We start from the raw sequence: 55,967 nt of genomic DNA on the forward strand, positions 1-55,967 counted from the left end.
CGATACTCATATTCACTTGAATTATGATTTACGTCAGACGTAGAATCATTAGCCCGCTCACTATTCAACTATTGCTAAGGTAAACGTCGCTATGCGCCTGCCCCAACGCGATCCTTATGCTCCTCGCGAGTGGCAGCCACATGAGAAGCCCGCCCTGCTGGGTTCACCCTCTACGCCGGAACACCCTACTCCGAAGCGAATTGCCTACGGCATCGTTGGACTGCTGGTGTGCCTGACGGGCGCGCTCGGTAACGCGGTCGTGACCGCCAACCTGCAAAACCTGCAGGGAACCTTCGGGGCATGGTCGACGGAGATCGCCTGGCTGCCCGCCGTCTACGTCATGACCAACGTCTCCATCAACCTGCTGCTGGTGAAATTCCGCCAGCAGTACGGGCTGCGGGCGTTTACGGAGGGGTTCCTGGTGCTTTATGTGCTGGTGACCTTTTTCCACCTGTTTGTAAACGACCTCAGCTCGGCGCTGATGGTGCGAGCCGCGCACGGCATGGTCGCGGCTGCGCTCAGTTCGCTCGGTATCTATTATCAGATTCAGGCCTGGCCCGCGAAGCACCGTCTGAAAGCCCTGACGATTGGTATTACCGGCTCGTCGCTGGCGATCCCCATCGCGCGGCTGTTTTCAACCGAGCTGCTCCAGCTCGACGAGTGGCGAGGGCTTTACTTCTTTGAGCTGGGGCTGGCGCTGATATCGCTGGCCTGCGTGATGGTGCTCAAGCTGCCGCCGGGCGACCGCCGTAAGGTTTTCGAGAAGAAAGATTTTGTGACCTTCTTTCTGCTGGCGCCCGGGATGGCGCTGCTGTGCGCGGTGCTCTCTTTGGGCCGTCTTGACTGGTGGTTTGAAGCGCCGTGGATTGGCTGGTCGCTGGCGCTATCGCTGGTGTTGATTGTCTCTGCGATTATGTTTGAACATAACCGCAGCAATCCCTTGCTCAATACCCGCTGGCTCTCAAGCGGCAGTATCGTGCGTCTGGGGTTAATTATGCTGTTGATCCGCATCGTGCTGGCGGAGCAGAACACCGGGGTTATCGGCTGGCTACAGTACGTTGGCCTGCAAAACGAACAGATGACGCACCTGGCGTGGTCTATTTTCGCCGGCATCGCCTGCGGGATCGTCGCCAGCTGTTTAACGATCAAGCCCACTAAGCTCGCGTGGCCCATCATTACCTCGCTGGCGCTGATGATTGTGGCCTCCCTGCTCGACAGCCGGTCGACCAGCCTGACCCGCCCGGACCAGCTGATGCTGAGCCAGTTCCTGCTGGGCTTCGGCAGCGCCTTCTTTCTTGCCCCGGCAATGCTGGCCGCCATCGGTGGCGTCATCGCCGAACCGCGCAACCTGGTTAGCTTCTCGGTGATGTTCGGCATGAGCCAGAATATCGGCGGCCTGCTCGGCTCAGCGATCCTCGGCACCTTCCAGACCTGGCGCGAGAAATACCACTCCAGCCTGCTGGCCGAACAGCTCACCACGCTCAATCCCCTGGTGAACGAGCGCATTCAGGCCTATACCCAGATGTATCAGAGCCTGATTGGCGACAGTTCCCTGCTGGGTACCCAGGCCATCACGCAGCTGCAGACGGTCACCGCCCTTGAGGCGAATATTCTGGCTTATAACGACACTTATCTTCTGACGGCGAGCATTGCCGCCGCCACGCTGGTGTGGATTTTATGGCGCTTGTTGCGCCTGCGCATAACTGCCCGCATGGCCCTGAAGAAGGCCACGGGCAACAAATAATAGAGAGTTTCTGGAGAGTTTATGAGTCAGCAGGATGCCGCCAAAGAGCAGGCCAACACGCGCAAAAACGTGCGCATTGTTTCGGTATTCACCGCCGCCGCCATCGGTATTGTCGGCGTGCTGGCGATCCTCTACGCCTGGCAGCTGCCGCCGTTTACCCGGCACGCGCAGTTTACGGATAACGCCTACGTGCGCGGCCAGACGACGTTTATCAGCCCGCAGGTGAATGGTTATATCACCGAGGTGAACGTACAGGACTTTGTGCAGGTAAAAAAAGGCGACGTGCTGCTTCAGATAGACGATCGTATCTATCGCCAGCGGGTCCATCAGGCCGAGGCGCAGCTGGCGATGAAAATTGCCGCGCTGAAGAACAACCTGCAGCAGCGTAAAAGCGCCGAAGCGACGATCGCGAAAAACGAGGCGGTGCTGAAAAATGCGCGCGCCCAGAGCCTGAAAACCCAGGCGGACCTCAGGCGCGTGAAGGATTTAACGGCAGACGGGTCGCTCTCCATTCGCGAGCGCGACGCGGCGCTTGCCAGCGCCGCACAGGGTAGCGCCGACATCGACCAGGCCAAAGCGTCGCTTGAGATGTCGCGCCAGGACCTGCAGACCGTTATCGTCAATCGCGGTTCGCTTGAGGCGGATGTCGAAAATGCGAAAGCAGCGCTGGAGCTGGCGCAGATCGACCTGCAAAACACCCGCATTATTGCCCCGCGCGACGGCCAGCTCGGCCAGATTGCCGTGCGTCTTGGCGCGTACGTTACCGCCGGAACGCACCTGACCACGCTGGTCCCGCCGCAGCACTGGGTGATCGCCAACATCAAAGAGACACAGCTCGCGAATTTACGCGTCGGACAGCCGGTCAAATTTACCGTCGATGCGCTTAACGACAAGGCCTATCAGGGCCGGGTGGAGAGCATTTCTCCGGCGACGGGCGTCGAATTCAGCGCGATTACCCCGGATAACGCCACCGGCAACTTTGTCAAAATCGCGCAGCGTATTCCGGTGCGCATCGAGGTGCTTGGCAAACCTGAAGACTCAGCCCTGCTGCGCCCAGGCATGTCGGTGCAGGTGACGATTGATACGCGGGAGGCGAAGCCATGACGCTGCGCCCCCTAGCCGGCCTGCTGATCGCCGTCATTCTGGCGGGATGCCAGTCGGTGGACGTTGAACCGGCAAAATCGTCCCTGCATATCCCGGCGCAATGGCGCACCGATGCAGGCCCCGCCAGCCAGGTAGAACAGCTCTGGTGGCGAAGCTTTCACGACAGTAACCTCAACCGCTACGTGGATGAGGCGCTCAAAAACAACAGCGACGTGCTGATTGCCCGCGAGCGCGTGAACGAATATCAGGCGCGGGTCTATGCCGCCGACGGCAGCCTGTTCCCGTCGCTTGAGGCGGGCGTGACGGGCACCCGCGCCCGTTCGCAATCCGCCGCCACCGGTCTGCCGGTCTACGGCACGCTGTACAAAGGCAGCCTCACCGCCAGCTACGATGTTGATCTCTGGGGCGTGAACCGCAGCACCGCCCGCGCCGCCGAGGCCTCGCTGGAGGCGCAAAAAGCCGCTGCCGCGGCGGCGGATTTAACCGTTGCGTCGTCGGTAGCTACCGGATACGTCACCCTGCTCTCGCTGGATGAACAGCTGCGCGTCACCGAATCCACGCTAAAGTCGCGCGAAGCGGCGTTCAACCTTGCCAAACGGCAGTTTGAAACGGGATACACCTCGCGGCTGGAGCTCATGCAGTCCGACTCTGAACTGCGATCCACACGGGCGCAGGTGCCCGTGCTCCGGCATCGGATTGCTCAGCAGGAAAACGCGCTGGGCCTGCTGCTTGGCGGTAATCCGGGCAATATCGCACGTGGCGACAGGTTTGACGCGCTTACGCCGCTCCACCTGCCGTCGCAGTTGCCGTCGACGCTACTTAATCGCCGTCCGGATATCGTGCAGGCGGAACGCCAGCTTATTGCAGCCGACGCAACGCTGGCGGCGTCGCGTGCCAGCCTGCTCCCGTCGATCAACCTCACCGCAACCGGATCGATACAGGATCGTACCCTGTCCGGCCTGCTGGATAACCCGCTGCAGCTCTGGAGTGCAGGCGGCAGCATTCTGGCGCCGCTGCTGAACCGCCAGGCGCTAAATGCGCAGGTTGATATTTCCCAGTCCCAGCGTAATCAGGCTCTCTATTCCTACGAAAAAGTGGTGCGAAATGCTTTTGCAGAGGTGAATGATAGCCTTGACGCCATAACGCGCTATCAGGAACAGCTGACGGAGCTGCTTGCCCAGCAGGACGTGGCGCAGGAGACGCTGCGGATTGCGCAAAACCGCTACAGCAACGGCTATTCGTCCTATCTGGACGTGCTTGACGCGCAGCGTACGCTGTACTCGGTGCAAACCAGCGTGGTACAGGTAAAAAATAATCTGCTGCTGGCGCAAATTGACTTGTATAAAGCGCTGGGCGGCGGATGGGTAAGTGCCTGAAAACCTGCCGGGTAAAGCGTAGCCGCCAACCGGCAATCCCTCTCAAGGAGTCAATCTATGCAACAACAGTGGTCTGCAGTAGATAATTACATGATTTCTTCACTCATACCCGAAGATGACGTGCTCCTGCGGGTTCTTGAGAATAATAAGCGCGCCGGGCTACCCGAGCACGATGTCGCCGCCAATCAGGGGCAGCTGCTGGCGCTGTTCGTGCGCATGACGCAGGCAAGACGCATTCTTGAGATCGGGACCCTGGGCGCCTATAGCTCGATCTGGATGGCGCGCGCCCTGCCGCCGGACGGAAAGCTGGTTACGCTTGAAGCGGACCCAGCGCATGCAGAGGTTGCGCGGCAGAATATCCAGCTGGCCGGACTTAACGATCGCATTGAACTCATCGAAGGGCCCGCGCTGCCGTCACTGGAACAGTTTGGCGACGTTCCCCCGTTCGATCTGATCTTTATTGATGCCGATAAGCCGAACAATCCCGGCTATCTGGAGTGGGCGCTTCACTATTCTCGTCCCGGCACGGTGATTATCGGCGATAACGTGGTGCGCGACGGCGAGGTCATTAACGGCCAAAGCGACGACGCGCGGGTGCAGGGCGTGCGGCGTTTTATCGAGATGATTGGGGATAATCCGCGGTTAACCGCCACCGCGCTTCAAACGGTGGGGGTTAAGGGATGGGATGGGTTTACGCTGGCGATGGTGAACGGGTGAAAAAATGTGCGGGCTGATGCCCTCACCCCGACCCTCTCCCACAGGGAGAGGGAGAAAACCGGGCAAGGGTTTTAACCGTAGATCTGCTCCATCGCCTGCAGAATACGCTTATCCGAAATCGGATACGGCGTACCGAGCTGCTGGGCAAAGAAGCTGACTCGCAGCTCCTCGATCATCCAGCGGATCGCCTGCACGTCTTCATCATCGCGCCGCGCGGGCGGCAGCTTGTTCAGCCACTGCTGCCACGCCTGCTGCACGCTTTCCACTTTCAGCATCTGAACGCGGTCTCGGTGCGGATCGATGGCCATTTTCTCCAGACGTTTTTCAATCGCCTGCAGATAGCGCAGCGTATCGCCCAGACGCTTAAAGCCGTTGCCGGTGACAAAGCCGCGATAGACCAGCCCCGCCATCTGCGCCTTCACGTCCGAGAGCCCCAGCGCCATGGTCATATCCACGCGCCCCTTCAGGCGCTTGTTGATATTGAACACGGCGGTGAGGATCTGCTCGACCTGTTTGGCAATCTCCACCACGGTGTCGTTCAGCTCCGCGCGCACCTTTTCATGAAGCTTCGCAAAGCCCTCTTCCGTCCAGACCGGACCGCCCGCCTCGTGGATCAGCTTGTCCACGCCGCAGGAGATGCAGTCGTCAATCAGATCCAGCACCTTGCCGTACGGGTTAAAGTACAGCCCCAGCTTGGCTTTGTTCGGCAGCTTCTCGTGCAGATACTTGATCGGCGACGGGATGTTCAGCAGCAGCAGGCGACGCAGCCCGCGCCACATCATCTGCTGCTGTTCCAGCGGGTTATCAAAGAGCTTGATCGCCACGCTGTCGCGCTCGTCCACCAGCGCAGGCCAGGCTTTGACCTTATAGTTGCCGCGCTTCTGTTCGTAGCTTTCCGGAAGCTGACCGAAGCTCCAGATGTGTAGCCCGCTCTGCTCGATGCCGTCGTCCGCCACCGCAGACAGCGTCTCCTGAACTTTTCCCTTCAGGGCATCCTTCAGCTCGCTCAGCGAACGCCCTTCCTGCAGCTTTCTGTTTTTGTCGTCCACCACGCGGAAGCTGATTTTCAGGTGATCGGGCACCTGATCCCAGTTCCAGTCCTCTCGGTCGATGGTGGTGCCGGTCATGCGGCGGAACTCGCGCTCGAGCGCGTCCAGCAGCGGCAGTTCCAGCGGCGTGACGCGGCCTAAAAAGGCTTCCGCATAGTTTGGCGCAGGCACAAAGTTACGGCGCACCGGTTTCGGCAGGGATTTGATCAGCGCAATCACCAGCTCGCGGCGCAGGCCGGGGATTTGCCACTCAAACCCGCTCTCTTCCACCTGGTTCAGCAGCGGCAGCGGAATGTGGACGGTCACGCCGTCCGCGTCCGTGCCCGGCTCAAACTGATAGGTCAGGCGCAGCTTGAGGTTGCCCTGATGCCAGAAGTTCGGGTAGTCGAGCTTGCTGACCGACTCCGCCCCTTCCTTAATCAGCATGCTCTTTTCGAAGTTGAGCAGGTCCGGCGTCTCTTTGCTGGCCTTTTTCCACCAGCTGTCGAAGTGGCGGGCAGAAATCACCTCGTGGCTGATGCGCTGGTCGTAAAACTCAAACAGCGCCTCATCGTCCACCAGAATATCGCGACGGCGGGACTTGTGCTCAAGCTCCTCCACTTCGGCGCGCAGCTTCAGGTTTTCGCGGAAGAACGCGTGGCGCGTCTGCCAGTCACCCTCCACCAGCGCGTGGCGGATAAACAGCTCTCGGCTGAGCGCCGGATCAATCTGGCTGTAGTTAACCTTGCGCGCGGCGACCACCGGCAGGCCGTAAACGGTCACCTTCTCGGTCGCCATCACCGCGCCCTGCGCGCGCTCCCAGTGCGGTTCACTGTACGAGCGTTTCAGCAGGTGCTGCGCCACCGGCTCAACCCATTCCGGATCGATACGCGCGGCAATGCGCCCCCACAGGCGGCTGGTTTCCACCAGCTCGGCGACCATCGTCCACTTCGGCGGCTTCTTGAACAGACCGGAACCGGGGAAGATGGAGAAGCGCGCGTTGCGTGCGCCGGTAAACTCCTGCTTGTCCGCATCTTTCATCCCGATATGGGACAGCAGGCCGGTCAGCAGCGCGATATGAATTTCGCGGTACTCCGCAGGCTCGCTGTTCACCGGGATCCCCAGCTCTTTCACCACCTGACGCAGCTGCGTGTAGATATCCTGCCACTCGCGCACGCGCAGGTAGTTGAGGAAATCCACGCGGCACTGGCGGCGGAACTGGTTCGAGGAGAGCGCTTTCTGCTGCTCGCCGAGGTAGTTCCACAGGTTGACGAAGGCGAGGAAGTCGGACTCTTTGTCGTGGAAGCGACGGTGCTTTTCATCAGACGCCTGCTGCTTGTCCATCGGACGCTCGCGCGGGTCCTGAATGGAGAGCGCCGAGGTGATGATCATCGCCTCGCGCACGCAGCCGTGCTTTTGCGCTTCCAGCACCATACGGGCCAGACGCGGATCGACCGGCAGCTGGCTGAGCTGGCGCCCCAGCGGCGTCAGCCTGTAGGCCGTTGCCTGCTCGTCGGTGGTAATCGCGCCCAGTTCTTCCAGCAGGCGCACGCCGTCCTGAATGTTGCGCTTGTCCGGCGCTTCCACAAACGGAAACGCCGCGATGTCGCCCAGCCCCAGCGCGGTCATCTGCAGGATAACGGACGCCAGGTTTGTGCGCAGAATTTCCGGATCGGTAAACTCCGGGCGCGAGAGGAAATCGTCCTCAGAATAGAGGCGAATACAGATCCCTTCCGACACGCGGCCGCAGCGGCCCTTACGCTGGTTGGCGGAAGCCTGAGACACTGGCTCAATCGGCAGGCGCTGAACCTTGGTGCGGTAGCTGTAGCGGCTGATGCGCGCCGTACCCGGATCGATAACGTATTTGATGCCCGGCACGGTCAGCGAGGTTTCCGCCACGTTGGTCGCCAGCACGATGCGCCTCCCGCCGTGCGGCTGGAACACGCGGTTCTGCTCGCTGTTGGAGAGGCGGGCATAAAGCGGCAGAATCTCGGTGTGGCGCAGATCGCGCTTGCTGAGCGCATCGGCGGTGTCGCGAATTTCGCGCTCGCCGCTCATGAAGATCAGGATGTCGCCCGAACTCTCGTTGCCCAGCTCGTCGACGGCGTCAAAGATAGCCTGTAGCTGATCGCGCTCGGTATCGTCCGCCTCCTCCACAATCGGGCGATAGCGCACCTCGACCGGATAGGTGCGGCCCGAGACTTCAATAATCGGCGCATTGTTGAAATGCTTCGAGAAGCGCTCCGGGTCGATGGTCGCGGAGGTGATGATGATTTTCAGATCCGGGCGACGCGGCAGCAGCTCTTTAAGGTAGCCGAGCAGGAAGTCGATGTTCAGGCTGCGCTCGTGCGCCTCATCGATGATGATGGTGTCGTACTGCATCAGCAGGCGATCCTGCTGGATCTCCGCCAGCAGGATACCGTCGGTCATCAGCTTGACCATGGTGTTATCGCTGACGTGGTCGCTGAATCGCACCTTATACCCGATGCAGCCGCCCGGCTCCGTCTGCAGCTCTTCGGCAATACGGTTCGCCACGGTACGCGCGGCCAGTCGACGCGGCTGGGTGTGGCCAATCAGCCCTTTCACCCCGCGCCCCAGCTCCATACAGATTTTCGGCAGCTGGGTGGTTTTCCCCGAACCGGTTTCCCCCGCGACAATCACCACCTGGTGATCGCGGACCGCCTCAAGGATGTCCTGTTTTTTCTGACTGACGGGCAGATTTTCCGGGTAGGTAATTGCCGGGCGTGCGGCTTCGCGCAGCACGACTTTCCCTGCCGCCTGTTCAATCTCTTTCGCCATCTCCTGGTAAATGGCCTGTTGTGCATCAGGATTTTTAACCTTCTTGACCCCGTGCAGGCGGCGCGCAAACCGCTGTTTATCCCGCAGCATAAGGGTATCCAGCTGTTTCAGGAGCATCGGGAAGGTTAATTTTAGTTGTTCTGTCATAGCGTTAACGGGCAGTGCACTGCCGGATAAATTCTCTTTTTAATGATTGATATAGAGTACCACATCGGCGCTTTTCGCGCCTTATTCAAAAATTTCGAACATAGACTTCGATATATTGCGCTATCCCTGCGACAGGATTGTGAATAAAGTGTCAACAAGCAACGGGGCAACCCCCTTCAATCAAATGCAAAACAGGAATCACCCATGAGCAAAGTATTAGTATTAAAATCCAGTATTCTGGCAGGGTACTCTCAGTCTGGTCAGCTGTCCGATTATTTCGTTGAGCAGTGGCGTGAACAGCATCCAGCGGACGAAATCACCGTGCGTGACCTGGCCGCAAACCCGATTCCTGTGCTTGACGGTGAACTGGTTGGCGCGCTGCGTCCAAGCGATGCTCCCCTGACGCCGCGTCAGCAGGAAGCCCTGGCGCTGTCCGACGAGCTGATTGCGGAACTGCAGGCGCACGACGTTATCGTCATCAACGCACCAATGTACAACTTCAACATCCCTACCCAGCTGAAGAACTACTTCGACCTGGTAGCGCGCGCTGGCGTGACCTTCCGTTACACCGAGAAAGGCCCTGAAGGTCTGGTGACTGGCAAGCGTGCGGTTGTACTGACCAGCCGCGGTGGTATTCACAAAGATACCCCAACCGATCTGGTTGCGCCGTACCTGACCCTGTTCCTGGGCTTCATCGGCATCACCGACGTGAACTTCGTGTTCGCTGAAGGTATCGCCTACGGTCCGGAAGTGGCGACCAAAGCGCAGTCTGACGCGAAAGCAGCGATCGACGGCTTCGTCGCAGCCTAAGATTTCGCCCTCTCACCGCCCGGTGGGAGGGTTTTTCTTTTCCCCACATTTCGTTATCATCCGCGCTCATTCTCCAGCGGTTCCTTTTAATGTCTGCCATTAATGATACGTTTGTTGCCCCGCCGTGTTTCGACGAAATTGAACTCCTCTGGCAGGACGAACATCTGCTGCTGATCAACAAGCCCTCCGGACTTCTCAGCCTTTCAGGCAAAAATCCGCAGAACCTCGATTCCGTTCATTATCGTCTGGTTCAGTCTTTTCCAGGCTGCACGCTGGTGCATCGTCTGGATTTTGGCACGTCAGGGATTATGGCGATCGCGCGAAACAAAGCGATCAACGCCGCGCTGTGCCATCAGTTCAGCCAGCGTGCGGTGAGCAAGGTCTATGCCGCGCTGCTCTGCGGACACGTTGAGAATGACGAAGGGATAATTGATGCGCCAATTGCTAAAGATCCGGCGCTGTTTCCGCTGATGTCGATTTGCGCCGTCACGGGCAAACCTGCCCGCTCGCGCTACCGGGTGATCGAACGTTTTTATCAGCCGACGGGGTTGCCGTTGACGCGGGTTGAGCTTACGCCGGAAACCGGGCGTACGCACCAGCTGCGCATTCACTGCCAGCAGCTGGGCCACCCTATTTTGGGCTGCGATTTATATGGCGGCCTTGAATGGCCCGGCGCCGGAATGACGCCGCGGCTGATGCTGCACGCCAGCGGGCTGGATTTTGTGCATCCGGTGAGCGGAGAGGCAATCAACGCCCGCCACGCTGCACCGTTTTAAACAGGGTTTACCACATCAAATCGTCAGGGATTTTGAAGTCCGCGTATGGATCGTCCTCGTCCTGCTCTTCCTGGCTCAGCGCGCTGTTCAGAACGATGCTGTCGGCATCGCGCTGGGCGATTTTATCCGCAACCACCGCCGGGATGATCGCGTATTCGCAGTCGCCGTTGGCGTTAATCACCAGACGCGCAATCGCCAGACGGCCGTTGATCAGCTGGGCCTGCGTTTGCTTATCGACCTCAATTTTTTTGATCAGATTGCCGTCGGTAAAGTTAAAGGTGATGTTGCCTCTTGAAACGGTAATGCGGTTCATCTCAATCAGCTGCTTCACCTGCGCTTTAAACTCCTTCGCCAGCACGGCCTGCTTCTGCTGCTCGCTGAGCTGTTTATCGCGCTCGATCTGCGCCTTCTTGTTTTCTTCGACGGCTTCTCTCGCCTCGCGCGCCTGCACGCGAGATTTTTTCGCCGTGCGCTGAACCTTAGCCATTTTCTTGCTGGACACGAGGCCCGCTTTCAACATCTGCTCTTGTAAGGTGAGTTTTGTCATGATCGTATCTAAACCGGTTGGAAATTTGGGGGGATTATAGCGGGAATTGGGCAGGATACGCCAGACAAGCAGGCGTGGCGTATCCTGGCCTAAGTCAGTCCCACAATTCCCTCAACATTTAATAACGATAATATCTTTATAGTGATTAAAAAATGCCACGTCATTTTCTTAAAAAAATTGGGCCAAGAAAAAATATGATGTGGGTAGAATATTCCAGCTCACTTCAGGCGTAGGCTCGGCTTTATTGTATAGATAGGATGATAAGAGACTGTGGCTATAAATGGAACAATGATGCTTAATGGTGCTGACTATGCGCCTTTCAACCTGTATGGCGTTGGCGTATTTATGGCGCATTCGGGGCAAGGTGCTTACCGTAACAATGGTTTTTGCGGCGCAATTAAAGGTTCGGGCCCAATTCCACCGGGTAAATACTGGATTGTTGACAGAGGGGCCGGAGGCTTCTTATCGGGTATAAAAGCTAATCTTCAGGATCGGTGGAACAAAATTAGATCCGGCGCAGAATTTGGGCGTGATGAATGGTTCGCCTTATACAAGGACGACTGGGGAATCGACGACGGCACCTGGATTGATAATGTTTATCGAGGTTTGTTTAGGCTGCATCCGGGCACGGTGTCGGAGGGATGTATAACTATCGCCCATAATTCTGATTATGCAATGATCCGTAACGCACTGATGAGTACAGAACTTATTCCGGTTCCCTGTATGCGTACGCTTATGGCACGCGGATGGGTGGAGGTTTTTGAAAATGGTTACACCCATACTTGTGCGTAATTGGCGCTTTAAAATTTTCAAAACAGCATGGTTTTTACTGATTAGCCTTTTGACTGGTCGCACTTTAGGACCAGCCGAAATGTATATCAATCATGACGTGGCCTCCTCTGTCTGTTATTTCATCTATGATGACGTCAACGCTGAAACCATGTACGAAACATATACAAATATCGATATTTTAACCGTGTTAATCATTTCTATGATGATTTATATCTTAACAATTACATTATTAGAAAAAATAAGGAAATAGAGCATGCCAATTCCTCCCTATTTGTGGCTTAAAGATGATGGCGGCGCGTGCATCACAGGATCGGTGGACGTCAAAGGCCGTGAAGGCAGCATTGAGATTATCGGGCTAAGTCACGGTCTTAATCTTCCGGTAGACAGCGCAAACGGCAAGATCACCGGCACACGACAGCACTCTTCCATGCGGTTCGAAAAGGAAGTTGATAGCGCCACGCCCTATCTCTACAAAGCCGCCTCTACCGGCAAGGCTTTTAAAAGCGCTGAAATCAGGTTCTATCATATTAATGATGCCGGGCAGGAGGTGTGTTATTACACCGTGTTAATGGAACACGTTAAGGTGACTGGCGTTAACTGCAGCGTACCAAACGTAAAGATCGCCGCCAACGACAAAATGAACCATGTAGAAAGCGTTAGCCTGAAGTATGAAAAAATCACTTGGCGCATCGTAGACGGGAACATCGTGCACAGTGACGCCTGGAATGAACGTCCTACAGCCTAAATACGAGGGGCCTAAGCCCCTCATGAACTTCCCTCATGTTGCATTGAAATTAAGTCACTTCCCCTGCGCCACTGGCTCAGGCATAAATTATGCATTGATAACTTCCTGGCAACATGAACTTAGGATGCATAACCACAATGAGTAAAGCTTTTACATTTAGCCTTAAGCGCAGTTGCTTCGATGAAAATTACAACCCGTCAGAAAATACGCGTACCACGACCAACTTTGCCAACCTGGCGCGTGGCGAAAAGCGTCAGGAAAATCTGCGCAACACGCTGGTGATGATCAACAACCGCTTCAACGCCCTGGCGCGCTGGGATAACCCTAAAGCCGATCGTTATGCGGTTGAGCTTGAGATTATTTCCGTGGATATGAACGTCGATGGCGAAAATAGCTTCCCGGCCATTGAAATACTGCAAACCTTTATTGTCGATAAAAAAACCAACGAGCGCATCGAGGGTATCGTCGGGAATAACTTCTCGTCCTACGTGCGTGACTATGATTTCAGCGTCTTGCTGCTCGAACACAATAAGGATCGGTCAACCTTCAGTATTCCAGAGAACTTTGGCGAACTGCACGGCAACATTTTCAAGCACTTCACCCACTCTGCCGAATACAAAGAACACTTCAAAAAGCCGCCGGTGATCTGCCTTAGCGTCTCCAGCAAGGACATTTACCACCGCACCGGTAACACCCACCCGGTGCTAGGCATCGAGTATCAGCCTGACGGCACCTCGCTGACCGAGCAGTACTTCGGCAAGATGGGCCTGAAGGTGCGCTACTTCATGCCGGAAAACAGCGCGGCGCCTTTCGCCTTCTATTATTCCGGCGATTTGCTGGCTGACTATTCGAATCTGGAGCTGATTGGCACCATCAGCACGATGGAAACGTTCCAGAAGATTTATCGTCCTGAAATTTATAACGCTAACTCAACCGCGGGCCAGTTCTATCAGCCGGATCTGAATCAGCAGGATCATTCCTTAACCAAAATTGTATATGACCGGGAAGAACGCAGCCAGCTGGCGATCCAGCAGGGTAAATTTACGGAAGAGCAGTTTATTAAGCCTTTCCAGCAACGTCTTGAGCAGTGGTCTCATAACTTCACGCTTTAATTAATCGAATAAGGTCTTTTTATTATGAAAACATTGCTCCCAACGTCTACGGCAGGCAGCCTGCCAAAGCCAACCTGGCTTGCTCAACCGGAAACCCTGTGGTCGCCGTGGAAATTACAGGATCAAGAGCTACTGGCGGGTAAGCAGGATGCCCTTCGCCTGTCCCTGGACGAGCAGCTTCGGGCAGGTATCGATATCGTCAGCGACGGCGAGCAGACCCGTCAGCACTTCGTGACCACCTTTATTGAGCACCTCAGCGGTGTGGATTTTGAGAACCGTCAGACCGTGCGCATTCGCAACCGCTACGACGCGAGCGTGCCCACCGTTGTCGACGCCGTGACGCGCCAGAAGCCGGTGTTCGTTGACGATGCAAAATACCTGCGTCAGCTCACCGACAGGCCGATTAAATGGGCGCTGCCGGGCCCGATGACCATGATCGATACGCTTTATGATGCCCACTACAAAAGCCGCGAGAAGCTGGCCTGGGAATTCGCCAAAATTCTTAACCAGGAAGCCCGCGAGCTGGAGGCCGCCGGGGTCGATATTATTCAGTTCGACGAACCGGCCTTTAACGTCTTTTTCGATGAGGTCAACGACTGGGGCATCGCCGCGCTGGAGCGCGCCATTGAAGGGCTAAAGTGTGAAACCGCCGTACACATCTGCTACGGATACGGCATCAAGGCCAATACCGACTGGAAAAAGACCCTGGGTTCTGAATGGCGACAGTATGAAGAGGCCTTCCCTAAGCTGCAGACCTCGAACATCGACATTATTTCCCTGGAGTGCCACAACTCGCGCGTGCCGATGGATCTGCTGGAGCTGATCCGCGGTAAAAAAGTGATGGTAGGCGCGATCGACGTTGCCACGAATACGGTTGAAAGCCCGGAAGACGTTGCCGACACCCTGCGTAAAGCGCTGCAGTTTGTCGATGCGGACAAGCTCTACCCGTCGACCAACTGCGGTATGGCTCCCCTTTCCCGCCAGGTGGCCAACGGCAAGCTGAAGGCGCTCAGTGCCGGAGCCGACATCATTCGCCGCGAGCTTTCCCGCTAACCCTCAGGTTTGCCAGTACAGCGGCGTGCCGAAGCGCTCAATGTAATAATCAATCACCGCCCTGACGTTAAGGGGCGGATGCCGCGCGTTCGGATAAATCGCCGCAATAGTAAGCGGCTCCGTCGTAATAGAACACTCCAGCCCCGGCATGAGCGCCACCAGCTCGCCGCTTTTCAGCCTTTCGCTCACCATCCAGTCGGGGAATAGCACGATCCCCATCCCGCCCAGCGCGGCAATCAGCAGCGTTTCGGCGTTATTTGAGGTCATCAGCGGGGAAATGGGATAGTGAACCCACGCCTCGCCCGGCTGCCGAATCAGCCATCGGTTAGGACCGGACGAGCCGCGATACAGAAGGCAGCGATGACGGTTAAGATCTTCCGGACCTTGAGGCGCGCCGTGTTTACGCACATAGTCCGGCGAGGCCGCCAGATGATAGAACTGCTGCCCGAATACGCGGGCGTGAAACGAGGAATCCGTGAGCGCGCCGATGCGGAAGATCACGTCAGCGGCGTCACGGTGCGGGTCGATAAAATCGTCGGTGAGCGTGAGCTCGATAGTGAGGCGGGGGTAACGTGCCGAAAGCGTGGGCAGACCCGGCGCAATGTGTCGTTGACCGAAGAAAACCGGGCCGTTGATACGCAGCGTGCCCGACGGCTCACTCGCGCGTTCGTCCAGCTCGCGCCTCGCATCCTCAAGATTCCCCGCCATTGCCCGGGCATACTGAACGAAAAGATGCCCGCTTTCCGTCGGAATAATCGCCCGCGTGTTGCGATAGAAAAGCTGTTGCCCGAGGGCGTCCTCAAGCTGGTGGATGACGCGGGAAACCTGCGACGCCGAGATCCCCTCCCGTCTGGCAACCACCGAAAAATTCTGCGTTTCATAAACCGCGATAAAGATCATCAGCGCGCGAATGTTGATGTTTCCGACGTTAATCATTAATGCATATCCTGCACAGGTGTTTCCTACATTATGGCATTTTTCTCAATGATGATCGGACGTAATCTTCTGGACCTGGAAAAAGGTAGAAGAGGCATTATGCACATCATTTTGATTTTACTGGTTATTGCCGGCGGCATGGGGTTGTCCATTGAAGCTGGCCTGCTGGGTCCGCTGGGCGCAGAGGTCGGCGACCTGTGGGCCGCGTTCAGCATTTTTAGCGTGGGGACGGGGCTGACGTTTTTACTGATGCTATTCTTCAGCCCGCGCAATAGCCCGTCGTTTTTTGCCCAGCCCTCGTGGCATTTGCTCGGCGGCGTGCTCGGCCCGGTCTACGTCATCATCCTCACCGTTGCCACTCCGGCCATCGGCATCGCTATGACCATGATCGGCATTCTGGCGGGGCAGGTATTTAAAAGCCTGATCATCGACCACTACGGCCTGCTGGGTACGCCGCACCGCAGGATCGATACGAAACGCATTATCGCGCTGGCGTTCATTATTGCCGCGCTTATTCTCGTGGCCCAGGGGTAACGTTATGACCGTAATTATGATTATGCTAGCCGTTATCGGCGGCGCGACGCTGAGCGTTCAGGCCGCCATTAACGGGCAGTTAGGCAACAGCGTGGGCGTATTTAAAAGCGCGTTTCTGACCTTTTCAGTGGGCGCGCTGGTAACCGCCCTGCTCATCTTCTTCTTTGAGCCGAAACAGGCGGTTAGCCTGATGGACGTGCCGAAGTGGCAGCTGCTGGGCGCGCTGTGCGGCGTGCCGTACATCGTCGTGATGGTGCTCGCCGTACAGCGCATCGGCACCGCGGTTGCCACGGTGGCGGTCATTCTGGGTCAGCTCAGCATGAGCATGCTGATTGATAACTTCGGCTGGCTGAACAACGAAGCCATTCCGTTTTCAACGAGCCGCCTGGCCGCCGTTCTCTGCCTGAGCATTGCCCTGTACTTCATCTACTCCAGCAATAAATCCCGCCCCGCCAGCGACTAAATCACGCTTTACGGGTAAAGAAGAGCGTCACCGTGGCGACGGTGACGCCAAATTTCTTCATTTCGGTTTTATTGAACAGGTGCGTTCCGTCCTGCAGGTACATCCAGTCGTCGAAGTGCAGCAGCCAGGTTTTACCGTCAGCCTTGACGTTCATGCTGTAGCGCCAGTTGAAGGCGTTCCCCGCCGCCTGGCCGGAGGCGACGCCTTCGATATCGCCTGCCGTCCCTTCATAGCGGTCTGCCGCCACGCGGCGGATATGCCAGACGCGCTGCTGTTTTTCGCCGTCGTCGTAGACAAAATGCTCGGTGAGGGTCAGCGTATCGCCAATGACGTCCCCGGCGATCTCAACGTGAAAGCGGCGGATCTGCTTCCCGCTGCGATCCTGCACCATGCCCCACGCCTCGGTTTTACCCTGGAAATACGTGAAAATGTCCAGCGTCGGCTGCTGCTGACGGTACTCCGTTACCTCCGTGCTGCAGCCTGCCAGCAGCATCGTCAGGGCAAAGGCCGCGATCATAATACGTTTCATTGTTGACCTCCGATGAGCTGCTGGCGCAGTTCGGGATATTGGGTACGGGGATCGAGCCATATTGCCAGAAAACGCGTGCTGAACGCCGCTGACTGAAGTGGCCCGAGTGGAGTAAAAACTGCCTGCGCGGGAGCGCGATACCAGAACTGCCCCTGCCTGTTCTTAAGCACAAACGCCAGCTGTGAACCCGTCGTGACGTCCGGCCAGAGCGTCTCCAGCATGCGAAGCCACGCTTCGCTCTGCGGCTCTTGCTGCACAATGCCCTGCGCCCGCCACTGGTCGCGCGTTGCCTCGACCAGCTCCTCGCGGTCGATATCGCGCGCGTAGGTAATAACCAGCGCACAATCTCCGTTTGCGCCTCCGTAGCGCCCGTCCGGCGTCAGCAGCTGCGAGGTGTAAACGGTGAACGGCCCCCAGGTGAGCGTGGCGCTTCCCACCTTTCGCCAGCCGAGCCAGTCGGCGGCGTATGTCGTTGAGGTGAAAACGACCATGCAGATCAACAGCAACACGGCTCTCATTGTTGTCTCCCCATCAGCAGGTGGAAAAACAGCATCAGCACCAGCCAGCCGGGCGCCATCCAGCTGACGACGATGAAGGTGGGCTCCAGAAACGCAATCGCGCCCAGCCGCTCCCCGATGAGGTAGGCCACCGGCCCGCCCGCGGTTGCCAGCAGCGTTAACATCCAGCCGGGCAAGGTCGTGGTATAGGTCAGGTGCGTCCAGACGACGGCAAACATCAGCCACAGCGCCATCATCCACAGGGGCATCAGCGAGTCGCCCGTAAAGGCAATCAGCCCCGTCACCGCCCAGAGGGCATCGAGCAGGCAGCCCGCGGCGGCAAGTAAAATGGCATACAGCCTGCGCGCAGGCGAGAGCATCAGGCAGGCGACGATCGCCAGCATGATCCAGATAACCAGACCGCGCTCGCGAAACAGCACCACCAGCGTCCAGTAGAGATCGAACGCAATCGCCATCAGGAACACCTGCCCGTAACGTCTCATACGCGTTCCGCAGTCAGCTGAACCACGCTGATGGTGCGGGCGTTAAACCCGGCTTCACAGTAGCCAAAATAGTAAAGCCACATCCGGCGAAAGCGCTCGTCAAACCCCAGCGCTTCGATCTCCTGCCAGGCGTGGACAAAGCGCTGCCGCCAATGGGCCAGCGTGCGGGCGTAGTCCGGCCCCATGTCGAAAAGGTTGCGCACCACAAAATCGGTGTGGCGCGTCATCAGCTCGTTCATGGCGGTGATGCTCGGTAAAAAGCCGCCGGGAAAGATGTAGCGCTGGATAAAATCGACGCTTTTGCTGTAGGCGCGGTAGCGCTGGTCCTGAATGGTGATGGCCTGGATCGCCATGCGTCCTCCCGGGCGCAGCCGCGCCTGGCAGGTGCGGAAGAACGTCGGGAGATAGTTTTGCCCCACCGCTTCAATCATCTCAATCGACACCAGCTTGTCGTACTGGCCGGTCAGATCGCGATAGTCGCAGAGCAGCACCTCCACGCGGTCCTGCAGCCCGGCGCGGGCGATCCGCTCCGTTGCCCAAAGGTACTGCTCTTTAGAGAGCGTGGTGGTCGTTACCCTGCAGCCGTAATGACGCGCGGCGTACTCCGCCATCGCCCCCCAGCCGGTGCCGATTTCCAGCAGGTGGTCGTCCGGGGTGAGCGCAAGCTGGTCGCACAGGCGCGCCATTTTTGCCTGCTGGGCCGCCGTCAGATCCTGCTCCTCATGGGTAAACAGCGCGCTTGAATAGAGCAGCTCTTTATCGAGGAAATGGGCGTAAAAGGTATTCCCCAGATCGTAATGGGCGGCAATATTGTCTCTCGCCTGCGCGCGCGAGTTGCGGCGCATCCAGTGGCGCAGACGCTCAACCGGCCTGCCGAACAGGCGGAAGCCGTTTTCCAGCCGTCCGAGCACGTCACCGTTGAGGGCCAGGAGCTGCAGAAGCGGCGTAAGCTGGGCAGTTTCCCACTCGCCGTCCATCCAGGCTTCGGACGCAGCAAGGCTACCGCCCGTTAAGACGCGCCAGTAAACCCCCGGCGTCAGGACCTGAACATCAGCGTGTAGCGCAGCGGAGGGGTCGCCAAACTGAAAGGTTTGTGCCCCTTCACGCACGGTGAGCGATCCGCCTCGGATGCCGCTCAACAGGCGGAAAAGCAGCCAGCGCGCGACGCGAACGTTGCGCGGAATATCGGGTTCAAGCGCAAAGACGGGATCGGTCATGAGCGTTCACTCCTGCTGACGGGATGGTTATGCAGCGGCACGCGCTTGAGCCACAGCCTCAGCGCCTGCCAGTAAATGGCGAAAACGGTTTTGAGCGTCATCAGCGGGATCCGCACCAGCATCCGCCGCAGCGACGCGCGCGTAAGCGGCTCCCGGCGAAGCGCCAGCGTGGCGTCAAACACCTTCGTCTCCTGATGGTTCTCAATATGCATGTTGAGGGTGTTATCTGGGCTGTTGAAGCGCCAGTGGTAAACCATCTCCATCGGGTTAAACGGCGAGACGTGGAACGCTTTTTCCGTTGGCTGCGCGTTCTGCCCGTTCACCGCGTAGTAATGCCGCTCGTTCCAGGGCGTATTGCGCACCTCGGCGAGCACCCAGCGCAGGCTTTCTGCCCGGTCATAGCAGTAGTAAAAATTGACCGGATTAAAATGAAAGCCGAAGTAGCGCAGCTGCGTCAGGAGCATCACGCGCCCGTCCGGGCGCTCGCCGGTCAGGCTCTGCAGGCGCGCAAGCACGTTCGCCTTTAGCGGCGCGCCCAGCGGGTAATCCGCATCGTAGAACGAGGCGGCGGCAAACCGGTTGCGGCGCACGCCAGCGGCGGGCAGCGCAGCAAGCTCGTCGAGATCCAGCCAGGCCATAAAGATGGTGTAGGTAAAGTCGTGCGCTTTCGGCTGCAGCCGGCGGTGGCGCAGCGCGCCGTGATAAAGGCAGCTATTCATCTCAGTTGCCCTCCTCTGCCGCCAGACCGTGCACCACGTCCAGCGCGCTGCGCACGCCGTCTTCGTGAAAACCGTTGTACCAGTACGCGCCGCAGAACCAGCTCCGGTTATGGCCGTTGATCTCGCCGCGACGCGCCTGCGCGCGCCAGCTTTTAGGATTGAACAGCGGGTGTTCATAGACAAAGCGCTTCAGGACGAAACGTTCATCCACCGGCGTTTCAGGGTTCAGGGTGACGCAGAACAGCGGGCTTCCGGCGGGCAGCCCCTGCAGAATATTCATGTTGTAGGTGACGCAGGCGCTGGCCCGATCCCGCTCGCTCAGGCGGTAGTTCCAGCTCGCCCAGGCGCGCTCGCGCACCGGCAGCCAGCGTTTGTCGCTGTGTAGCACCACCTCGTTGCGCTGCCAGCCAATATCCCCCAGCACCTCACGTTCTGCGGGCGTCGGATCGTCCAGCATCGCCAGCGCCTGCCCGGAATGGCAGGCAAAGATCGCCCGATCGAAGGTGTGGCTTTCGTTGTCCAGCCGGATCGTGACGCCCCGCTCGTCGCGGCTCACCCGCTGCACGGGCGCGTTCAGGCGTAACGTTACGCGGTTTCCGAGCTTGTCGAGCATCGCGCGGATGTACTCCCGCGATCCGCCGGGCACCACGTACCACTGCGGACGGTGGGTGACGTCGAGCAGGCCGTGGTTTTCGAAGAAACGCAGGAAAAGCGGCAGCGGGAAGCGCTTCATCTCCTGCAGCGACGACGACCAGATGGCCGCCCCCATCGGCAGAATGTAGTGACGCGCGAAAAACGGCGTAAAGCGATGCCGTTCGAGAAAGGTCTCCAGCGTGGCGTGGGGATCAACGTTCGCCGCCAGCACCTGTTTCGCCAGCCGGTTAAAGCGCACGATCTCCTTCAGCAGCGACCAGAACGCCGGGTTCACCAGATTACGACGCTGGGCAAACAGCGACGTCAGGGTGTGCCCGTTGTACTCCAGCCCCGTCTTCGGATTGTGCACCGAAAAGCTCATCTGCGTTTTCTGCCCGCTGATGCCCAGCTCGCTGAGCAACCCCATAAAGCGCGGATAGGTGCGATCGTTGTAGACGATAAAACCGGTGTCTATGGCGTAGTACGCCTGCGGCGTGGAGACGTCTACCGTCGCGGTGTGTCCACCCGGCGTGGCTCCGGCCTCAAACACGGTGACCTGATGGTGGCCGGCCAGCCGCCAGGCGCAGGTTAATCCGGCAATGCCGCTGCCGATAATGGCGATGTTCATGACCGCACCATCCTGCGCAGGAGCGCATTCTGCATAAACGCGGGTAGCCCTGACAGCAGCCGTAAAATCAGGCCAAACCCGGTGGGGAATCCAATGTGTTTTTTATTTTTCTCCAGCCCGGCACGAATCGCCTTCACCGCGTCTTCAACGCTCACCTTTCCCGGCATGGCGAAATCATTTTTTTGGGTCAGCGGCGTATCGACAAATCCGGGTGAAACGACGGTCACGCCGATCCCTTTCGGTTCCCAGTCGAGGCGCAGCGTTTCGGCGAACCAGGTTAAGGCGACTTTCGACGCGCCGTAGGCTTCGGCTCGCGGGAAGTGCAGCCAGTGCGCCATCGAGCTGACCAGGACCACGCGGTTGCCCGCCGCCAGCTGCGGCTGAAGCGCGGCCAGGCAGTTAACCGGGCCGAGGACATTGGTGGTCATCACCCGCTCCACCAGCGCGGCATCCACCACGCCGCGGTCGAAGTATTCGCAGGTTCCGGCGCAGAGGATGACCGTATCGGCATACAGCCCCGTCAGGGCCTGGCGACAGGCGTCCCTGTCCGTCATATCGAACAGGCGCACGGTGATGTTGGGGCTGTGCTGATGCAGGGCTTCAAGACGCGACGGATCGCGCCCGCAGGCAATGACGTGATAGCCGTCATCCGCATAGGACCTCGCCAGCCCGGCGCCAATGCCGGAGCTCGCGCCGGTGATAAGTATCGTATTCATGATTTCACCCTGCGCTTCACGCCGCGCACCGCCCAGCCGAGTACGGGAAGATGTTCATAGATCATCTCTCCGGCGTCGTAGTAATCCCGCTGACGGACGATCAGATCGTTTTCGACGTCCACCACCGAACAGCCCGGTAGCTCAAGCTTCTCTCCCCCGGCAATGCGCGGATGCGACCAGTGCATCGTCCAGGTGACGACAAAACGGCGTTCGTTACTCAGCGGGGGATCGATGGAAAAACGGCAGTTTTCCACGTTAGCCAGCAGATGGGTAAAGTAGCGCTGGATCGCAAATAGCCCATTATGCTCACCGAACGGGTCGATAAGCGTGGCTTCGGGGTCATAAAGCCCCGCCAGCGCCGACGGTGGCTGGCTATCCAGCGCGGTGTAGTAATCAACAAATCGACTGATGACGGTGGGCAACGTGCTCATGGGTCACATCCTGGCTGTAAACAACGTGGCGTAATCGCATAATTAAAACTTACACAATCATCGTTACTTGTCCAAGTTTGTGTATAAATTTATTTTTTTACCTATATATTTCAATAGATTAAAAAGTTGGCTATACGTGCATTTTTTCCGCCGAAATAAAAACCCTGCCGCTCGGCAGTGCTTTTAGGGAAAACCTTAAGGCGAACTTGTCATTTATCTTCCAGGCTTATCCTTTTTATTCATAAGGATGCTTCACGATGAGACGTTTCTTTCTCTCTCTCTTTTCAAGCCCGGAATCGTTGCTTCAGGTGATGACGCAGCAGGAGATTATTGAAGCCGTCGAGGACGGTGACCGCATCATTATCGATCAGGACGGGAACGCCTCGGTGAACTACAAAAGCAACGAGGTGCGTCGGGATTTCCTGCGCCACGTCACCGCGCTGAAGAGGGCCTGATATGGGAACGGCGATCTTTATGGTGCTGATGGTGTGCGGGTACTGGTACACCAGCCGCGATCTCTCAACCCGCTTTAAAATCAAACGCTCCTTCGGCTGGGACGTCTATTTTCTCGTCGCGCTGTATGGCTGTATTTTCGTTTTACAGGGCGTCATTGCCACCGGCCTGCTCTGGCTGCTGCTGTTCGCGCTTTCGGCAGCGGACAATAGCTTCCACTTTACCTCGCAGAAATATGCCGACTGGCAGATTGATTTTATGAACTGGAGCTTCCTGGGAATTCAGGCACCGGTGGTGGTAATGCTGGCGTTCGCGATCCTGTTTTGTCTTTATCGCTCCAACTGGGCAGGCAGCGCGAGGCTGGACGGTGAAGGCAGGAAAAAATTGTATAAGCGCCTGGCGCAGTCGAGCGGTATTGAGCAGCTGCTTTACCAGTGCATGGAGCAAGGCGAGCTGGCGCAGGTGGCGCTGAGGTCGCGGCGGATTTATGTCGGCATGATCCATACCGCCACGCTGGAGTATGAAAAGACGGCCAACATCGTGCTGATCCCGATGCTTAGCGGCTATCGCGACGAAAAAACGATGAACCTGCGCATCGAAAATAACTACAGCAAATGGTACGACGAACATGACATTACGCTTGATTCGGAACCCCGCAGCGCCATGGATTTCCGCAAGGTCATTTTGCTCAATCAGATTGAGAGTATCTCACTCTTCGACCCCGCCAGCGCCAGCGCGCTGGAGATGGCCCCGGAGGAGGAACACGACGAACGGTAGCGAGAAACGGCTATAAAGTCAGTCTCATAATTTTCAGCATGCTCCGCTGAGACGCGGTTTCAAACGCGACCTCGTTGACGCAGAGCATCCCCTGTTTTTGATAGAATCGATAGGCCCCTTCGTTCTGCTCGAGCACTTCCAGCCATAGTATCGCTTTGCCCTTATTTCTGGCGAGCTGAACCATTTGTTCAAACATTACCTGACCATAATTTTTGCCCGTCTCAGCGGGAGCCAGATAAATTTTATTAAGCAGTACACCAACCTCGCCGGTGCCCGGCATCGCGGCTTCCCATGAGACCTTTGTAAAACCTATCGGGCGATCGGTTTGTGCCACATACCACGTGATACCTTCCTCCCTCAGGCTTTTTTCGAGCACCGGGAGAGCAAACTCCCCGGCGAGAAAATCGTTCATTTCTGCTTCTGATACCCACAGAGGTGCAAAGGGTGCAGGATAGATTTCATAGCCTAAATCGCTCAGCAACTGTGAATCGGCTGAGGTGGCCTCGCGTAAACGTAGGGTCATGTTGTTATCCTTGCTTAGAATTCCGCTCAGTATTACGTAAGCACGGCCATTAATAAACCGGCTCGTGTTGTTGAGCCGATTACACCTCGCCCTCAGCGGCGCAGTCGATAATTTTCTCCAGCCCGCTCTTAAGCCGTTCGATAATATCCTCGATATCCATGCCCATTTGCGCATGAATTATGGCACCGTCGATCAGAATCATGATTTCATCAAGCCGTGGGGCGTCGGAAATACGGGTTAGCGCCGCAATCTTTTCTTTTGCTTCCATTTTATGCCTGCGGCAAATGTCTTTTATTTCGCTCTCAATATCTTCGGATTTCGCTTCTGCGCTGGCGTTAATAAAAGCGCAACCGTGGAACAGAGGCGAAGTGAACCATTCATAAAGCGTTGCCGATATGGCCTCTGACGATGCTTTCCCCTTCTCGACATTCAGGCGCAGCGCGGTCTCGAACCAGTCAATCCATACTTCATGCCGGTAGTTTAAATAGGCCAGAATGAGCAGGCTTTTACTCGGAAAATGGCGATAAAACGTCACCTTCGTCACGTGCGCCTGCTTGATGATGGTATCCACGCCCGTTGCCTTAAACCCGGTGGTATAAAACAGCTCGTGCGCGGTAAGCACTATTTTATCCCGGACGCTCAATTTCCCGTCGTTATTCTTGCTGGATGTGTTTTCCAAATTCCGGCCTCCATTGACATGTTGACAGCGTTATTTTTCAGGCATAGATTAACGCAAGTAGACAGACCTGTCTACTTAATAGCAACCTGAGGAATGAATCATGAACATCCGTCCACCGCTACCTCCCTTTACGCGCGAAACTGCAATTGAAAAAGTCCGGCTGGCTGAGGATGGCTGGAATAGCCGCGACCCTGCCAAAGTTGCCCTTGCCTACTCTCTGGATACCCAATGGCGTAACCGCGCGGAATTTGCGACTAACCGCGAGGAGGCCCAGGCATTTCTGGACCGCAAATGGAAGAAAGAGCTGGACTATCGCCTGATAAAAGAGCTTTGGGCATTTACCGAAAACCGCATAGCCGTGCGCTATGCCTATGAATGGCATGATGATTCAGGCAACTGGTATCGTTCTTACGGCAATGAAAACTGGGAGTTTAACCAGGACGGGCTAATGACCCGCCGTTTCGCCTGCGTCAATGACATGCCGATCGGCGAATCGCAGCGGCTATTCCACTGGCCTCTCGGCAGACGCCCTGACGATCATCCCTCTTTGAGCGATCTGGGGCTGTAGGCAGCTGAACCCTATCGAAAATTTGGGGAACGTCGCAGAAGTTGACCCGCTATTACAGGGAGAACAAAGAATGATGACCAACACTGCCAAAGCCATTTTTGCAGATTGGTATACAGCTTTACAGGTATACCCTGCGGGAAATAAGCAAAAATCATAACGATCCCGAATTCGCCTACCGCGCGAACCCAGGCGAGCGTGCCACCACGATAAAGTAAGATTCCGATCTGCTGGCAGCAACGCTTCATCGTTAATACAATCGGTGCTCAACAACGTCTCTATTCTTTACGCTCAGGATCTCTTTTGATGATTACGGTAGATGAATTAAAGGTGAAATACCCCGACGCCAGCGCCTGCCAAATGGGCGATAGCCCGGAACTCGCAAACGCGCTTGCTGCGCTTATCAAAACAGGAAAAAAAACGGCCTCCTGCGGATCTTATACTTCTTACCTTAAGGAAGGATCTGCCCCCTTGATCGGGAGCTATAACATCATTCTTGACGGCCAGGATGTTCCGGCATGCGTCATCAGGTTGGTATCAATGCGGCTGGTGCGTTTTTGTGACGTTACCGCCGAGTTTGCCCGCAAAGAAGGTGAAGGCGATCTGAGCCTGGAGTATTGGCAGAGGGAACACCAGCGCTTTTTTGAGCGTGAAAGCCACTTTTCGCAGGATATGGAGCTTGTTGCAGAAGAGTTTGAGGTCGTGGACGTTCTTTAAACTGACAGAGATGAGTAAGACACGATCCCAGAAGCCGTAAGTGATTTTCTGCTCACGGCTACGGGATCGGCGATGACGTGCTCAGTCGGTCAGGCAGCCTTAACGGCTCTGATTTTTTTACCGCCCGCCGCCTCTGGCTCCGCATCCTCTGGCTCCGCATCCTCAGCTGGCGCTGCGGCGCTGAGATCGGGGAGTTTGCTGGTTCGCAGTATGTGCTGAACGGTTTCTTTTTGTTCAGCGAGGTAGAGCCCAAGATCCTCGGCCTGCTTCTCTTCCATCTCCATTCCGCTTTGCAACAGCCAGTCGGTGAACGCTTCTGCCATATCGAGCAGTTTGTCATAAGCGTCAGCCTCTTTCTTACTGGCAAAAGTCATTTTCTCTTCACCTTTTCTTACGACAACAAATTTTGTTTCAACAGCCATTATACGCCCCTCACACTGTAATTATATACAGTATAGCAGTTCCAGATTTATCCTGCAGCCAAAATGTTAGTACGTCTCGTACAGCCCCTTCAATTAACCACGCATGTCAAAGCCGGCTCGTTGAAAATCACGGTAGACGTCAGGGTGCGTAAAGGGCGGGAAGGTGGCTTTCCGGGCCGCAGCTTTTAGCGCTTCGCAGTATTCTTTATTGCCGCTGCTGGTTGATATCTCTGTCGCGGTGCCATCCTCGGCAAAGGCAAGATGCAGCCTGCATTGCTTCCCTTTCCAGCGCTGAGGGTCAGCGATTTGTGCATTCACTGCATCCCTGATGCCACGCGCCTGCGCGCCCCATTCATCCCGGTCGTCCCAGCGCCCGGAACTGCAGCTGCCCGTTGCCGTGGTTTTATGGCATCCCGAAGGCTGCAGCGGCGCACATCCCGCGAGAAGAGTTGCCACACATGCCAACATAAAAACGTGCTTTTTCATATAAGCGATCTCACTCCTTGATCGTGTATCAATACTATCCACCCGATAGTAGCATCTTACCCCGCGGACTTCGGCCTCAAATTCTCATCAAACGTCAGGCGTTTGCGCCCTTCTTCTACTTCGCGCAGCGGCTCCACCTGATGCATCGTCTGCTTACAGCGATCCACCAGCACCTGATATTCACGCGTGCCCTGCTTCTTCCATTCGATTTCCTGCGCGCTCAGTTCCCGAATCGCTTTGGCCGGGCTGCCGATAATGAGATGGTTTGCGGGCATGTCAGCTTTAGCCTTCACGAATGCCGCCGCGCCGACGATGCTGTTCTCACCGATCGCCGCGCCGTCCATCACCACCGCATTCATCCCGACGAGGGCGTTACGGCGGATAATACACCCGTGCAGGATGGCGCTATGGCCGATATGCCCGTCCTCTTCCACCACGGTGTCCTGCTCCGGGAAGCCGTGCATCACGCAGTTGTCCTGAATGTTGGCACCGTCTTTAATGACGATACGGCCAAAATCACCGCGCAGGCTGGCGTTAGGGCCAACGTAAACGCCTTTGCCCAGAATCACGTCACCAATCAGCACCGCGGTTGGGTGAACGTAGCTTTCCTCAGGAACCACCGGCGTTAAACCGTCAATCTGATAAACAGGCATTGCCACTCCTTACGTATTAAGGCCGCCAAAGCGTTGATAGTAGAGCGTACCGGGCACGGGCAGTTCGCCCACGGAGGTCTCCCCCTTTTCGCTGACAAACGCCAGCGCCCCCGGCGCGACGCGCTGGTAGATGTTGATACAGAGCTGCCGCGCGCTTTGACCCGCCCAGTGCGCGGGGAGGAGTTCCTCCGGCAGGAGCGGATCTTTTAGCACCACGCGGCGATAAAAATGAATCAGCAGCAGCTGGATCTGGAAGCAGCGTTCCGGGGTAAGATCCTCCGGCTCGGCCTCCTTCAGCAGCGGCAGCAGCGGGCGGAATGAGTCGATAAACGTCTCGTACATGGCGTTTTGTTCGGTGAGCTGCCAGCACTCTTCCACGCGCGAGCGCAGCGCCGCGCGGGAAAGCGCCAGCGGTGAGTGCGCTTCAAAGAAGATAACGTTTTCCGCCACCCCGGCATCGTGAAGCAGCGACTGCACGTCGGCCAGATGCTGCGACGGCGAGGCCATCAGGCTCGGCGCCAGCGTGCCAAACCCCTGCCAGATCAGCTGTTTTTTCACATCCGCGAGCGTGTTTTTATCCAGCCCCTCGGACAAAAGCAGCAGCCATTTACCGTCCCAGGCGGGCAGCTCCGCACGGTAGATTTTGCTCTCCGCACGGCGGGTCAGGCGCAGCCCCTTGTCGCTCAGGCGATAAAAGCTGCGACGCCCGATGCGGGAAACGTCCAGCCATCCCTCTTTATTGAGGCGAAACAGCGCGGTACGTACGAAGCGCTCGCCAAACCCCATTCCCTCCAGCAAAGCCGCCAGGCTGCCGAGCCAGATTTCCCCCCCGCGATGGGACAGCGCGTCGCCGTACAGCGAGGAGATGAGCGATGTCCCGCTGATGGGAACAGAGCTGACGGCGTGCTGGATAAAGACGTCGAGTTTATTCATGTGATTCATTATGTTGTATTTTTTAGGCTGGATGAATCATAGCACAGGAATCTGGGGTTTCCCCCTCACCCTGACCCTCTCCCCAAAGTGGAGAGGGAAAAAGACCGCACCGGCTGTCCCTTCTCCCCTCTGGGGAGAAGGTTAGGATGAGGGGTTAGGTGTTTTAACCGTTGGCCGCAACCTTACGCAAATCAAACACCCGGCAGGCTTTGCCCTCCGAGCGCGGAATGCTGCCGCAGTTGACGATCGTCACGTCCGTGGAGATCCCCACCATCGATTTGATGCGGTGGCGCAGCTGGTGACACACCTGGCAGCGCTGTTCGGGTGAGAGCGTCAAGCTACTCTGTTTCAGCTCAACCTTCACCGAAAGTGAATCAAGATGCCCGCGGCGGTTTACCTCCAGCTGGTAGTGCGGCGAGAGGTGTTCGAACTTAACGATCTCCTCTTCCAGCTGCGACGGGAAGACGTTCACGCCGCGAATAATAAGCATATCGTCGCTGCGGCCGCTGATGCGGTCCATTCGGCGCATGGTGCGCGCGGTGCCCGGCAGCAGGCGCGTCAGGTCGCGGGTGCGGTAACGGATCACGGGCAGCGCCTCTTTGGTCAGGGTGGTGAACAGCAGTTCGCCCTGCTCTCCATCTCCCAGCGGCGTGCCGTCGTTCGGGTTGACGATTTCCGGGTAGAAGTGGTCTTCCCAGATGGTCGGCCCGTCGGCGGTTTCAAGACACTCCATCGCCACGCCCGGCCCCATCACTTCGGACAGGCCATAAATATCGAGCGCGGTAATGCCTAAGCGTTTTTCAATTTCCCGGCGCATGGCCTGCGTCCACGGCTCCGCGCCAAACACGCCGACGCGCAGGGAGCAGGCGCTGGCATCACCGCCCATCTGGCGCTCCAGCTCTTCGATCAGGTTCAGGCAGTAGGACGGCGTCACCATGATCATATCCGGCTGGAAGTCGCGGATCAGCTGCGCCTGTTTTTCCGTCTGGCCGCCGGACATCGGGATCACCGTCGCGCCTAAGCGCTCGGCACCGTAGTGCGCGCCCAGCCCGCCGGTAAACAGCCCGTAGCCGTAGGCCACGTGAATTTTGTCCTTCGCGCTGCCGCCTGCCGCGCGGAGGGAACGGGCCACGATATTGGCCCAGTTGTCGATATCATTTTGGGTGTATCCCACCACCGTCGGCTTGCCGGTGGTGCCTGAGGAGGCGTGAATACGCACCACCTGCTCCATCGGCACCGCAAAGGTATCAAACGGATAGTTATCGCGCAGATCCTGTTTGGTGGTGCAGGGGAATTTTTGCAGGTCGGCCAGCTCGTTAAAGTCGTCAGGGTGCACGCCCGCCGCGTCAAACTTGCGTTTATACATCGGAACGTTGCTATAGGCGTGGTGTAGCGTCCACTTCAGGCGCTCGGTTTGCAGCGCCTGTAACTCGTCAAGGGAGGCCGTTTCAATCGGATCAAGCTTTGTTGTATTTGTCATTGTAGGGTGCTCACAGAGTAATTTGATCAAACACGCTCAAGGATCATGGCGATGCCCTGACCCACACCGATGCACATCGTACACAGCGCATAGCGCCCGCCGCGTCGGTGCAGTTCGTTGCTTGCCGCCAGCGCCAGCCTGGCACCGCTCATGCCCAGCGGGTGGCCCAGCGCAATCGCGCCACCGTTCGGGTTGACGTGCCCGGCGTCGTCCGGCAGGCCCAGCTGACGCAGCGCGCCCAGCGCCTGCGACGCAAAGGCTTCGTTCAGCTCAATGACGTCCATATCGTTAATGCTTAATCCAGCGCGCTCCAGCACCTTGCGGGTAGCAGGCACCGGGCCTAGCCCCATCAAACGCGGCTCCACGCCCGCCGTCGCCATCGCCACGATGCGGGTTCGCGGGACTAAGCCCTGCGCCAACGCCATCTGCTCGCTGGCGATAATCAGCGCCGCGGCGCCGTCGTTCACGCCGGAGGCGTTCCCCGCCGTCACCACGCCGTTTTTACGGAACGGGGTTTTGAGCGCCGCAAGCTGTTCCAGGGTGGTGTCCGCGCGGGGATGTTCATCCACGCTGACTTCCGTCACTACCCCTTTTTTACCCGGCACCCGCACCGGGACAATTTCCTGTGCCAGAATGCCGTTCTGCTGCGCCTGAGCGGTACGCTGCTGGCTGCGCAGCGCAAACGCGTCCTGATCGTCACGGCTAATTTTTAACAATTCAGCTACATTCTCTGCCGTTTCCGGCATGCTGTCAGTTCCGAATTGCTGATGCATGAGCGGATTCACAAATCGCCAGCCGATGGTGGTATCGAAGATCTCCGCCTGGCGCTGGAATGCTGCGGTCGCTTTGCCCATCACGAACGGCGCGCGGGACATGGACTCTACGCCGCCGGCAATCAGCAGGTCGCCATCACCGGCCTTAATTGCGCGCGCCGCAAAGCCGATGGCATCCAGCCCGGAGCCGCACAGGCGGTTGATCGTGGTGCCGGAAACCGTCTGCGGTAATCCCGCCAGCAGCGCCGACATGCGGGCCACGTTGCGGTTATCCTCCCCGGCCTGGTTCGCGCAGCCGAATATCACGTCGTCAATGCGTTCCAGATCGAGCTGCGGATAGCGCGCCAGCAGTTCACGCAGCGGCACCGCGCCCAGGTCGTCCGCGCGAACGCTGGATAATGCCCCGCCGTAGCGACCGACCGGGGTACGAACACCGTCACAAATAAATGCGTCACGCATCAGGCTTCTCCTGTCACACTGCCGCCAATGCGGTGAGATTTACCGCGAAAGAGAGCGACCGTTTTCTGTTGTTGGTTTTGGATTTCAATGTCGTACACGCCGGTCAGCTTGCCCTGATGCTTCACCCGCGCGGTGGCGGTGAGCTTATCCCCGGCAAAGCCCGGACGCAGAAAGTCGATGGAGCAGCCGGACGCCACCGCCGCCAGGCCCTGGCTGTTACAGGCGTAGGCAAAGGCGGTGTCCGCCAGCGAAAACAGCTGGCCGCCGTGGCAGGTTTTATGGCCGTTGAGCATCTGCGGCGTGATGGTCATGGTCACCACCGCATAGCCTTCATCCATGTCGACAATGTCCATTCCCATCGCCTGCGCGCAGGCGTCCCGTTCGTACATCGCGCGGGCGTTATGCCAGGCGTTATGACTCATGGCTACTCTCCAGAAGCGCACGCTGGCGCAGCAGTGAACAGGGGCGATAGCGTTCCTCGCCGTAGTGACGCTGCAGGTTCTCCAGCAGCGTGAGCAGGCGCTGCCAGCCCAGACGCTCGCCCCAGGCGATCGGCCCGCTGGGGTAGTTCACGCCCAGACGCATGGCGGTATCGATGTCTTTCTCGCTGGCGACCCCTTTTTGCAAGGCGTCCAGCGCTTCGTTGGCAATCATCGCCACCGTGCGCCAGATAAGCAGGCCGGGATAATCAGCGATGTGCAGCACCCGATACCCCTGCTGCTGCAGGTGCCGGACCGCTTTTTGCGTGGCGGCGTGTGGATTGCCAGACGCCGCCGCAATCACGGCCACGTCGCGTTCGAGACGATCGATCACCACCACCGGGCAGCTGTGCTTAACGGCCAGCGACTGCGCCGTTTCGCCCTGCGTTTCAATCAGCAGCACCTCGTCAATTTGCGTGACGCCGTCACCTCTTCTATGCACGCCGATCGGGCTGAAGCTGTCGTTTACGGCATCAACCCACCGCGCTGTCGTTTTCTCACCCAGCCAGTCGTAGACGCCCTTCCCGCTTTTTTTGCCCAGCCTTCCCGCCAGCACCAGCTCCTGCTGCACCAGCGACGGCAGAAAGCGGCGCTCCTGCCAGAAGGCGTTAAACACCGAGCAGGTCACGGCAAAGTTAACGTCCTGACCAATCATGTCGGTCAGCTCCAGCGGCCCCATCGGGAAGCCGCCGCCCTCGCGCAGCGCGGCATCGATAATCTCGGGCGCGGCCACCTGCTCTTCCAGCGCGCGCCAGGCCTCGGAGTAGAACGGACGCGCCACGCGGTTGACGATGAACCCCGGCGTTGACTGACAGCGCACCGGCTGTTTTCCCCAGTTCATCGCCAGTTCACATAAGACATTCGCCACTTCCGACGAGGTTGCCAGCCCGCTCACCACTTCCACCAGCTTCATGACCGGTGCCGGATTGAAGAAGTGCAGCCCCGCCACGCGTTCAGGGTGGCGAATATCGGCGGCGATCGCCGTAACGGAGATGGAGGAGGTGTTGCTGGTCAGCAGCGTCTGCGGCGGGCAGATCTCCGCCAGCCTGGCAAACAGCGCTTTTTTTACCTCCAGGCGCTCGGACGCCGCCTCAATAACCAGATCCGCCGCCGCGAGGGCGTCGATGTCGGTCACCGGAACCAGCCGGGCGAGGATTTGCGCGCTGGCCTCTGCGGAGAGCTTGCCGCGCGATACCCGTGAAGCCAGGCGCTGGCGGATGCCGTCAATCGCGCGGGAAACGGCGTCAGCAGAAATATCGTGGATCAGCACCTGATGGCCGTGGCTTGCCGCCACTTCCGCGATACCGGCCCCCATGGTGCCGCTGCCTATCACGGCGACAGTATTAATGTTCACCATCCTATTTCCCCGTAAAGTTCGGCGTACGTTTCGCCAGGAAGGCGCTAACGCCCTCGCGGTAGTCGTCGCTGCGCCCGGCCAGGCGCTGATAGTCGCGCTCCAGATCGAGCTGGGCGTCCAGGGTGTTGGTTTCCGCGGCGTTGATGGCCTGCTTGATCAGCCCCAGCCCGAAGGTCGGCTGCGACGCAAAGTGCAGCGCCATCTGCTGCGCCGTGGCGGAGAGCTGTTCGTCATCCACCACCTGCCAGATCATCCCCCAGCCCAGCGCCTGCTCGGCGCTCAGCTTGTCCCCCAGCAGCGCCAGCCCCATCGCGCGGGCGCGCCCGGCGACGCGCGGCAGCAACCAGGTGCCGCCGCAGTCCGGCACCAGGCCGAGCTTGCTGAAGGCCATCACAAAGTTGGCGGAGCGGGCGGCAATGACCATGTCGCACCCCAGCGCCAGCGTGGCGCCTGCGCCTGCAGCCACGCCGTTCACCGCGCAAATCACCGGTTTCGGCAGCTTTGCCAGGCGGCGAACCAGCGGGTTGTAAAAGGTTTCAACGGACATCCCCAGATCCGGCGCCGGGCCGTTCGGGTCCACGTTGCGGTCGTTCAAGTCCTGACCGGCACAGAAGCCGCGCCCCGCGCCGGTGATCAGCAGGCAGCGTATGGTGTCATCACGCTCGGCCTGCTTCAGGCATTCGGATAGCTGCTGGTGCATCACGTCGTTAAAGCTGTTCAGACGCTCCGGACGGTTCAGCGTAAGGGTCATTACGCCTTGCTCAACATGACTGAGAATAAATTCCACTATTAGCGTCCTTTAAAGTCGGGGGTGCGTTTCTGTAAGAAGGCGTCGATGCCCTCCCGGCGGTCTTCGGTGGCGGAAAGCAGCGTAAAAAGCTGGCGCTCCTGCGCGAGCCCGGCCTGGAGCGGCACCTCCTGAGACTGGCGCAGCGCCTGCTTCGCCGCCTGCAGCGCCAGCGGAGAGTGGCGCGCAATCAGCGCCGCCTGCTTCAGGGCATACTCCAGCGTCAGCGCTGCCGGGAACACATCGCTCACCAGCCCGGCGCTCAGCGCCTGCTGCGCGGTAATGCTCTCCCCGGTCAACACCATTTTGCTGGCGAGCGATTTGCCCACGCTGCGAATCAGGCGCTGGGTGCCGCCCGCGCCCGGCATAATGCCCAGCGTGATTTCCGGCAGGCCGAAGCGGGCGTTATCGCCAGCAATCACCACGTCGCACAGCAGCGCCAGCTCGCAGCCGGCTCCCAGCGCAAAGCCGTTCACGGCGGCGATCAGCGGTTTGTTAAACGCGTTAATCCGCGCCCACAGCTGCGGGCGGATATCGTTCAGGGTGGCGGGCAGATCTTTCTCCGCCATTTCGTTGAGGTCCGCCCCTGCGGCGAAGCAGCGCTCGCTGCCGTAAATCACGCAGACGGCGATGTCGGCATCCACGGCGGCGGCCTCAAGCTGCTCCGCGATTTGCAGGAGCAGCGCATTGTTGAGCGCGTTGCGCGCCGCCGGACGGTTAAGCGTCAGCTGCAACACGCGGCCGTGACGGGTGACAATCAGTTCACTCATGCCATCCCCTTCGCGTCAAAATCAACGACCACGTCGGCGGTTAACGGCAGCGCCTGGCAGCTCAACACATACCCCGCCGCCAGTTCGTCCGGCTCCAGGCTGTAGTTGGTTGCCATATCCACCTTCCCGCGCAGCACCTTGCATTTGCAGGTGGCGCACACACCGCCCTTGCAGGCATACGGCAGATCCGCGCCCTGGCGCAGGGCAGCATCAAGAATGCTTTCGTCGTCCGCCGTCAGGGTGATTTCACGGTCGCGCCCGTCCTGGCGCACGGTGACTTTCTGCCCTTCGGCCTGCACGCTGACGGTGCGTTTTACCGCTGAACCCGGCGTGTTAAAGCGCTCAAGGTGAATGGCTTTTTCAGGCATTCCCAGCGCTTTCAGCGCCGCTTCTGCGTCATCCATCATGGCCGACGGGCCGCAGATAAAGGCTTCGTCATACTGGCGGAAGTCGATCAGCGTTTTTGCCAGCGCCTGCAGCTTTTCGCCGTCGATGCGGCCGTGCAGCAGATCGCTGTCCAGCGTCTCCTGGCTGAAGATAGACACCAGCTGCAGCCGCTGCGGGTATTTGTCCTTCAGGTCCGCCAGCGCCTGGCGGAACATCATGCTCTGGCTGCTGCGGTTGCCGTAGATAAGCGTGAAATGGCTATTTGGCTCAGTCGCCAGCGTGGCGGACAAAATCGCCAGCATCGGGGTGATCCCGGAGCCTGCTGCAATGGCCAGGTAGTGACCTTCCCGTTCGGCCTGCGGCTGGTAGCCAAATTGCCCCTGGGGAACCATGACCTCCAGCGCCATGCCCTGCCTGATTTCGTCCCGGGCGTAGCGGGAGAAACGCCCGCCTTCGATGGCTTTCACCGCCACGCTGATTTCGCCCGGTACGGTACTTCGGCAGATGGAGTAGCAGCGGCGTAGTTCATCCCCGCCAAGGGTTGCCTTCAGGGTCAGGTGTTGCCCTGGACGAAAACGGTAAGCGTCCTGCAAACCCTGCGGCACCGCGAAGGTGATGGTCACCGCGTCGCGTGTTTCAGGCTCTACTCTCGCCACTGTTAATGAATGAAACGTTGTCATGGCAGCCTCAAATACATTTGAAATAGTCGAATGGCTCGCGGCAGGTATTGCAGCGGTAGAGCGCTTTGCAGGCCGTCGAACCAAATTCGCTGATAAGCGAGGTATCGCTGCTCGCGCAGCGCGGACAGGTCACCTCTGCCGGGGCATGGGCGTTACAGCTGTGGCCGACGGGCGGGCTGATGCCGTATTCCCGCAGGCGCTCGCGCGCACTGGCCGTCATCCAGTCGGTTGTCCAGGCGGGTTCCAGCTGCAGCACGATATGCACCGGGGTGAAGCCGTGCGCGGTCATCGCCTCGCGGATCGCGCCCAGCAGGTGCTCCGTTGCAGGACAGCCCGAATAGGTCGGCGTGAAGCCGATAACCCAGCCTTCTCCCTGCGCCTTCACGCTGCGCACCATGCCCAGATCGGTGATGGTCAGGACCGGCACTTCCGGGTCCGGGATCTGGCCTAGCAGCGACCAGATCTGCGGTATCTGCGCGGGGGCGATATCAACGAGGCGTTGCATAGCGTTCTCCTTTACCACTGCTGGCCGGGATACGCGCGCTGGAGATACTGCATCTCTGCCAGCATCGGCCCCAGATGTTCGGTGTGCAGACCTTTCTTGCCGCCGGTGCGGTATGCCGCTTCATCGGGCACGCTCAGGGTGGCTTCGTGAAGACCGGCAAACACCTCGCTTTCCCACGGCTCGCGCAGGGTGCGCGGGTCAACCGCCACGCCGGAGTCCACCAGCGCCAGCTCGACGTCGTCCGCCTCAAACAGCTCTGCCGTAAAGCGCCACAGGCCGTTGACCGCCTGCTGCATTTTTTGTGAGGAGGCCTCGGTGCCGTCCCCCAGGCGCACCAGCCAGCCGCGGCTGAAGCGCAGGTGGTAGCGCGCCTCCTTAATCGCTTTTGCGGCGATGGCGGCAATCTGGCCGTCGCTGCTGTGGATCAGGCGCTCGTACAGCGCGACGTTCCACGCGTCCATCAGGTACTGGCGGACAAGGGTGTCGGCGAAGCTGCCGTTCGGCTGTTCCACCAGAAGAACATTGCGAAACTGGCGCTCGTCGCGGCCATAGGCCAGCGTGTCTTCATCACCCTCGCCTTCACGCTCTGCGGCGTAGGTCAGGAAGTTGCGCGCCTGCCCCAGCAGATCGAGGCCGATGTTGGCGAGCGCGAGGTCGATCTCCAGCTCCGGCGCGTGGCCGCACCAGGCGCCCAGACGCTGGGAAAGGACCAGACCGTTGTCGCCCAGACGCAGGGCGTATGCTGATACTGTTTTCATCCCGGACCTCACATGTGCTCGATGCCATCAGGGATGGTGTAAAACGTCGGATGTCGATAGACCTTGCTCTCTGCCGGGTCGAAGAACTCGCCGCTCTCTTCCGGCTGGGAGGCGACGATTTCGCTCGCCTTCACCACCCAGATGGAGCAGCCTTCGCTGCGGCGGGTATAGGCGTCGCGGGCGTTTTCCAGCGCCATGCGGTCGTCTGCGGCGTGAAGACTGCCCACGTGACGGTGGGACAGCCCCTGCTTAGAGCGGACAAAAACTTCATATAACGGCCAGTAGACATTGCTCATGGTGTATTCCTCTTATGCGGCCTGACGGGCGCGTTGCTTTTCGGCGTGCGCCAGAGCGGCTTCGCGCACCCACGCCCCGTCGTCCCAGGCTCTGTTTTTAGCCGCCAGACGTTCGTGATTGCAGACGCCCCGGCCGTTTATCACCTCGTCAAATTCGTGCCAGTCGATCTCGCCGAAGCGATAGCTGCCGCTCTCCTCGTCGAAGCGCAGATCCGCATCCGGCACGGTCATGCCGAGCATTTCCACCTGCGGTACGGTGTTATCCACGAACCGCTGGCGCAGCTCGTCGTTGCCAAAGCGTTTGATTTTCCAGGCGAGACTGCGGGCGCTGTTTGGCGAGTTGTCATCGTTGGGGCCAAACATCATCAGCGCGGGCCACCAGAAGCGGTTGATGGCGTCCTGCAGCATCTGGCGCTGGGATTCACTCCCCTGCGCCAGCGCCATGCAGGCCTCAAAGCCCTGACGCTGGTGGAAGCTCTCTTCTTTACAGATTTTCACCATCGCCCGGGCATAGGGCCCGTAGGAGGTACGGCACAGCGCCACCTGATTGACGATGGCGGCCCCGTCAACCAGCCAGCCGATAACGCCGATGTCGGCCCAGCTCAGGGTTGGGTAGTTAAAGATGGAGGAGTATTTCATCTTGCCGTCGAGCATCTTCTGGTAGATGTCTTCCCGCGCGCAGCCCAGCGTTTCCGCCGCGCTGTAGAGATACAAACCGTGCCCGGCCTCGTCCTGCACTTTTGCCAGCAGGATAGCCTTGCGGCGAAGCGTCGGGGCGCGGGCGATCCAGTTACCTTCCGGCAGCATGCCGACAATCTCGGAGTGGGCGTGCTGACCAATCTGACGGATCAGCGTCTTGCGGTAGGCTTCCGGCATCCAGTCCTGAGGCTCTATCGCCGTCTCCTGCGCTATGCGCTGCTCAAAGCGTTCTTCTTGCGTCACAACATCACCTTTATGATTCATTAATTTATTTAACTAAGCGAAATGGTGAATCACTTCGTTTCTTAAAAGTTACACAAAGGTTAAATATAACCCCAAGGAGTGTTTATCTATTTTGTGATGCCGCTCGCAAGGCTTTTGCTGCAGGGCTGATGATATGGGGCTTGCGATGCCGTGATACATCAGGCCAGATCACAATGTTAACAATTCATTAAAACTCAGCTTGCTTTTTATGATTCGCAATTTAACTATTTATAGTGAACTCATGAAACATCTGGAGATAAGAAATGCAGCAGTTAGCCAGCTTCTTGTCCGGCGCCTGGCAGTCTGGCCGGGGCCGCGAGCGCAACATTCATCACGCCATCAGCGGCGAAGCACTGTGGGAAGTCTCCAGCGAGGGGCTGGATATGGCGGCAGCGCGTCGTTACGCCATCGAGCGCGGCGGCGAAGCCCTTCGCGCCATGACCTTTATCGAGCGGGCGGCCATGCTCAAGGCGGTGGCGAAGCATCTGCTTGAGCATAAAGCGCAGTTTTACGCGCTCTCCGCGCAGACCGGCGCGACCAAAGCCGATAGCTGGGTGGATATCGAGGGCGGGATCGGCACCCTGTTCACCTATGCCAGCCTCGGCAGCCGCGAGCTGCCGGACGATACGCTGTGGCCAGAGGATGAGCTGATCCCACTCTCAAAAGAGGGCGGCTTTGCGGCGCGCCACGTTTTAACCTCAAAATCCGGCGTGGCGGTACATATCAACGCCTTTAACTTCCCGTGCTGGGGCATGCTGGAAAAACTGGCGCCAACCTGGCTGGCCGGGATGCCCGCCATCATCAAACCCGCCACGGCGACCGCGCAGGTGACGCAGGCGATGGTGAAATCGATCGTCGACAGCGGCCTGGTGCCGGACGGTGCCATTAGCCTGATCTGCGGCGGCGCGGGCGATCTGCTGAGCCAGCTCGACGGCCAGGACGTGGTGACCTTTACCGGTTCCGCCAGCACCGGTCAGACGCTGCGGGTGCATCCGAACATCGTGGCGAACGCCATTCCGTTCACCATGGAGGCCGACTCCCTGAACTGCTGCGTGCTGGGCGAAGACGTTACGCCGGAGCAGCCGGAGTTCGCCCTGTTCGTCCGGGAAGTGGTGCGTGAGATGACCGCCAAGGCCGGGCAAAAATGTACCGCCATCCGCCGCATCATCGTGCCGCAAAACCAGGTTGACGCCGTCAGCCAGGCGCTGATTGCCCGGCTGGAAAAGGTGGCTGTCGGCGATCCGGCGCAGGAAGGCGTGAAGATGGGCGCGCTGGTGAACGCCGAGCAGCGCGCGGACGTGCAGGAAAAAGTGGACCAGCTTGTAGCCGCAGGCTGCCAGGTTCGCCTGGGAGGAAAAGCGGATCTGCAGGCCGCGGGCGCGTTCTTCCCGCCGACCCTGCTGTTCTGCCCGCAGCCGGACGAAACCCCTGCCGTGCATTCCATCGAGGCCTTTGGCCCGGTCGCCACGCTGATGCCGTATCGCAATTCAGATCACGCCCTGGAGCTGGCCCGCGCGGGCGGCGGCAGCCTGGCGGGTACGCTGGTGACGGCGGATTTAGCCACCGCTCGCCAGTTTATTGCCGGCGCGGCGCGCGCCCACGGGCGTATTCAGATCCTCAACGAGGAATCCTCTAAAGAGTCTACCGGGCACGGTTCTCCGCTGCCGCAGCTGGTCCACGGCGGCCCGGGCCGTGCGGGCGGTGGTGAAGAGCTGGGCGGCCTGCGCGCCGTTAAGCACTATCTGCAGCGCACCGCCGTCCAGGGCAGCCCGTCTATGCTGGCCGCCATCGGTAAGCAGTGGGTGCGCGGCGCGGAGGTACAGGAAGATCGCGTTCACCCGTTCCGCAAATACTTCGAGGAGCTGCAGCCGGGCGATAGCCTGCTGACGCCGCGCCGTACCCTGACGGAAGCGGACATCGTCAACTTTGCCTGCCTGAGCGGGGATCATTTCTACGCCCACATGGACAAAATCGGCGCGGCAGAGTCGATCTTTGGCGAGCGCGTGGTGCACGGCTACTTCCTGATTTCCGCCGCGGCGGGGTTGTTCGTCGATGCGGGCGTAGGGCCGGTGATTGCCAACTACGGCATGGAGAACCTGCGCTTTATCGAGCCGGTCAAGCCGGGGGATACCATTCAGGTGCGCCTGACCTGCAAGCGTAAAACGCTGAAAAAACAGCGAGCTGCCGATGAAAAACCAACGGGCGTGGTGGAATGGTCCGTTGAGATTTTCAACCAGCACCAGCAGGCCGTGGCGCTCTACTCCATTCTGACGCTGGTAGCGCGCCGGCAGGGCGACTTCAGCTAACTTCCCCTCCCCCTGACCCTCTCCCCACCGGGGAGAGGGGATTGTTCTGCACAAGCATGTGATTTATCCCCGCTCTTTTTTTAACCTGGCAAGACTGACAAATAACCTGGCAGATGCAGGCAAACGCTTTTCGCGCGCGCCTGTCAGGATAAGGCTGTCACAACACAATAAACACAACAAGATGAGGTCTACGATGGGAAGCAATTCTTCTTTTTCTGCCCGTAGAACGGCACTGGCCATGGCCGTTGCGCTGTGTTGCGCCTGGCAATCTCCTGCTTTCGCCCACGGCGGCGAGGCGCATATGGTCCCGATGGACAAAACGCTGCAGGAGTTTGGCGCGGACGTGCAGTGGGATGATTACGCTCAGATGTTCACCATCGCCAAAGACGGGGCCTTTGTGAAGGTCAAGCCGGGCGCGAAAACCGCGATCGTCAACGGTAAGCCCATGACGCTGCAGGTGCCGGTGGTGATGAAAGATAAAAAAGCCTTTATCTCTGACACCTTCATTAACGATGTCTTTCAGTCAGGCCTCGATCAGACCTTCCAGGTGGAAAAACGCCCTCACCCTCTGAACGCCTTAACCGCAGACGAAATTAAGCAGGCCGTAGAGATCGTAAAAGCCTCTGCGGACTTTAAGCCCAACACCCGCTTTACCCAGATTGCCCTTGCCGAGCCGGAAAAAGCCAGGGTCTGGGACTTCGTGCTGAACGGCACGGCGGTGGACGCCCCCCGCCAGGCCAACATCACGATGCTCGACGGGAAGCACATCATCGAAAGCCGGGTAGACCTGAAGGATAAAACGATCCTCAGCTGGGAGCCGATTAAAGACGCGCACGGCATGGTGCTGCTGGATGACTTTACCACCGTTCAGCAAATCATTAACGAAAGCACCGAATTTGCCGAGGTGCTGAAAAAGCGCGGCATCACCGATACGAAGAAGGTGATCACCACCCCGCTGACCGTCGGCTACTTCGACGGCAAGGACGGCCTGAAGCAGGAGGACCGCCTGCTCAAAGTGGTGAGCTATCTGGACGTGGGCGACGGCAACTACTGGGCGCACCCGATTGAAAACCTGGTGGCGGTCGTCGACCTTGAGCAAAAGAAAATACAGAAGATAGAAGAAGGCCCGGTGGTTCCGGTTCCAATGACTCCGCGTCCGTATGACGGCCGTGACCGTATTGAAACGGTGAAAAAACCGCTGGAGATCGTCGAGCCGGAAGGCAAGAACTACACCATCACCGGCGACACGGTGCACTGGCAGAACTGGGATTTCCACCTGAGCCTGGACTCGCGCGTTGGGCCAACGATCTCTACCGTGACCTACAACGATAACGGCAGGAAGCGCCAGGTCATGTATCAGGGATCGCTGGGCGGGATGATCGTGCCCTATGGCGACCCGGACGTAGGCTGGTACTTTAAAGCCTATCTGGATTCCGGCGACTACGGCATGGGCACCCTGACCTCCCCGCTGGTGCGCGGCAAAGACGTGCCGTCTAACGCCGTGTTGCTGAACGAAACCATTCCGGACTACACCGGCGCGCCGATGGAGATCCCCCGCGCGATCGCCATTTTTGAGCGCTACGCCGGGCCGGAGTATAAGCACCAGGAGATGGGCCAGCCGAACGTCAGCACCGAGCGCCGCGAGCTGGTGGTGCGCTGGGTGAGTACCGTGGGCAACTACGACTATATCTTTGACTGGGTATTCCACGAGAACGGGACTATCGGCATTGATGCAGGGGCAACCGGCATCGAAGCGGTGAAAGGCGTGCAGGCGAAAACCATGCATGACGCGACTGCCAAAGATGACACCAAATACGGCACGCTGATCGACCATAATATTGTCGGCACCACCCACCAGCATATCTATAACTTCCGCCTGGATATGGACGTCGACGGCACCAACAACAAGCTGGTGGCGATGGACCCGGAAGTGAAGCCGAATACCGCCGGCGGGCCGCGAACCAGCACCATGCAGGTCAATCAGTACGACATTGATACCGAGCAGCAGGCCGCGCAGAAGTTCGATCCGGGTACCATTCGCCTGCTGAGCAACACCCGCAAAGAGAACCGCATGGGCAACCCGGTGTCGTACCAGATTATCCCTTATGCAGGCGGGACGCATCCGGTGGCTACGGGTGCGAAGTTCGCCCCTGACGAGTGGATTTACCACCGCCTGAGCTTTATGGATAAACAGCTGTGGGTGACGCGCTACCACCCGAACGAGATGTATCCGGAAGGTAAATTCCCGAACCGTTCCACGCACGATACCGGTCTGGGTCAGTACAGTAAGGATAACGAATCCCTGAACGATCAGGATGACGTCGTGTGGATGACCACCGGCACCACGCACGTCGCCCGCGCCGAGGAGTGGCCAATCATGCCGACGGAATGGGTGCATACCCTGCTCAAGCCGTGGAACTTCTTCGACGAAACGCCCACGCTTGGCAAAAAGAGAGATGAGCAGAAGTAAATAACGTACCGGGCGCAATGCCCGGTTTTTCATCTATTTACTTGCTGAATACTGCTCCCCGATTATAGTTAATGCTACCTCGCGTTATCCCATTGCATCTCTTGAACCACTTTCAGCCAGGACACGTAGTTCCACGAACGACGTTTTACACATCACTGAGAGGTTTAGGATGAAATTCAATTTGATCGTCAGAAGTCTTGCACTGGCAGGGCTTTTGGTTTCCGTCAGTTCCGCTTATGCGGCAGAAGCCCCGAAGGAGGCCACTGCCGCAACGCAGCAGGCCAATAACGCGCTGTTTAACCAGCTTCCTTTCTCCGATAACACTGATTTCACCGATGCCCACAAGGGGTTTATTGCCCCTATCCCTCAGGAGGCGATCAAAGGTGAACAAGGCAACGTTGTCTGGAACCCTCAGCAATACGCGTTCATTAAAGAGGGTGACAAAGCGCCGGATTCGGTTAACCCGAGCTTATGGCGTCAATCTCAGCTGATTAACATCAGCGGCCTGTTTGAAGTCACCGAAGGCGTATATCAGATCCGCAACCTCGATTTGTCGAATATGACCATCATCGAGGGTAAAGAAGGTATTACCGTTGTTGATCCGCTGGTCTCGGCAGAAACGGCCAAAGTCGGGATGGATCTCTACTTCAAAAACCGCGGGAAAAAGCCGGTGGTGGCGGTTATTTATACCCACAGCCACGTTGACCACTACGGCGGCGTGCGCGGCGTGGTTGACGAAGGTGACGTGAAGTCGGGCAAAGTGAAAATTTACGCCCCGTCCGGGTTTATGGAAGCCGCCGTCGCGGAAAATATCATGGCGGGCAACGTCATGAGCCGTCGCGCCAGCTACATGTACGGCAACCTGCTGAAACCCGACGCCAAAGGCCAGGTGGGTGCAGGCCTGGGCACAACCACCTCCGCGGGTAGCGTCACCCTGATCGCGCCAACCAACATCATCGAGAAAGACGGTCAGAAAGAGGTCATCGACGGCCTCACCTATGATTTTATGCTGGCGCCAGGCTCAGAAGCGCCTTCCGAAATGCTCTGGTATATCGAAGAGAAAAAGCTGATTGAATCCGCAGAGGACGTGACCCACACCCTGCACAACACCTACTCCCTGCGCGGGGCAAAAATCCGCGAACCGCTGCCGTGGTCGAAATACATCAACCAGGCGATTGTGCGCTGGGGCGATAAAGCCGAAATCATCATGGCACAGCACCACTGGCCTACCTGGGGCAACGAGAATGTTGTCAAACTGTTGAAAAGCCAGCGTGACCTGTATCGATATATTAACGACCAGACGCTGCGCATGGCGAACGAAGGCCTGACGCGCGACGAGATCGCCGCCAGCTTCAAGCTGCCGGATTCGCTGGCGCACACATGGGCTAACCGCGGGTACTACGGCTCGGTGAGCCACGACGTGAAGGCCACCTACGTGCTCTATCTGGGCTGGTTCGACGGCAACCCGGCGACGCTGGATGAACTGCCGCCAGAAGAAGGCGCGAAGAAGTTCGTTGAATATATGGGCGGCGCGGATGCGATTCTGCAAAAAGCGAAAACCGATTTCGACCAGGGCAACTACCGCTGGGTGGCGCAGGTGGTAAGCAAAGTGGTGTTTGCCGATCCGAACAACCAGGCGGCGCGTAATCTCGAAGCCGATGCGCTGGAGCAGCTGGGCTACCAGGCCGAATCCGGTCCGTGGCGCAACTTCTACCTGACCGGCGCGCAGGAGCTGCGTAACGGCGTGGTAAAAGGGCCAACGCCGAATACCGCCAGCCCGGATACCGTGCGGGCCATGACCCCGGAAATGTTCTTTGACTACCTGGCGGTGCATATCAACGGTCAGAAAGCCGGAGAGGCCAAATCGGTGCTTAACGTCGATCTGGGCAACGATGGCGGTAAATACAAGCTTGAGCTGGAAAATGGCGTACTGAACCACACGGCCAATGCCGAAGCGCAGGACGCAGATGCCACCCTGACGCTCAACCGCGATACGCTGAACAAAATTATCCTGAAAGAAGTGACGCTGAAGCAGGCCGAGGACAGCGGCGACATCAAGGTCACCGGCAACGGTGCAAAACTCGATGAAATGCTCGGCTACATGGACAAGTTTGAGTTCTGGTTTAATATCGTGACACCGTAACGCATCACGGGCGGCGCGTCCGCCCGTATTTTTATACACCTATTGATACGGAAATCGGCTGTGATAGAAAAAAGACACAATACGACGCCTGAACGGGCAACCTGGCCCACGCGAAAATCGATGGTGCGCCACGGCCTTGCCATGAACCTGCCGTGGCTGGCCTTCGTGAACGCGAGCTTCGCGCTCATGATCCTGTTCCGCAACGTATTGTTCGACAATATCGACAGCCTCATTGGCGCCACAAAACAGCTAACAATGGTGGTGGATACCTCCATGTTAGGGGTTATCATCCTCTCGGCAGCGCTGGTGGTTATGGCCTGGCGGCATATCGCCGGGATCGGCATCGTTTTGTTCATTTGCAGCCTGATGTGGGCAATGTGTAGCTTTCTGCTCATCGCCGTGGTCCAGATCCCCCATGCGTGGCCAATATTTACCGTTCTGCTGCTGGCGGGGATGGCGGCCCTCTATTTCCACCTTTCGGGGCTGTTGTCATTTATTCTCCCCCTCTGGCTCACCCTGCCTGCCGCGAGCATCGTCCTTAATCACGAGGTAAGCCTCCGCTTTGCGGTTCCGTGGGGAGTTTTCACCCTCATTCTGGTCTGCGGACGTTTCATCCTTTTAAGCTGGTTTGAGGAAGCCTGGCGGCGTAACCAGCAGAATCAGCGCCTCATTCTGCGGCTCGATGCGCTGGCGCATCTGGATGCCTTAACCCAGACGGCTAACCGTCGGGCAATGGAAACCGTGCTGGAAAACGCCGTCGAGCAGAAAAAGGCCTTTTCGCTGATTATGCTGGACGTCGACTACTTCAAACTTTACAACGACACCTACGGTCATCAGGCCGGGGACGCGTGCCTGACGCGCGTGGCGCAGGTGCTGAAAAAATCGGTGCGCACGCCCCATGACGTTGTTTCCCGCTACGGCGGCGAAGAGTTTGTGGTGATCCTGTTTGACTGCCCGGAAGCGATGGCGGAACAGGTGGCGATTCGCATTCAGGAGGGGTTACGGGCTGAAGCGATTGCCCACAGCGCCTCAAATGTCAGCGATGCTGTCACGGCAAGTATGGGCATTGCGGGGATGGTGGACGGTCTGGCCGGTCCCGAGGTCATCGCCCGCGCCGATGCGGCGCTGTACCGTGCGAAAGAGGCCGGGCGGGACCGGTGGTCGCATTAAAAAATGCCGGGTGGCGCTGCGCTGACCCGGCCTACGAAATTAGCCCGGTGTGGCCTGATGCCCTCACCCTGACCCTCTCCCACGGGAGAGGGAACACACACTAAAAAGGCAACCTCCCGGTTGCCTTTTGCTTTTACTAGTAGCGCACGCAAACCGACTTGGTCTCGCACCAGCCGTCCAGCCAGTCCGGGCCAAAGTCACGACCGGTACCGGACTGCTTCATGCCCCCGAACGGCAGGTTGGCGTCAATCAGCGTGTGGCTGTTTACCCACACGGTGCCCGCCTGCAGCCTGTCGGTATACTCCAGCGCCCTGCTGATGTTCTGCGTCCAGACGCTGGCCGTCAGCCCGTATTCGGTATCGTTCGCCAGCCGTAGCGCCTCTTCGCCGTCGGCTACGCGTACGAGGTTCACCACCGGGCCGAACACCTCTTCACGGGTCAGGCGCAGCGCCGCATCCGGGTTGACCACCAGCGTAGGCGAAACGTAATAGCCTTTGCCGGACGGGCCGACGTTGCCGACAATCAGCTCCGCGCTTTTTGATTTTGCTTCATCGAGGAAGGTCTGCACTTTATCGCAGTGGGCACGCGAGACGAGGGGGTTAATAAACGCCTGCGGCGACATGCCCGGCCCGACGCTCAGGGATTTCACCGCCTGCTCAAAACCGCTCACCAGCGTATCGAACAGCGGCGCTTCAATGTAGATGCGCGAGCTGGCGGCGCAGACCTGCCCCTGGTTCAGGAAGCTCCCCATCATCAGCCCATCAATCACCCAGGCCGGGTCGGCATCCTTCAGCACGATGGCCGGGTTTTTGCCGCCCAGCTCCAGGGTCACGCCCGTGAGCGTATCTGCCGCCGCGCGCGCGATCTGTTTTCCCGTTGCCGTAGAGCCGGTGAAGCTCACTTTGGCGATATGCGGATGCGACGTCAGCGCAGCACCGCACACCGCGCCGCTGCCCGTTACCACGTTGAACACGCCTTCAGGTATGCCCGCGTCACTCGCCAGCTCCGCAACGCGCAGCATCGTCAGCGGCGTCGTTTCAGAAGGCTTAATAACGATGGAACACCCCGCCGCCAGCGCGGGCATAACCTTCCACATGCCAATCATCAGCGGGAAGTTCCAGGGGACAATGCCGGCAACCACGCCCACAGGCTCTTTTCGCGTCCAGGCCTGGTAGCGCGCTCCCTGCGGTAGGGGGATTGAGAGGTCGAGGGTTTTCCCCGCAATTTTCGTGGTCAGCCCGGCGGTGTAGCGCATCCAGTTCAGGGTGCAGCCGACTTCAAACGCACGAGAGATATTGATTGATTTGCCCTGCTCCAGCGTCTCAAGCTGTGCCAGCTCTTCGCTATGTTGTTCAACCAGATCGGCAAAACGCAGCAGGATGCGCTCACGCTCGGCGGGCAGTTTGCCTGACCAGGAACGGGCAACAAAGGCGCGCCAGCCGGACATCACCGCCCGATCGACATCATCAACGCTGGCATCGGCAGTAGAGGCAATAATCTCTCCCGTTGCCGGGTTATAGACGTTTAACCGCTTTTCGCTGTCGGATGCGGTCTGTCGTCCTTCAATCCACAGCCCGTGATGGCGGTCCAAAAACTGCTGCACGCCCGGCAGGATTGCGACCTGTGATTCTGACATAGGGTACTCCTTCGTTATTATTCGCAGGGTGTTAATGCAGTCTACGAGGGCTTTCGCATTCTCGCTTTTGTCTCTCTGACATTCGCTTTGCCACCTGTGACAGGCTCCGCAAATCGTGATAATTCCGGCTTATACCGCTGTTCCCGGTGAGTGTTCTTTCCTATAGTCAGCCTCAAGGCTCTGACAAAATGCAACACAAATGCAACAATGCGAAAACATTGACGGTGCAGCGGGATAAACGATGGCGTGTGCAAGCGAGCAGGAAAAATATCAGCAGTGGCTGGCGCAAATTAACCAGGTCTGCGGGCGTTTTGACGCTCGCCCACTTGAGGGCGAATTTATTGGCGAACTGGAAACCAGCTATGCGCGCAGCCTGAAGCTCAGCACCGTGACCGCCGCGGGCGTTAACCTCTTCCGCACGCGTCAGGAGATAAAAACCAGCAACGACGCGTGGTTCTACACCGTGTTTCAGCTCGACGGCGGCGCGGAGATTGAACAGGACGGCCGTCGCTCTATCCTCAAATCCGGGGACATTACGCTCATTGACGCCTCGCGCCCCTGCTCCATCTACTGGCAGGAAAAGTCCCGCCAGATTTCATTGCTTGTGCCGCGCCAGATTATTGAACAGCAGTGTCGTTTTCAGGAGGTAAGCTGCGCGCTCACGCTCTCCCGCACCCTGCCTACCGTTCAGCTGAGCCACCGCCTGCTGCAGGAGAGCATGGGCAATGCCGACCTGAGCGATCGGGAAAGTGAAGCGGCGCTGGAGGCGATGGTCTGCCTGCTGCGTCCGGCGTTTCAGCAGCGGGAAGCGGCCCCGCCGCGTAAGGAACGCCAGTTTCAGAACGTGCTGTCACTGATTGACGATCATATTCAGGCGGAAACCCTGCGCCCGGAGTGGATTGCCGCAGAGAGCGGGATGTCGGTGCGCAGCCTGTACCGCATGTTTGCCGATAAGGGCCTGGTGGTGGCGCAGTATATTAAAAACCGCCGACTCGACCTCTGCGCGCAGGTGCTGCGTTCAGCCGGAGACGATGAAAAGCTGGCGGGGATTGGCTACAGCTGGGGATTTGCCGACCATAGCCATTTTTCTACGGCGTTTAAGCAGCGGTTTGGCGTTTCGCCCGGAGAGTACCGCAAGCGTTGCCGCTAGCTATTTTTTCAGCCATTTTCCGTTAATTCCCTTCACGTATTCACCCGGCTGCGCGCGCGCGACCAGCTTTTGCCCTGCCATCTTCGCCACTTCATCCACCGGCAGGTTATTGCTGTCGGCAAGCTTCTGATAGCTTTCCGTCCGCGCGGCATTAATGCGGTTCACCAGCGCCAGCGTTTCGGCATCCTGTTTGACAGGCGCGATATAGCCGCTCAGGGTTTCCCCCACGCGCCCCTGCGCCCGGGCGTCATTTAAGGTGAGCGTTGCCGCCTGCACGTTCATGCCCAGCGCCAGTAAAATAAGAGCTAATCGTTTCATGGCGTCCTCAGAACAGATCGCTGCGCGATTTCAGCAGGGATTCAACGTCTTTATCGACCTTGATGTGGATCTCGTGCTCAATTTTTACGTTCATGTTGATGGTGATCGGCTCCTTTGGCGCGGCCACCTCAATGCGTGGCGTACAGCCGCTCAGCAGCGCGACAGCGGCGACGGTGAGTACACCTGCCCTCATTTTCATCGTTGATCCTCACTTTCCTTGCCGGTAGCACTGCGGGCACTGGGTATTGCCGCATGTTGCTCAAACCATGTTTGCAGGTTGTCTCCAAAGCGCAGGCTGCGCCAGAGGGTAAATATGTTCTCTTCGTGGGTGTAGTTGAGGTTCACCGAACCACTTTTGCCATCAACCCGGCTGGTTCCCTTGATGGTGGCCTGCATGGTGAGTTCACCCAGGTTATCGACATTGAGTTTTGTCCACGAACGGGAAATTTCCATATAGCGAAGCCAGTTAATCGCAGCCCCCGCCACCATATTATCGCTCACGATGGCATCCGCCGTGTCTTTGTCGATACGAAGCGTCATCGGCCCCGGATTGGTCAGCCAGCCATCTTTGATGATCCATTTTTCGTTATCCAGCCAAAACGGCAGCGCCCCGCTTACGGGCCCTGACATTGTAAACTGCTTGGGATTGACGGCGCCGATCAGCTCGCTGGAAGAGATATTGTCTACCCGCAGCAGCGCCGGATCGTGCTGCGGCATCCTGAGTTGCTGCATGGTAATTTTCCCGCCGAGGGTTTCAACCTTCACGTTGGTGAGCAGCAGCGGGTTCTCTTCCGTCCACGGATAGTCGCCCTGCAGATCGGCGGTGATGTTGCGCGCGGTCACCAGGTTTTCAACTTCACCAATGCGCAGCGTTACCGGCCCACGCGTGCCGAGCGACCAGGTTCCTTCGCTAAAGCGGAACGGCAGGACAAAATCGACGCCGTTAATTTTATTGTCGGGCATCCACGCGCTGCCCGACGTCAGCACGCCGTGGCCGCCTGCCTCAAAGCCCTGATCGGCTGCCGCCGAGAACGCCACCTGCGCGTAAAGTTCACCTTCACGCAGGGTCAATTTCCAGTCTGGCGGGATGAGCGGCTGGAATACGGTAAGAGACTGCTTCGGCCACCAGGCTTGCCCCCGCAGGCGTTCGCCATCCCAGCGCCCGTTTACCCGTACCGGGCCAATCTTGTCGGCGTGCAGGTCGCCTTTGAACTGGAAGAGGGTCGGTTCGGTGCCGTCCACGCTAAACGTGAGCACCGACGGCGGCAGTACGCTTCCCCCCGAAAACGACGTTTGTCCGGCATTCAGCGAGAGCGCACCGCTGAATTTTGGGTTGGCCGGATCGCGATACCAGCGTACCGGGCTATCCAACACCAGGCGCGGTTTGCTCACCTCCATGGTGCCGTACTGGAGCCTGTCGAAGCCGGTGGAAAGATCGGTGAGTTCGATAAGCCTGTCGCGCCACTCGCCTTTACCCGCCACATCCCAGCGGGCATGCATGGGCGTAAAGCCGCCTTTTCCCCAGTAGCGCCACTGCCACAGGCCGTTATCGGGCAGAAAGTCATTGGCCTGTCCGTCAAGGTGCAGTTCAAAATCGCCCATCTCATTTTCATGCGCACGCAGAATAGCCTGCAGGCGACCGTCTACACCTTTCTGGGTGAGCTTAACCCCTGCCAGCGGCCAGCGGATTTCATCGATATCGAGAGCGTTAATAATGCGCCCACGAGAACGCAAAAGCGCACCCGGTTCGAACGTAAGCTGCGGATCGCTGACGCTGCCGGTCAGCTTTGCCGGAAGTTTAGCGTAAAGAATAAGATCGTTTTGCTTGGCCTCGCCGCTCAGGTGAAGCGGCATGTTGTTGTTTTCCATGCTGAGCTTGCCGGGCCCTATATTGAGCACGGCATTGCCTTTACCGGCATCGCCTTGCGTCAGCACGTTGAGACGCCCGGTAAAAATGGCGTTCTCAAGCCCCTGCTGCCAGCTGTCCACCCTCAGGCCAACGCGCCCGCTCAGCGGCATGCCGGACAGATCCCAGTGCCAGCGGCCATCGCTGATGTTCAGCTGTTCCGCCGTGATCTGCCACGGCAGGTCGAGCAATGGTTCAGGATTATTGCGCGCCATGACCACCAGCTGCCCCTGATTTTCCTCCCAGTCGAGATCGGCATCGACCAGAGACGTTAACTGTGGCACGTTAAACGTCGCGACGGCGTGGCCTTTAACGGGCACGCCGTCCGGAACCAGCGGCAGGGTGAATTCCCCCACCAGCTTCACAGGCTCCGGCTGGTGGGGAAGCAGTACGTCAAACTGGCTGACGGTGAGGGTCTGACCACGCAGCCGACCGTTGATGCTCACCTGCTCGCCGTTATAGGTGAGTTCCTGAGTCTCCGGCGTGAGTGAAGCATGGAGTTCCCCCTGCCACTGTTGCCAGGGTGAGAGCGTAAGGGAGTGAACGGCGATCCAGGTTTTGGGCAAAACCGCCTGCCACTGCGCCAGCGTTTTGGGTGCGACCGTCGAAGGCGCTGACTGAGGGATTTTGCTGAAGCACACGGCGTTCAGCTCCAGCGCGTCGATTTCCAGCTTCCAGCGGCTGGGATGGGACAGCGTGGCGTTTTTTACGCTGGCAATCTCGCAATCCTCAACCAGATAGCGCAGATCGGGAATAACGATAGCGTGGCGGGTCAGTCGGGGGCTTTTTTCGAAGGCGATGCGGGTTCCGACGGGTAGCCAGATCCCTGCTAAGGTTGGCACCCATTGGGCGAGCGTCATCAGCAGCGTAAGCGGCAAAACAATTAACAGCAGTAATAGCGCAATTACGGCTTTGTATTTACCCTTCATGGGCAGTTAATATCCTGATTTAGCGAAAGAATTAAGCCGACAGTGCCGATCATTGTCGCATGTTTAGCCAGTCAGTTGAAGCGTATGCCATTTTTAAGGATAGATGCTCTATCATTATTCATAGAACTTATTGAATTCAATAATATTTTATAAATTGTAAGATTATTTTAATCATGCTAACGTGAATGCAAAATCACTGGAGAAAGTCTTATGAAACTCGCCGTTTATAGCACAAAGCAGTACGACAAAAAGTATCTGCAACATGTTAACGAGACTTATGGATTCGAACTTGAATTTTTCGACTTTCTGCTGACCGAGAAAACCGCCAAAACCGCGCACGGGTGCGAAGCCGTCTGCATCTTCGTCAACGATGACGGCAGTCGCCCGGTGCTCGAAGAGTTAAAAAAGCAGGGCGTGAAGTACATTGCTCTGCGCTGCGCGGGCTTTAACAACGTGGATCTTGATGCGGCAAAAGAGCTGGATCTGAAGGTGGTTCGCGTTCCAGCCTACTCCCCGGAAGCGGTAGCGGAACACGCTATCGGCATGATGATGTCCCTGAACCGTCGTATTCACCGCGCCTATCAGCGCACCCGCGACGCCAACTTCTCTCTGGAAGGCCTGACCGGCTTTACCATGTACGGCAAAACCGCAGGCGTGATCGGCACCGGTAAAATCGGCGTGGCTGCCCTGCGCATCCTCAAGGGCTTTGGCATGCGCCTGCTGGCGTTTGACCCTTACCCAAGCGCTGCCGCGCTGGAGCTGGGCGTAGAGTATGTCGATCTGACCACGCTGTTCTCGCAGTCAGACGTGATCTCCCTGCACTGCCCGCTGACGCCGGAAAACTATCACCTGCTCAACCAGTCGGCATTTGACCAGATGAAGGACGGCGTGATGATCGTCAACACCAGCCGCGGCGGGTTGATTGACTCCCAGGCGGCGATCGAAGCGTTGAAAACGCAAAAGATTGGCGCGCTGGGGATGGACGTGTATGAGAACGAGCGCGATTTGTTCTTTGAAGACAAGTCCAACGACGTGATTCAGGATGACGTCTTCCGCCGCCTGTCCGCCTGCCACAACGTGCTGTTCACCGGCCATCAGGCGTTCCTCACCGCCGAAGCGCTAATCAGCATTTCGGAAACCACGCTGGGGAATTTGCAGCAGCTGGAAAAGGGTGAAGATTGTCCTAACGCGATCGCGTAAGCATAAGGTGCCGGGCATTACGCCCGGCCTTTTTCACTTTCCTGAGACAATCGCCAGAAGTCGTGTCCTGCCGGATACTGGTATAAACGAAGCGAAAATTTCTCCACAACCGCCGTGATATATTCGAAAATGGCCGACTGCGTATTTTCATAATCCATCCACATTGTGGACGTGGTAAAACAGTATATTTCCAGCGGGATCCCGGATGCCGACGGCTTTAACGTTCTCACCACGATATACATATCCTTGATAATATCGGGTCGTTCAGCAAGGTAAGCCATCATATAATGGCGAAACAGCGTTAAGTTAGTCAGCCCATTATCCACAAACCAATTGTCGGCAACGCCCAGCGGATCGCGGCCATCGAGCAGCTTCGCCAGCGGTTCACTCACCCCGCGTATTCCCAGCATGGGTGCCAGTATCTCCTGATTGAGAAACACCACCGAATGCTGATCGATAGTGGTGCTGCGCATTATCCTGCGCGCCCCCGAGGAAAACATCGCCTGCCAGTTAGTGTAGGTTTCTGTTAAGAAATTCTTTGTCGGAATACGTGAAATCGTATTATCCCAGTTGCGAATGGTGATGGTGTGCAGCGCAATATCCGTCACTTCTCCGCTGAGGTTTTTATCCGGCATTTCAATCCAGTCGCCGAGCTGAAGCACGTCGTTTGACGAAAGCTGAACGTTGGCGACAAGGGAAAGCAGCGTATGCTGAAAGACCAGCATAAGCACCGCAGCAACCGCACCGAGGCTTGAAATAATAATGGCCGGTGATTTATTCGACATCACCGCGATAATCATGATGGCTGCAATGATATGGACTAAAATTTTCCCTATCTGGATGTAGCCTTTTATAGAGTGGTTTTTCCGCTTGGTTTTTCGCAGATAGGAGCTGTTAACAATATCCAGCATTTCGTTGAAAAATACCGAGAGGAAAACAAAAAATAGAATCCCGCAAATGGTGTTTATCGCCGTAACCAGCGATGCCGGCATATTCGGCATAAACTGTAATACGTAATAAACGATGATAACCGGAACAAAATTAGAGAGCTTTTCAGCGATTCGACGATCCTTTTCTAATGGAACGTCCTGCTTATGGCTGGAAAAGAACACTCTTCTGACAACTTTAATTAACAGGAATTTGCACATAAGATGTGCAAAAAAACCGGAGATAATTAACAGTATGATGTTAAAACCTATTGCAAGTGCAGGATTGCTCTCAATAAACGTTAATAAATAGTCCAGGTACGCCATCATCCCTCACCTGCTTTGCTCGCTACGTTATCTCTGTTTTAACCTAAGGCCGTGACCTTATTTCCCTCAAAGCCGGGCATGACGCCCGACTCAGGTAGCAGACCACATTCCCCTTACGCACTCAACCCGCGATTCACCAGCATGGGTTCAATACGGGGATCGTGTCCGCGCCAGTCGCGGTACAGCGCTTCCAGATCGCTGCTGTTCCCGCGCGACAATATCGCCTCGCGGAATTTTTGCCCGTTCTCCCGCGTTAAGCCGCCCTGCTCGACGAACCACTGATAGCCATCGTCGGCCAGCATTTGCGTCCACAGATACGCGTAGTAGCCCGCCGCGTAGCCGCCGCCAAAAATATGGGCGAAATAGCTGCTGCGATAGCGCGGCGGAACCGCCGGCAGATCCAGCCCCTCTTTGTTGAGCGCTTCAGCTTCAAATGCCTCTACGCCGTCGACGGCACCGTCAATGCTGTGCCAGTTCATGTCCAGCAGCGCTGCGCTCAGCAGCTCCGTCATGTCGTAACCTTTGTTGAACTGGGTCGCGTTAAGCATTTTATCGCGCAGCCCCTCCGGCATCGGTTCACCCGTTTCGTAGTGGCGGGCATAGTGCGCAAAGACCTGGGGATGGCTGGCCCAGTGCTCGTTGATTTGTGACGGGAATTCCACGAAGTCGCGCGGCGTATTGGTGCCTGAAAGCGTGGCGTAGCGCTGGCTGGCGAACAGGCCGTGCAGGGTATGGCCGAACTCGTGGAACAGGGTGATGACATCATCCCAGGAGATCAGCGCGGTCTGCCCGCTCGCCGGTTTTGGATAGTTACACACGTTGTAGATCACCGGCCGCGCGGCAAATTCGAAAGATTGCTCAACGAAGTTCCCCATCCACGCCCCGCCGCCCTTCGAATCGCGGGCGAAGAAATCACCGTAGAACAGCGCCATGCCTTCGCCCGTGTGGTCAAAAATCTCCCATACGCGAACGTCAGGGTGATAAACCGGAATATCAAACCGCTCCACGAAGCCGATGCCAAACAGCTG

General features: G+C 58.0%; 56 protein-coding genes and 1 pseudogene (1 of these 57 cut by a window edge). 22 read left to right on the forward strand and 35 right to left on the reverse strand.

Going from position 1 to position 55,967, the window contains the following annotated elements; translation table 11 throughout:
• The first annotated feature begins 91 nt into the window (after positions 1-91).
• From E0L20_RS03605 to E0L20_RS03620, 4 genes are read left to right on the forward strand one after another with little or no spacing between them, the layout of a single operon-like run.
• Positions 92-1,744, forward strand: a complete 1,653-nt coding sequence (locus tag E0L20_RS03605) for an MFS transporter (protein ID WP_165500676.1) — start codon at positions 92-94, stop codon at positions 1,742-1,744.
• 21 nt (positions 1,745-1,765) lie between these two features.
• Positions 1,766-2,848, forward strand: coding sequence for an HlyD family secretion protein (locus E0L20_RS03610; RefSeq protein WP_131632726.1), 1,083 nt, complete (start codon positions 1,766-1,768; stop codon positions 2,846-2,848).
• Positions 2,845-4,224, forward strand: a complete 1,380-nt coding sequence (locus E0L20_RS03615) for an efflux transporter outer membrane subunit (RefSeq protein ID WP_131632727.1) — start codon at positions 2,845-2,847, stop codon at positions 4,222-4,224. Before E0L20_RS03610 ends, E0L20_RS03615 begins: the two co-directional genes overlap by 4 nt.
• 57 nt (positions 4,225-4,281) lie before the next feature.
• Positions 4,282-4,941 carry an O-methyltransferase gene (locus E0L20_RS03620; RefSeq protein WP_131632728.1) on the forward strand — a complete coding sequence of 220 codons (660 nt, stop codon included), beginning with the start codon at positions 4,282-4,284 and terminating at the stop codon, positions 4,939-4,941.
• Positions 4,942-5,012: 71 nt separating this feature from the next.
• On the opposite strand, the gene hrpA is transcribed toward E0L20_RS03620, so the two are convergent.
• Positions 5,013-8,915: an ATP-dependent RNA helicase HrpA gene (gene hrpA, locus E0L20_RS03625; RefSeq protein WP_131632729.1), complete on the reverse strand. Its 3,903-nt coding sequence runs from the start codon at positions 8,913-8,915 to the stop codon at positions 5,013-5,015.
• A 204-nt stretch (positions 8,916-9,119) separates the two neighbouring features.
• Between hrpA and azoR the strand changes: the two genes are divergently transcribed.
• Positions 9,120-9,725 (forward strand): FMN-dependent NADH-azoreductase, encoded by a 606-nt coding sequence (gene azoR, locus E0L20_RS03630; RefSeq protein ID WP_131632730.1) that lies wholly within the window; start codon positions 9,120-9,122, stop codon positions 9,723-9,725.
• 89 nt (positions 9,726-9,814) lie between these two features.
• Positions 9,815-10,501 (forward strand): RluA family pseudouridine synthase, encoded by a 687-nt coding sequence (locus tag E0L20_RS03635; protein WP_131632731.1) that lies wholly within the window; start codon positions 9,815-9,817, stop codon positions 10,499-10,501.
• Between the two features lie 7 nt (positions 10,502-10,508).
• On the opposite strand, the gene E0L20_RS03640 is transcribed toward E0L20_RS03635, so the two are convergent.
• Positions 10,509-11,048 carry a DUF2058 domain-containing protein gene (locus E0L20_RS03640; protein WP_131632732.1) on the reverse strand — a complete coding sequence of 180 codons (540 nt, stop codon included), beginning with the start codon at positions 11,046-11,048 and terminating at the stop codon, positions 10,509-10,511.
• Between the two features lie 270 nt (positions 11,049-11,318).
• Here E0L20_RS03640 and E0L20_RS03645 point away from each other — a divergent pair, with 270 nt between their 5' ends.
• The 4 genes from E0L20_RS03645 to E0L20_RS03665 all read left to right on the forward strand — a co-directional run bounded on the left by E0L20_RS03645 (position 11,319) and on the right by E0L20_RS03665 (position 14,750).
• Positions 11,319-11,840 carry a DUF2778 domain-containing protein gene (locus E0L20_RS03645; protein WP_131632733.1) on the forward strand — a complete coding sequence of 174 codons (522 nt, stop codon included), beginning with the start codon at positions 11,319-11,321 and terminating at the stop codon, positions 11,838-11,840.
• A 253-nt stretch (positions 11,841-12,093) separates the two neighbouring features.
• The gene (locus E0L20_RS03655) at positions 12,094-12,585 is read left to right on the forward strand and encodes an Hcp family type VI secretion system effector (RefSeq protein ID WP_131632735.1); all 492 of its coding nucleotides are present in this window, start codon (positions 12,094-12,096) and stop codon (positions 12,583-12,585) included.
• 137 nt (positions 12,586-12,722) lie between these two features.
• A complete protein-coding gene (locus E0L20_RS03660) occupies positions 12,723-13,697 on the forward strand; it encodes a DUF1852 domain-containing protein (protein WP_131632736.1) in 975 nt (324 codons plus the stop codon).
• A gap of 24 nt (positions 13,698-13,721) precedes the next feature.
• Complete coding sequence (locus E0L20_RS03665; protein WP_131632737.1) at positions 13,722-14,750, forward strand: methionine synthase; 1,029 nt, start codon at positions 13,722-13,724, stop codon at positions 14,748-14,750.
• Positions 14,751-14,753: 3 nt separating this feature from the next.
• Here the strand turns inward: E0L20_RS03665 and E0L20_RS03670 are convergent, their stop codons facing one another.
• Positions 14,754-15,686, reverse strand: a complete 933-nt coding sequence (locus tag E0L20_RS03670; protein ID WP_131632738.1) for a LysR family transcriptional regulator — start codon at positions 15,684-15,686, stop codon at positions 14,754-14,756.
• Positions 15,687-15,785: 99 nt separating this feature from the next.
• Between E0L20_RS03670 and E0L20_RS03675 the strand changes: the two genes are divergently transcribed.
• A complete protein-coding gene (locus E0L20_RS03675) occupies positions 15,786-16,220 on the forward strand; it encodes a DMT family transporter (RefSeq protein WP_131632813.1) in 435 nt (144 codons plus the stop codon).
• 4 nt (positions 16,221-16,224) lie between these two features.
• Entirely contained in the window at positions 16,225-16,683 is a 459-nt protein-coding gene (locus E0L20_RS03680; protein ID WP_131632739.1) for a DMT family transporter, read from the forward strand.
• A gap of 1 nt (position 16,684) precedes the next feature.
• On the opposite strand, the gene E0L20_RS03685 is transcribed toward E0L20_RS03680, so the two are convergent.
• From E0L20_RS03685 to E0L20_RS03720, 8 genes are read right to left on the reverse strand one after another with little or no spacing between them, the layout of a single operon-like run.
• The gene (locus tag E0L20_RS03685; protein ID WP_131632740.1) at positions 16,685-17,212 is read right to left on the reverse strand and encodes a DUF3833 domain-containing protein; all 528 of its coding nucleotides are present in this window, start codon (positions 17,210-17,212) and stop codon (positions 16,685-16,687) included.
• Positions 17,209-17,730, reverse strand: coding sequence for a hypothetical protein (locus tag E0L20_RS03690; RefSeq protein WP_131632741.1), 522 nt, complete (start codon positions 17,728-17,730; stop codon positions 17,209-17,211). Before E0L20_RS03690 ends, E0L20_RS03685 begins: the two co-directional genes overlap by 4 nt.
• Complete coding sequence (locus E0L20_RS03695) at positions 17,727-18,212, reverse strand: DUF2878 domain-containing protein (protein WP_131632742.1); 486 nt, start codon at positions 18,210-18,212, stop codon at positions 17,727-17,729. Before E0L20_RS03695 ends, E0L20_RS03690 begins: the two co-directional genes overlap by 4 nt.
• Entirely contained in the window at positions 18,209-19,429 is a 1,221-nt protein-coding gene (locus tag E0L20_RS03700; RefSeq protein ID WP_131632743.1) for an SAM-dependent methyltransferase, read from the reverse strand. The genes E0L20_RS03695 and E0L20_RS03700 overlap by 4 nt, the downstream gene beginning before the upstream one ends.
• Positions 19,426-20,148 carry a DUF1365 domain-containing protein gene (locus E0L20_RS03705; RefSeq protein WP_131632744.1) on the reverse strand — a complete coding sequence of 241 codons (723 nt, stop codon included), beginning with the start codon at positions 20,146-20,148 and terminating at the stop codon, positions 19,426-19,428. The genes E0L20_RS03700 and E0L20_RS03705 overlap by 4 nt, the downstream gene beginning before the upstream one ends.
• A 1-nt stretch (position 20,149) precedes the next feature.
• The gene (locus tag E0L20_RS03710; RefSeq protein ID WP_131632745.1) at positions 20,150-21,409 is read right to left on the reverse strand and encodes an NAD(P)/FAD-dependent oxidoreductase; all 1,260 of its coding nucleotides are present in this window, start codon (positions 21,407-21,409) and stop codon (positions 20,150-20,152) included.
• Positions 21,406-22,125 carry an SDR family NAD(P)-dependent oxidoreductase gene (locus E0L20_RS03715; RefSeq protein ID WP_131632746.1) on the reverse strand — a complete coding sequence of 240 codons (720 nt, stop codon included), beginning with the start codon at positions 22,123-22,125 and terminating at the stop codon, positions 21,406-21,408. The genes E0L20_RS03710 and E0L20_RS03715 overlap by 4 nt, the downstream gene beginning before the upstream one ends.
• Positions 22,122-22,556 carry a nuclear transport factor 2 family protein gene (locus tag E0L20_RS03720; protein WP_131632747.1) on the reverse strand — a complete coding sequence of 145 codons (435 nt, stop codon included), beginning with the start codon at positions 22,554-22,556 and terminating at the stop codon, positions 22,122-22,124. The genes E0L20_RS03715 and E0L20_RS03720 overlap by 4 nt, the downstream gene beginning before the upstream one ends.
• A 257-nt stretch (positions 22,557-22,813) precedes the next feature.
• Between E0L20_RS03720 and E0L20_RS03725 the strand changes: the two genes are divergently transcribed.
• The gene (locus E0L20_RS03725) at positions 22,814-23,011 is read left to right on the forward strand and encodes a hypothetical protein (RefSeq protein ID WP_131632748.1); all 198 of its coding nucleotides are present in this window, start codon (positions 22,814-22,816) and stop codon (positions 23,009-23,011) included.
• Position 23,012: 1 nt separating this feature from the next.
• Entirely contained in the window at positions 23,013-23,786 is a 774-nt protein-coding gene (locus tag E0L20_RS03730; protein ID WP_131632749.1) for a hypothetical protein, read from the forward strand.
• 10 nt (positions 23,787-23,796) lie between these two features.
• On the opposite strand, the gene E0L20_RS03735 is transcribed toward E0L20_RS03730, so the two are convergent.
• Positions 23,797-24,309, reverse strand: a complete 513-nt coding sequence (locus tag E0L20_RS03735) for a GNAT family N-acetyltransferase (RefSeq protein WP_131632750.1) — start codon at positions 24,307-24,309, stop codon at positions 23,797-23,799.
• Positions 24,310-24,388: 79 nt separating this feature from the next.
• A complete protein-coding gene (locus E0L20_RS03740; protein WP_131632751.1) occupies positions 24,389-24,988 on the reverse strand; it encodes a TetR/AcrR family transcriptional regulator in 600 nt (199 codons plus the stop codon).
• Between the two features lie 100 nt (positions 24,989-25,088).
• On the opposite strand from E0L20_RS03740, the gene E0L20_RS03745 reads away from it, so the two are divergent.
• The gene (locus tag E0L20_RS03745) at positions 25,089-25,556 is read left to right on the forward strand and encodes a nuclear transport factor 2 family protein (protein WP_131632752.1); all 468 of its coding nucleotides are present in this window, start codon (positions 25,089-25,091) and stop codon (positions 25,554-25,556) included.
• 11 nt (positions 25,557-25,567) lie between these two features.
• Here E0L20_RS03745 and E0L20_RS23995 read toward each other — a convergent pair.
• Positions 25,568-25,753 (reverse strand): annotated as a pseudogene (locus tag E0L20_RS23995) (sulfate ABC transporter permease); the annotation flags it as partial.
• Between the two features lie 106 nt (positions 25,754-25,859).
• Here E0L20_RS23995 and E0L20_RS03755 point away from each other — a divergent pair.
• A complete protein-coding gene (locus E0L20_RS03755) occupies positions 25,860-26,270 on the forward strand; it encodes an ASCH domain-containing protein (protein ID WP_131632753.1) in 411 nt (136 codons plus the stop codon).
• Positions 26,271-26,359: 89 nt separating this feature from the next.
• Here the strand turns inward: E0L20_RS03755 and E0L20_RS03760 are convergent, their stop codons facing one another.
• The 15 genes from E0L20_RS03760 to paaA all read right to left on the reverse strand — a co-directional run bounded on the left by E0L20_RS03760 (position 26,360) and on the right by paaA (position 38,437).
• Positions 26,360-26,692, reverse strand: a complete 333-nt coding sequence (locus tag E0L20_RS03760; protein WP_131632754.1) for a YebG family protein — start codon at positions 26,690-26,692, stop codon at positions 26,360-26,362.
• A gap of 93 nt (positions 26,693-26,785) precedes the next feature.
• The gene (locus E0L20_RS03765) at positions 26,786-27,178 is read right to left on the reverse strand and encodes a cell envelope integrity TolA C-terminal domain-containing protein (RefSeq protein WP_333900975.1); all 393 of its coding nucleotides are present in this window, start codon (positions 27,176-27,178) and stop codon (positions 26,786-26,788) included.
• A gap of 56 nt (positions 27,179-27,234) precedes the next feature.
• Positions 27,235-27,831, reverse strand: coding sequence for a phenylacetic acid degradation protein PaaY (gene paaY / locus E0L20_RS03770; RefSeq protein WP_131632755.1), 597 nt, complete (start codon positions 27,829-27,831; stop codon positions 27,235-27,237).
• A gap of 9 nt (positions 27,832-27,840) precedes the next feature.
• Positions 27,841-28,773 (reverse strand): phenylacetic acid degradation operon negative regulatory protein PaaX, encoded by a 933-nt coding sequence (paaX, locus tag E0L20_RS03775; RefSeq protein WP_131632756.1) that lies wholly within the window; start codon positions 28,771-28,773, stop codon positions 27,841-27,843.
• 154 nt (positions 28,774-28,927) lie between these two features.
• On the reverse strand, positions 28,928-30,244 hold the full coding sequence (gene paaK / locus E0L20_RS03780; RefSeq protein ID WP_131632757.1) for a phenylacetate--CoA ligase PaaK: 1,317 nt from the start codon (positions 30,242-30,244) through the stop codon (positions 28,928-28,930).
• Between the two features lie 26 nt (positions 30,245-30,270).
• Positions 30,271-31,476, reverse strand: a complete 1,206-nt coding sequence (pcaF, locus tag E0L20_RS03785) for a 3-oxoadipyl-CoA thiolase (protein ID WP_131632758.1) — start codon at positions 31,474-31,476, stop codon at positions 30,271-30,273.
• On the reverse strand, positions 31,476-31,898 hold the full coding sequence (gene paaI, locus E0L20_RS03790) for a hydroxyphenylacetyl-CoA thioesterase PaaI (protein ID WP_131632759.1): 423 nt from the start codon (positions 31,896-31,898) through the stop codon (positions 31,476-31,478). The genes pcaF and paaI overlap by 1 nt, the downstream gene beginning before the upstream one ends.
• Positions 31,888-33,312: a 3-hydroxyacyl-CoA dehydrogenase PaaH gene (gene paaH / locus E0L20_RS03795; protein WP_131632760.1), complete on the reverse strand. Its 1,425-nt coding sequence runs from the start codon at positions 33,310-33,312 to the stop codon at positions 31,888-31,890. The genes paaI and paaH overlap by 11 nt, the downstream gene beginning before the upstream one ends.
• Before the next feature lies 1 nt (position 33,313).
• Positions 33,314-34,102, reverse strand: coding sequence for a 2-(1,2-epoxy-1,2-dihydrophenyl)acetyl-CoA isomerase PaaG (gene paaG, locus E0L20_RS03800; RefSeq protein WP_131632761.1), 789 nt, complete (start codon positions 34,100-34,102; stop codon positions 33,314-33,316).
• Positions 34,102-34,869 (reverse strand): 2,3-dehydroadipyl-CoA hydratase PaaF, encoded by a 768-nt coding sequence (gene paaF / locus E0L20_RS03805; RefSeq protein ID WP_131632762.1) that lies wholly within the window; start codon positions 34,867-34,869, stop codon positions 34,102-34,104. Before paaF ends, paaG begins: the two co-directional genes overlap by 1 nt.
• A complete protein-coding gene (paaE, locus tag E0L20_RS03810) occupies positions 34,866-35,936 on the reverse strand; it encodes a 1,2-phenylacetyl-CoA epoxidase subunit PaaE (RefSeq protein ID WP_131632763.1) in 1,071 nt (356 codons plus the stop codon). The genes paaF and paaE overlap by 4 nt, the downstream gene beginning before the upstream one ends.
• Positions 35,937-35,943: 7 nt before the next feature.
• Complete coding sequence (gene paaD, locus E0L20_RS03815) at positions 35,944-36,441, reverse strand: 1,2-phenylacetyl-CoA epoxidase subunit PaaD (RefSeq protein ID WP_131632764.1); 498 nt, start codon at positions 36,439-36,441, stop codon at positions 35,944-35,946.
• A gap of 11 nt (positions 36,442-36,452) precedes the next feature.
• Positions 36,453-37,199: a 1,2-phenylacetyl-CoA epoxidase subunit PaaC gene (gene paaC, locus E0L20_RS03820; RefSeq protein ID WP_131632765.1), complete on the reverse strand. Its 747-nt coding sequence runs from the start codon at positions 37,197-37,199 to the stop codon at positions 36,453-36,455.
• An 8-nt stretch (positions 37,200-37,207) separates the two neighbouring features.
• A complete protein-coding gene (gene paaB / locus E0L20_RS03825; protein WP_003857353.1) occupies positions 37,208-37,495 on the reverse strand; it encodes a 1,2-phenylacetyl-CoA epoxidase subunit PaaB in 288 nt (95 codons plus the stop codon).
• Between the two features lie 12 nt (positions 37,496-37,507).
• On the reverse strand, positions 37,508-38,437 hold the full coding sequence (gene paaA, locus E0L20_RS03830; protein ID WP_131632766.1) for a 1,2-phenylacetyl-CoA epoxidase subunit PaaA: 930 nt from the start codon (positions 38,435-38,437) through the stop codon (positions 37,508-37,510).
• 284 nt (positions 38,438-38,721) lie between these two features.
• Between paaA and paaZ the strand changes: the two genes are divergently transcribed.
• The 4 genes from paaZ to E0L20_RS03850 all read left to right on the forward strand — a co-directional run bounded on the left by paaZ (position 38,722) and on the right by E0L20_RS03850 (position 46,547).
• Complete coding sequence (gene paaZ, locus E0L20_RS03835) at positions 38,722-40,764, forward strand: phenylacetic acid degradation bifunctional protein PaaZ (protein WP_131632767.1); 2,043 nt, start codon at positions 38,722-38,724, stop codon at positions 40,762-40,764.
• A gap of 193 nt (positions 40,765-40,957) precedes the next feature.
• Positions 40,958-43,234, forward strand: coding sequence for a primary-amine oxidase (tynA, locus tag E0L20_RS03840; RefSeq protein WP_131632768.1), 2,277 nt, complete (start codon positions 40,958-40,960; stop codon positions 43,232-43,234).
• A gap of 169 nt (positions 43,235-43,403) precedes the next feature.
• The gene (locus E0L20_RS03845; protein ID WP_131632769.1) at positions 43,404-45,377 is read left to right on the forward strand and encodes an alkyl/aryl-sulfatase; all 1,974 of its coding nucleotides are present in this window, start codon (positions 43,404-43,406) and stop codon (positions 45,375-45,377) included.
• Positions 45,378-45,440: 63 nt separating this feature from the next.
• Positions 45,441-46,547, forward strand: a complete 1,107-nt coding sequence (locus tag E0L20_RS03850) for a GGDEF domain-containing protein (RefSeq protein ID WP_131632815.1) — start codon at positions 45,441-45,443, stop codon at positions 46,545-46,547.
• A 136-nt stretch (positions 46,548-46,683) separates the two neighbouring features.
• Here E0L20_RS03850 and E0L20_RS03855 read toward each other — a convergent pair whose 3' ends face one another.
• Positions 46,684-48,183, reverse strand: coding sequence for an aldehyde dehydrogenase family protein (locus tag E0L20_RS03855; RefSeq protein ID WP_131632770.1), 1,500 nt, complete (start codon positions 48,181-48,183; stop codon positions 46,684-46,686).
• 241 nt (positions 48,184-48,424) lie between these two features.
• Here E0L20_RS03855 and feaR point away from each other — a divergent pair, with 241 nt between their 5' ends.
• Positions 48,425-49,333 (forward strand): transcriptional regulator FeaR, encoded by a 909-nt coding sequence (gene feaR / locus E0L20_RS03860; RefSeq protein ID WP_131632771.1) that lies wholly within the window; start codon positions 48,425-48,427, stop codon positions 49,331-49,333.
• On the opposite strand, the gene E0L20_RS03865 is transcribed toward feaR, so the two are convergent.
• From E0L20_RS03865 to E0L20_RS03875, 3 genes are read right to left on the reverse strand one after another with little or no spacing between them, the layout of a single operon-like run.
• The gene (locus E0L20_RS03865; RefSeq protein ID WP_131632772.1) at positions 49,334-49,651 is read right to left on the reverse strand and encodes a YdbL family probable chaperone protein; all 318 of its coding nucleotides are present in this window, start codon (positions 49,649-49,651) and stop codon (positions 49,334-49,336) included. It abuts the gene before it with no gap.
• 7 nt (positions 49,652-49,658) lie between these two features.
• The gene (locus E0L20_RS03870) at positions 49,659-49,850 is read right to left on the reverse strand and encodes a YnbE family lipoprotein (RefSeq protein WP_131632773.1); all 192 of its coding nucleotides are present in this window, start codon (positions 49,848-49,850) and stop codon (positions 49,659-49,661) included.
• Positions 49,847-52,486, reverse strand: coding sequence for a YdbH family protein (locus tag E0L20_RS03875; RefSeq protein ID WP_131632774.1), 2,640 nt, complete (start codon positions 52,484-52,486; stop codon positions 49,847-49,849). Before E0L20_RS03875 ends, E0L20_RS03870 begins: the two co-directional genes overlap by 4 nt.
• Positions 52,487-52,696: 210 nt before the next feature.
• Here E0L20_RS03875 and E0L20_RS03880 point away from each other — a divergent pair, with 210 nt between their 5' ends.
• The gene (locus E0L20_RS03880) at positions 52,697-53,686 is read left to right on the forward strand and encodes a 2-hydroxyacid dehydrogenase (RefSeq protein WP_131632775.1); all 990 of its coding nucleotides are present in this window, start codon (positions 52,697-52,699) and stop codon (positions 53,684-53,686) included.
• Between the two features lie 17 nt (positions 53,687-53,703).
• Here E0L20_RS03880 and E0L20_RS24000 read toward each other — a convergent pair whose 3' ends face one another.
• Together E0L20_RS24000 and dcp are read right to left on the reverse strand one after the other, a co-directional pair.
• Positions 53,704-54,939, reverse strand: coding sequence for a mechanosensitive ion channel family protein (locus E0L20_RS24000; protein ID WP_131632817.1), 1,236 nt, complete (start codon positions 54,937-54,939; stop codon positions 53,704-53,706).
• 113 nt (positions 54,940-55,052) lie between these two features.
• Positions 55,053-55,967, reverse strand: the end of a protein-coding gene (gene dcp, locus E0L20_RS03890) for a peptidyl-dipeptidase Dcp (protein ID WP_131632776.1). 1,119 nt of this gene lie beyond the right edge of the window; the window shows 915 of its 2,034 coding nt (coding positions 1,120-2,034); the start codon falls outside the window, past its right edge; the stop codon is at positions 55,053-55,055.

The organism is Enterobacter wuhouensis, assembly GCF_004331265.1.
GTDB classification, from domain to species: domain Bacteria; phylum Pseudomonadota; class Gammaproteobacteria; order Enterobacterales; family Enterobacteriaceae; genus Enterobacter; species Enterobacter wuhouensis.

Excerpts from the sequence above, each read along its gene's own strand:
- E0L20_RS03710 (WP_131632745.1), bottom strand. The coding sequence starts at position 21,409 with ATGAACATCGCCATTATCGGCAGCGGCATTGCCGGATTAACCTGCGCC.
- E0L20_RS03615 (WP_131632727.1), top strand. The coding sequence starts at position 2,845 with ATGACGCTGCGCCCCCTAGCCGGCCTGCTGATCGCCGTCATTCTGGCG.
- tynA (WP_131632768.1), top strand. The coding sequence starts at position 40,958 with ATGGGAAGCAATTCTTCTTTTTCTGCCCGTAGAACGGCACTGGCCATG.
- paaC (WP_131632765.1), bottom strand. The coding sequence starts at position 37,199 with ATGAAAACAGTATCAGCATACGCCCTGCGTCTGGGCGACAACGGTCTG.
- paaF (WP_131632762.1), bottom strand. The coding sequence starts at position 34,869 with ATGAGTGAACTGATTGTCACCCGTCACGGCCGCGTGTTGCAGCTGACG.
- E0L20_RS03695 (WP_131632742.1), bottom strand. The coding sequence starts at position 18,212 with ATGAGACGTTACGGGCAGGTGTTCCTGATGGCGATTGCGTTCGATCTC.
- paaK (WP_131632757.1), bottom strand. The coding sequence starts at position 30,244 with ATGACAAATACAACAAAGCTTGATCCGATTGAAACGGCCTCCCTTGAC.
- pcaF (WP_131632758.1), bottom strand. The coding sequence starts at position 31,476 with ATGCGTGACGCATTTATTTGTGACGGTGTTCGTACCCCGGTCGGTCGC.
- paaH (WP_131632760.1), bottom strand. The coding sequence starts at position 33,312 with ATGGTGAACATTAATACTGTCGCCGTGATAGGCAGCGGCACCATGGGG.
- hrpA (WP_131632729.1), bottom strand. The coding sequence starts at position 8,915 with ATGACAGAACAACTAAAATTAACCTTCCCGATGCTCCTGAAACAGCTG.
- E0L20_RS03875 (WP_131632774.1), bottom strand. The coding sequence starts at position 52,486 with ATGAAGGGTAAATACAAAGCCGTAATTGCGCTATTACTGCTGTTAATT.
- E0L20_RS03705 (WP_131632744.1), bottom strand. The coding sequence starts at position 20,148 with ATGAATAGCTGCCTTTATCACGGCGCGCTGCGCCACCGCCGGCTGCAG.
- E0L20_RS03670 (WP_131632738.1), bottom strand. The coding sequence starts at position 15,686 with ATGATTAACGTCGGAAACATCAACATTCGCGCGCTGATGATCTTTATC.
- E0L20_RS03745 (WP_131632752.1), top strand. The coding sequence starts at position 25,089 with ATGAACATCCGTCCACCGCTACCTCCCTTTACGCGCGAAACTGCAATT.
- paaD (WP_131632764.1), bottom strand. The coding sequence starts at position 36,441 with ATGCAACGCCTCGTTGATATCGCCCCCGCGCAGATACCGCAGATCTGG.
- E0L20_RS03690 (WP_131632741.1), bottom strand. The coding sequence starts at position 17,730 with ATGAGAGCCGTGTTGCTGTTGATCTGCATGGTCGTTTTCACCTCAACG.
- E0L20_RS03605 (WP_165500676.1), top strand. The coding sequence starts at position 92 with ATGCGCCTGCCCCAACGCGATCCTTATGCTCCTCGCGAGTGGCAGCCA.
- E0L20_RS03870 (WP_131632773.1), bottom strand. The coding sequence starts at position 49,850 with ATGAAAATGAGGGCAGGTGTACTCACCGTCGCCGCTGTCGCGCTGCTG.
- paaI (WP_131632759.1), bottom strand. The coding sequence starts at position 31,898 with ATGAGTCATAACGCCTGGCATAACGCCCGCGCGATGTACGAACGGGAC.
- feaR (WP_131632771.1), top strand. The coding sequence starts at position 48,425 with ATGGCGTGTGCAAGCGAGCAGGAAAAATATCAGCAGTGGCTGGCGCAA.
- paaZ (WP_131632767.1), top strand. The coding sequence starts at position 38,722 with ATGCAGCAGTTAGCCAGCTTCTTGTCCGGCGCCTGGCAGTCTGGCCGG.
- E0L20_RS03880 (WP_131632775.1), top strand. The coding sequence starts at position 52,697 with ATGAAACTCGCCGTTTATAGCACAAAGCAGTACGACAAAAAGTATCTG.
- E0L20_RS03865 (WP_131632772.1), bottom strand. The coding sequence starts at position 49,651 with ATGAAACGATTAGCTCTTATTTTACTGGCGCTGGGCATGAACGTGCAG.
- E0L20_RS03680 (WP_131632739.1), top strand. The coding sequence starts at position 16,225 with ATGACCGTAATTATGATTATGCTAGCCGTTATCGGCGGCGCGACGCTG.
- E0L20_RS03655 (WP_131632735.1), top strand. The coding sequence starts at position 12,094 with ATGCCAATTCCTCCCTATTTGTGGCTTAAAGATGATGGCGGCGCGTGC.
- E0L20_RS03635 (WP_131632731.1), top strand. The coding sequence starts at position 9,815 with ATGTCTGCCATTAATGATACGTTTGTTGCCCCGCCGTGTTTCGACGAA.
- E0L20_RS03685 (WP_131632740.1), bottom strand. The coding sequence starts at position 17,212 with ATGAAACGTATTATGATCGCGGCCTTTGCCCTGACGATGCTGCTGGCA.
- E0L20_RS03665 (WP_131632737.1), top strand. The coding sequence starts at position 13,722 with ATGAAAACATTGCTCCCAACGTCTACGGCAGGCAGCCTGCCAAAGCCA.
- E0L20_RS03765 (WP_333900975.1), bottom strand. The coding sequence starts at position 27,178 with ATGAAAAAGCACGTTTTTATGTTGGCATGTGTGGCAACTCTTCTCGCG.
- E0L20_RS03845 (WP_131632769.1), top strand. The coding sequence starts at position 43,404 with ATGAAATTCAATTTGATCGTCAGAAGTCTTGCACTGGCAGGGCTTTTG.
- E0L20_RS03675 (WP_131632813.1), top strand. The coding sequence starts at position 15,786 with ATGCACATCATTTTGATTTTACTGGTTATTGCCGGCGGCATGGGGTTG.
- E0L20_RS03760 (WP_131632754.1), bottom strand. The coding sequence starts at position 26,692 with ATGGCTGTTGAAACAAAATTTGTTGTCGTAAGAAAAGGTGAAGAGAAA.
- E0L20_RS03725 (WP_131632748.1), top strand. The coding sequence starts at position 22,814 with ATGAGACGTTTCTTTCTCTCTCTCTTTTCAAGCCCGGAATCGTTGCTT.
- azoR (WP_131632730.1), top strand. The coding sequence starts at position 9,120 with ATGAGCAAAGTATTAGTATTAAAATCCAGTATTCTGGCAGGGTACTCT.
- E0L20_RS03715 (WP_131632746.1), bottom strand. The coding sequence starts at position 22,125 with ATGAATACGATACTTATCACCGGCGCGAGCTCCGGCATTGGCGCCGGG.
- E0L20_RS24000 (WP_131632817.1), bottom strand. The coding sequence starts at position 54,939 with ATGGCGTACCTGGACTATTTATTAACGTTTATTGAGAGCAATCCTGCA.
- E0L20_RS03755 (WP_131632753.1), top strand. The coding sequence starts at position 25,860 with ATGATTACGGTAGATGAATTAAAGGTGAAATACCCCGACGCCAGCGCC.
- E0L20_RS03640 (WP_131632732.1), bottom strand. The coding sequence starts at position 11,048 with ATGACAAAACTCACCTTACAAGAGCAGATGTTGAAAGCGGGCCTCGTG.
- E0L20_RS03620 (WP_131632728.1), top strand. The coding sequence starts at position 4,282 with ATGCAACAACAGTGGTCTGCAGTAGATAATTACATGATTTCTTCACTC.
- E0L20_RS03855 (WP_131632770.1), bottom strand. The coding sequence starts at position 48,183 with ATGTCAGAATCACAGGTCGCAATCCTGCCGGGCGTGCAGCAGTTTTTG.
- E0L20_RS03700 (WP_131632743.1), bottom strand. The coding sequence starts at position 19,429 with ATGACCGATCCCGTCTTTGCGCTTGAACCCGATATTCCGCGCAACGTT.
- E0L20_RS03720 (WP_131632747.1), bottom strand. The coding sequence starts at position 22,556 with ATGAGCACGTTGCCCACCGTCATCAGTCGATTTGTTGATTACTACACC.
- E0L20_RS03730 (WP_131632749.1), top strand. The coding sequence starts at position 23,013 with ATGGGAACGGCGATCTTTATGGTGCTGATGGTGTGCGGGTACTGGTAC.
- paaX (WP_131632756.1), bottom strand. The coding sequence starts at position 28,773 with ATGAATCACATGAATAAACTCGACGTCTTTATCCAGCACGCCGTCAGC.
- paaY (WP_131632755.1), bottom strand. The coding sequence starts at position 27,831 with ATGCCTGTTTATCAGATTGACGGTTTAACGCCGGTGGTTCCTGAGGAA.
- paaE (WP_131632763.1), bottom strand. The coding sequence starts at position 35,936 with ATGACAACGTTTCATTCATTAACAGTGGCGAGAGTAGAGCCTGAAACA.
- E0L20_RS03610 (WP_131632726.1), top strand. The coding sequence starts at position 1,766 with ATGAGTCAGCAGGATGCCGCCAAAGAGCAGGCCAACACGCGCAAAAAC.
- E0L20_RS03660 (WP_131632736.1), top strand. The coding sequence starts at position 12,723 with ATGAGTAAAGCTTTTACATTTAGCCTTAAGCGCAGTTGCTTCGATGAA.
- E0L20_RS03735 (WP_131632750.1), bottom strand. The coding sequence starts at position 24,309 with ATGACCCTACGTTTACGCGAGGCCACCTCAGCCGATTCACAGTTGCTG.
- paaB (WP_003857353.1), bottom strand. The coding sequence starts at position 37,495 with ATGAGCAATGTCTACTGGCCGTTATATGAAGTTTTTGTCCGCTCTAAG.